This is a genomic window from Vibrio neptunius (assembly GCA_019339365.1).
In the GTDB taxonomy this organism is placed as follows: domain Bacteria; phylum Pseudomonadota; class Gammaproteobacteria; order Enterobacterales; family Vibrionaceae; genus Vibrio; species Vibrio neptunius.
This window is the reverse complement of the sequence record CP079859.1, coordinates 3,344,943-3,402,613: the sequence shown is the minus strand read 5'-3', so window position 1 is coordinate 3,402,613 and position 57,671 is coordinate 3,344,943. Positions and strand designations below refer to the sequence as shown.

The following is a 57,671-nucleotide window of genomic DNA, read 5'->3' as shown; positions in this document are numbered from 1 at the left end:
ACTGCCGGCATTGGAACAACTGCTGACCGCACCATCGCTGAAGCGTCTGGTTCTCAACCTGACGGCACAAAGCGGCGATCGCACCGACTTCTTGATGTGCATGCCTCCAGAGATTGAGGTGGAGTTTGGCATCTACGATCAGGTGGCCCGCAGTGAAGCTCTGAACAAACAGCGGCGGATTTTGCTGAATGCTCCCCTGACTCTTGAGCAGCGCCAAACCTACTGGCAACAACTGTATCATGCGCCAAAGCCAAGGGATTTGCCCGAGATGGATGGTCGTTTCCACCTGACCTTCCTCGAAGCGAAATACTCTCCATTTAAGAAACACGCCCACGCGTGGCTGAGAGCCAACGCTGAGCAGGCGTTAACTCGTCGAGCCCTAGGCAGCGATACAGTGCTGTTTGTGTGCGGTAAGAGTGGGTTTAAGGTCACTGAGCTCAAGGCCAAGGCTGAGGAGCTGGGATTTAGCATCTGCAAGACATTGGACGACAGCGTGACCCACGTGTTGGTCGGCGCCAATCCGAAGCAGACCGAACTGTTGGATTTACAGCATCATCTGCTGATCGACGACACTGCCCTAAGTCAGTGGTTTGAGCAGGCGGCGCCGCAGTTTTTGCAGCAGGAGCAAGCCGTAGACAGCGGCATGGTTGATACCGTGATGACCATGCTGAACTCTCCAGATGAAGCCTCCCATCAAGTGGCGGTGGAGATGTTAACTCAAGGGGGTGTCACCGAAGTGATGTGGATGCCACTATTCCTGATTCTGAAAACCACCAGCGATAAGGCTCTGCGCAAATCGATTCAGCAATTGCTGGCCGGTAAGGGGGACGACCTGTTCCAGTTGGCGGTAAAAGATCGCATCTTCTTCGAGTCGGACCTGCGAGGCCTCAACTGGGAGGGCAACCCAACCGGTGAAGGGCCGATGTTTAAGAAGCTTAAGGGGTTGACCAAACGTTGGGGGCGTCCTCTGTGTATCGATTTCTCCAAAGCCTATTTTGACCGTTATGGCGAGGGGCTGTTGTGGCTGCTGACCCAGAAAGAGGAGTGTGAGCGCCGCCAAGCCATCACCCACCTCGTTCGTGGAAGGTGAGTGCCTCAACTGGAACAGAGCCTGTGGCTTTGAACTGATGGTGAAAGATGCCGATGAGGAGCGTTTGATCAACTGCCATGGCTCTCCAGACATCTACATGCAGAACAGCTTTGAGCTGGGTAAGCCGAAGACCCGCTTGCCACAAGCGCTGCCCGAGCAGACGCGGATCACTGAGCTTGACCTGCACAACTCCTACTTGAATGCGTTGCCTGCTAATTTCGAACGTTACCTGCAGGTGAAGAAGTTCAACTTGAGCTTCAACCATTTGGAAAAGTTGCCGCCGAAATTGGCTGAGCTGACTGAGTTGGAGGAGCTGGATCTCTCCTTTAACCACTTTACTGAGTTTCCCAAGGTGCTGTTCAAGCTAAAAAAACTGAAGAAGCTTGACTTGCGTCGTGCGGCAGAGCCTTTGTACCGCTGGGGCTATGACGCAGAGCAGGGCTATGAGTCGATTAGAGCTCCGCAAAAATTCCGCGATGCGTTCCCAGACTGTGAAATTCTAGAGGACGTTTAAGGGTATGAGTGGTGTGGTTTTAAATGAGACTAAGATAAAAATTCTTAAAGTTGCGTTGATGTGATGTATGAAAAGCAATAATGATGGTTATTATTTCGCTTTCAGATATTCGCCCTTTGCGGTCCCTCTTGCGTTGAACAGTTTCAATAAATTCTACGGGATTTACCCCTCGAACTAGTCTATAATCGTGCCGCTATTTTAGTAACCTTGCGATAGGTTTCTGAATAGCGGCATTTTTGTCCACTAACTACAGTCACGTAAGTCGACCAAATGGTCGCGGCTATTAAAAGTTGGTTAACTTTCTATTGGTCTTTCTTTTGGCAAGGCTCAATGGGAGGTGGGGTAGCCTGCTTTCACTAGTCGCGATTGGTAGTGGTGGATTCACTCAAAATCCAACAAGGAATTTTCATGTTCGAAAAACCAGTTGTTAAAACGTTCCAGTACGGTAACCACACAGTTACTCTAGAAACTGGCGTTATTGCACGTCAAGCTACAGCAGCAGTTATGGTAACAATGGATGATACTGCGGTATTCGTATCTGTTGTAGGTAAAAAAGAAGCGGTAGAAGGTCAAGACTTCTTCCCTCTAACGGTTAACTACCAAGAGCGCACTTACGCTGCGGGTAAAATCCCTGGTGGTTTCTTTAAACGTGAAGGTCGCCCTTCTGAAGGTGAAACGCTAACGGCTCGTCTAATCGACCGTCCAATCCGTCCACTTTTCCCAGATGCATTCAAAAACGAAGTTCAAGTTATCGCGACAGTTGTGTCTGTAAACCCAGACGTTCAACCTGACATCGTAACTATGATTGGTACGTCAGCGGCACTTGCTATTTCTGGTATCCCGTTCAACGGTCCTATCGGTGCGGCACGTGTTGGTCACATCGACGGTCAACTTGTTCTTAACCCAAGCACCACTGAACTAGAAACATCTAAACTAGACCTAGTTGTTGCGGGTACTGAAGGCGCTGTTCTTATGGTTGAGTCAGAAGCTGACAACCTAACTGAAGAAGAGATGCTATCTGCTGTTGTTTACGGTCACGATCAACAGCAAGTTGTGATCAATGCGATCAACGAATTCAAAGCGGAAGTGGCTACTCCTGCTTGGGATTGGGTTGCTCCAGAAGAGAACACAACGCTTGTAAACAAGATCGCTGAACTTGCTGAAGCTAAGCTAGTTGAAGCTTACCAAATCACTGAGAAGATGGCTCGTTACGACCGCATCCACGAGATTGCTGGTGAAGTAAACGAAGTTCTTCTTGCTGAAGATCCAGAAGCAAACACAAAAGAAATCCACACTATCTTCCACGATCTAGAGAAGACAGTGGTACGTCGCAGCATCATCGCTGGTAACCCACGTATCGACGGTCGTGAAAAAGATATGGTTCGTGCGCTAGACGTACGCACTGGTGTTCTTCCACGTACTCACGGTTCATCGCTATTCACTCGAGGTGAAACTCAGGCGCTTGTAACTGCGACTCTAGGTACGCAGCGTGATGCTCAAATCATCGACGAGCTAACGGGTGAGCGTAAAGATCACTTCCTACTGCACTACAACTTCCCTCCATACTGTGTAGGTGAGACTGGTTTTGTAGGTTCTCCTAAGCGTCGTGAAATCGGCCATGGCAAACTAGCTAAGCGTGGTATTGCTGCAGTAATGCCATCTGTAGACGAGTTCCCATACACAGTACGTGTGGTATCAGAAATCACTGAATCTAACGGCTCTTCTTCAATGGCTTCTGTATGTGGTACGTCTCTAGCGCTTATGGATGCTGGTGTGCCAATCAAGTCTTCTGTTGCGGGTATCGCAATGGGTCTTGTTAAAGAAGGCGATGATTTCGTTGTTCTTTCTGACATCCTGGGTGACGAAGACCACCTAGGTGACATGGACTTCAAAGTAGCAGGTACTAACACTGGTATCACTGCACTTCAGATGGATATCAAAATCGAAGGTATCACTAAAGAGATCATGCAAATTGCGCTTAACCAAGCTCAAGGTGCACGTAAGCACATCCTATCTGTAATGGATGAAGCTATCTCTGGCGCTCGTGAAGATATCTCTGAGTTCGCTCCGCGTATTCACACAATGAAGATCAGCGCTGAGAAGATCAAAGACGTTATCGGTAAAGGTGGTGCAGTTATCCGTGCTCTTACTGAAGAGACGGGTACAACTATCGAAATCGAAGACGACGGTACAATCAAGATTGCTGCAACTGAAGGTACAGCTGCGAAAGAAGCAATCCGTCGTATCGAAGAGATCACGGCAGAAGTTGAAGTTGGCCGCATCTACACAGGTAAAGTAGCGCGTCTAGCAGACTTTGGTGCATTCGTAACTATCCTGCCAGGTAAAGATGGCCTAGTACACATCTCTCAAATCGCAGACAAGCGTGTTGAAAAAGTGTCTGACTACCTAGCTGAAGGTCAAGAAGTTCAAGTTAAAGTCCTTGAAATCGACCGTCAGGGCCGTGTACGTCTAAGCATGAAAGAAGCAGTTGAAAAGACTGAAGAAGCGGTTTCTGAAGAGAAACCAGCAACAGACGCATAATGCTGCGGATATCGCTAAGTAGGCTGGTGTTGTGTATTAGCCTATTTTGCTAAAAGCATGTTATAAAGGGAGCATCACGCTCCCTTTTTTAATGCGGACCAGTCTGGGTTAAAGGCTCAGCAACAGGAGTATTTATTTGTGAAATGGTTTCAAACCGCAACACTTAGTATGGCTTTGTTAGTGACGGGCGGTTGTGCGTCTATATTCGATCAGCAGCCTGATTGGATATTGCCGCCGATGGTTGAAGCGTTACAGCCCACTTTGCAACAAGAAGTACAGATAGCCAGATTAAGCCAGCTGCTACAACGCCCCGATTTACCCAACGAAACGAGAGCTAAAATGCTGAACGAAAGGGGAAATCATTATGATAATGTTGGCCTCAGAAACTTAGCTCGATTAGATTATGAACAATCATTGGCAATCTACCCTGCTCAGGCGGATCTCTTCAATTTGTTAGGCGTCTATTTCACAGAAAATAGAGACTTTGATGCTGCCTATGATGCATTTGATTCTGCTTTAGAGTTGGCTCCTGAGAACTCATACGCAGCAAGAAATCGTGCTATTGCTTTGTACTATGGCGATCGTATTGAACTAGCGCTTGAAGATATGCAGTTACATTACGAACAAGATCCCAGTGATTCATTCCGAGCTCTTTGGCTGTATATCGTCAAGTCTAAAGTTTCCCCCATGTTGCAAAAGAAGAGTTGCTTGCTAGATATGCGGCCCGTGATAACCAGTGGGGATGGTTTTTAGTAGGGATTATTTTAGGTGAGGTTTCCGAGAGAGAGGCTTTTAAAACCATCATGGAAACCAGTAGTGAACGCACTGTTTTGGCCCAGCGTTTGACGGAAGTTTATTTCTATTTAGGTAAACGTTACCAAGCTCAAGGAACCGATGAAGATCTAGCCAAAGCGATTTCATTCTATAAATTGGCCATTTCTTTCAATGTCTTTGAATATGTTGAACATCGCTACGCCTTTCTCGAACTACAGGGCATTTATGATGCAGCGCATCAAAAAGGGATGACTCATTCTCCAAATAAACAGGCCCGTTTAAAGTAGCCAGTGACTATTGTGATTGAAGCCGCTGCCTCGCAGCGGTTTTTTATTGCCATCTATTTCTACTGACATTAAAATAGTTAGCCTTGCTAACTAATTAGGCTGAGATTTTATGGCTCTGGAAAATTGTCTGATTGAATTGGAACGTTTTTGTGCCAAAGCGTGGCGAGTTCATGCTAAAGAAGATCCTTTATCTCTACTGAGTTTTAACGAATATGACTACTTGAGGGTTATCGACGAATTTCCTGAAGGAATTCGCATCACCGACCTAGCCAATGAGATGAAAGTAACCAAACCGTCCGCGTCGAATATGGTCGCACGGTTGCAAAATAAAGGCTTAGTTTCACGTATCTCATGTCTCCAGGATGCACGTTCAAAGCGAGTCATACTGAGTGAGCAGGTGTTAAAGGATTTATCGAAAGAACAGTTAGTTTATCAGCATATCGCACAAGCGATGAGCAATAAATTGACTAAAAAAGAAGCAGGGCAGCTTGTATCTCTGTTGGAAAAATCACTAAAGGATTAATGGGTTCCAACCTTTCATTTAACTATTTAGTTAGCCTAGCTAACTGATGGAAAGAGTTATGCAAACTTCCATATATAAACAGTTTTGGCAATACACAATTCCAACCGTCGCAGCCATGCTAGTCAATGGCTTGTATCAGGTGGTTGATGGCGTATTTATTGGCCGTTATGTTGGCGCTGATGGGCTTGCAGGAATCAATGTTGCTTGGCCTGTGATCGGCTCAATTTTAGGAATTGGCATGCTTGTGGGGGTAGGGACAGGAGCAATGGTGTCGATCCGCCAAGGTGAAAAAGACACACTAGGCGCGAAACAAACTCTTGCGACAGGTCTGGTACTTCTATTGGTATTAACTCCTGTAGTATCAGGGGTTCTGCTTTTCTTCTCTGATGATTTCTTACGTTGGCAGGGTGCTGAAGGACGAGTGTTTGATTTAGGGCTACAGTATCTGCATATCTTGATAGGTGCCAGCGTATTTACCCTCGGCTCGATTGCCATGCCGTTCTTACTGCGTAATGACGACAGCCCAAATTTAGCGACGATATTGATGGTCGTGGGAGCGGTGATCAACATAGTGCTCGACTACCTGTTTATTGCTTGGCTAGGTTGGGAGCTGACTGGTGCAGCGATTGCGACCGGGGTTGCTCAGATGGTTGTTACCTTATTTGGATTAGTGTACTTCTTCTCACCAAGAGCCAAACTTCGCTTACAAATTGATGAGTTGAAACTTAAGTTAGCCTTGGTGCCTGAGATATTTTCCATCGGTACATCGAGCTTTTTTATGTACGCCTATGGTTCGATTATGGTGGCATTACACAATAGCTTGTTTGCTCAATACGGTGATCAGCTTTTGATTGGTGCCTATGCCATTTTGGGCTATATCGTCACTGTATATTACTTGACTGCCGAGGGGATCGCCAACGGCATGCAACCCTTGGTTAGCTATAACCATGGCGCACGTCATCAGATTAATATTCGTAAGTTGATCAAAGTGGCGATGGTCAGTTCAGTAGTCATCGGAATGGTGTTTGTTCTTTTGCTGAATCTCTTCCCACTTGAGTTTGTCTCGGTATTCAATTCATCGGATACTCAACTGATTGATAATACGATTCTTGGCATTCGATTGCATATGTTTGCGCTTGCATTGGATGGATTCCTTGTTGTAGCTGGAGCCTATTATCAGGCGATCAATAAAGGCAGCAAAGCCATGTTCGTTACTGTAGGTAATATGCTGATCCAATTACCTTTCTTATACATAATGCCTAAACTAATAGGCGTTCCGGGCATTTGGATTGCTTACCCGTTATCAAATATCGCGTTGAGTATTATCGTGGCGATGATGTTACTAAAAGACATTCAACGTTATAGCACACAGCCATCCGAGCAAGCATTGGCATAACATGTAAACATTATTTTAAATGGGATCCGGTATAGGTAACGCTTGTACCGGATTTTTCTTATCTGGCATAGGTGTAATGTCTGAAATTGTTGTAGTAGAGTTTTAGCACTATGTCTCGTTTTGTGTCGAGAGATGCATACTCGTGCCGAATGTTGATCGAATTGTTGTTTGGTATTTATATAATTCACTAGCTAGTCTTAGTAATGAGACAGATTATCTTGCCGAGTCTCTATAATGTAACGGCTAAGTTTTGGTGCCTCTAGAGGCACAGCATTAAAATTTGAATCAATAGGGATACATTTCATGGCTAGTCAGTTCCGAATGGACTCCATTCCTGGTTCACTTATCGTTGTCGGTGGTACGTATGAGCCCTGGCTGTCGGTGTTAGAGCAAGTAGGATGGCGTTGCACTCAGTGTGCAGATTTACGCAAAGCAGACGCTTTGTTCAGCGAAACAGGACCATGCATTGGCATTGTCGACCTTAGTCATGACGAGTTTAGTCTCAATGGTATTGCGAATTTGGTGAGTAATCATAAGCAAGTACGCTGGCTCGCATTTATCCGCGAATCGCAGTTAAGTTCAGATACTATTTGCCAATTTATTGTTAACTTTTGTATCGACTTTTTCACTGCGCCAATTCCAGATGCTCAGCTTCTCAGCACCATTGGCCATCAACTTGGTATGCTCAAGTTAGAGAAAAAAGTCTGGCCACACTATGGCAGTAATAATGACATGGGGCTGATTGGAGAATCGATCCCAATGAAGCGTCTGCGTGATCAGATAAAACGTATCGGTCCAACTGACGTGAGCATTCTCATTTACGGTGAGAGTGGCACTGGTAAAGAGACCGTAGCTCGTGCTGTGCATAAAACCTCTTCTCGTGCGCAGAAAGAGTTCATTTCTGTCAATTGTCGCGCGATGTCAGAGAGGCGCCTTGAGAGTGACTTATTCGGTGTTAACCGAGATGAAACCTCTGAGCCTTCGATTCTTGAAAAAGCAGATGGTGGTACGATATTGCTTAACGATATCCTGACCTTACCTAAGTCTCAGCAATTGAATCTATTGCGATTTCTTCAAGAAGGCACTATTGAGACAGCGAATGGTCGTCAGGAAATCGATGTACGGATCCTAGCTGCCAATTCGGCCGATATTGAAAAAGCTTTGATTGATGGTGATTTCAATGAAGAGCTTTACCACTACATTAATGTGTTGCGCATCAATGTTCCAAGCTTAAAAGAGCGCGCTGGGGATATCGCAATACTCGCGCGACATTTCCTTCAGGAATACTCCAAGGAATACAACGCACAGGCTCGTAGTTACACCGAAGAAGCCACACGAGCTCTGACTCGTTATCACTGGCCGGGTAATGTGCGTGAATTGATGAATCAGATCAAGCGTATTGTTCTGATGTCTGAGACAGTGATGCTGGATGAAGAACACCTCGATTTACCTAAACGAAGCGATGGCAAACGCAGTTTAAAAAGTATCCGTGAACGAAGTGAACGTGATGCGCTTTTATTGGTGCTCGAGTCTCATTCTGGTCAGGTATCAATGGCAGCGAAAGAACTGGGTGTATCACGTGCTACTATGTATAGATTACTTAATAAGCATAACTTAATCAGTGATACAACAGTGTAATTATTTGTTTTATCTAAATAAAGCCACACTTTAAGCCGTGTGGCTTTTCTATTTACATAGAGAATAAATCGCTGAAGGTTATATCACCTAGTGGAATATCTTATAATCATGAGTTTGGTGCGGTTATTTTTAGGTTAAAACATTGTATTTTAATTCTATGCAAAATAATGGTTGAAATGTCATCGCTTATGCATAAAATTTAATCGTGAGTATAAGCTCACATATCGAAACACTTTTCTATTGGATTAATACATTACTGGGAGGCGCACAATGAAACATTTCAACGTCAATTCATTGATGACTGCGTCTTGTGATCAAGCTTCGAACATGGTGGCTAAACAAAGCAAGCCTGCGTCGTGTGATCGCCGTTCTACCCAAATATTGTAATTAGTCCGTACCCATTTTTTTAATTGGCTGCGGGAAGCAGCGAATTAAAAATGTCTTTATTTTTCGGTCTATTCGTTGATTTTCCCCAGCTGTTTCTCATTCAACTGGAGATTTATCATGAGTCATTCTGTCTATCTAAAACTTGCTACTCTTTTGGTTAAAGCTGATTTACGTCGTGAAGAGCGTGATTGGAAACGTCGAATCAGGCGTAGTGCTTTCCATATCCCATGGGAAAACGAACGTTTACTTCGTGACATTGGTTTGGAAAACGATGGCCGCCCTGTTGGTCATTCAGAACCTGATAGCGTAAAAGCTGAGCGTCGTATTCGTCATCTTCGTCGAGTTCTCAGTGTGCGAATATCTACGTAATGGATAGGACCAGTTTGCTTCACTGGTCCGAAATTTATCAGCCAGCTACTGATGCAGTAGCTGGTTTTTCACTAAGGGCAAGGGTTGGAGTAAGTCGTGCCAATTTCCTGAAGTCCCTGGAGCAATTCTTCACTTAATACGACATCAAGACTGTCAATATTAGATTTGAGCTGTTCCAGATTCGTTGCTCCTATAATGTTGGAACCAACAAAAGGCCGTTGATTGACAAAAGCCAAGGCCATCTGAGCTGGATCGAGTCCATGCTGTCTAGCTAGGTTGACGTACGCTTGTGTCGCTTGTATTCCTTGCGGAGTAAAATAACGAACAAAGCGCTCAAACAATGAACATCTCGCCCCCTCTGGACGTGCTTTGTCGAGATACTTACCGCTCAGGCAGCCAAATGCTAATGGTGAGTAGGCGAGTAACTGAACACCTTCATAATGACTGATTTCCGACAAACCGATTTCAAAGCTGCGATTAAGTAGGTTGTACGGGTTCTGAATCGAAATAATGCGTGGTAGTTCATGCTTCTCCGCTAGGCGCAGCAGTGTCATTACCCCCCAAGGTGTTTCATTGGAAACACCGATATAACGCACTTTGCCTGCTTTAATGAGATCGGCCAAGCTCTCTAGGGTCTCAATGAGTGTGACTTCTTCCTGCTCATCTGGGTATGGATAATTGAGTTGGCCAAAACAGTTTGTTTTGCGCTGAGGCCAGTGCAGTTGGTACAAGTCAACGTAGTCAGTTTGTAGTCTCTGCAAGCTGTCGTCTATCGCTTGATGGATATTGCGCCTATCTAGACGCATGTTGTCACGAATATAAGGGACGTTTCTCGGCCCTGCAATTTTGGTCGCCAGTACGACTTTTTCTCTCTTCCCTGATTTCTTCAGCCAATTACCGATGTATTGCTCGGTAGAACCTTGGGTATCCGCTTTAGGAGGGACAGGGTACATTTCGGCAGTATCGATGAAGTTCACACCACGCTCGAGTGCATAATCAAGTTGACTGAAAGCGTCTTGCTCCGAGTTTTGTTCACCAAAGGTCATGGTGCCAAGGCAGATTTTACTAATTTCAAGAGTGGAATTAGGTAACTTGTTGTATTGCATTGAACTTCCTTACTCAATTTCTCTTTGTTATCTCAATATAGGGCATCGCTACATTAGAAGGAATGGTGCTCGATAACAATTTCGCAAAATTTGCATAGTTAACTAAAATTAAATTGGAGGTGTGCTATGCAAAAAAAACAATTAGATAAATGGATCCATGGACATCACAAAGATAACTACCAACCACCCAAGGTGTTTGTCATTGGGTGTTCAGATCTCTCCCACTACCTTCTCGCAGTGGAGTACAAACATAGACTGGAACCAATCAAAAAAGATGATAAGCCGATTCATTTTGAGTCTCTCGACTCTGTCAAAGAAGAGCTACTACGTTTGGGCGTTGAAAGGGCTTACCTAAGGTTACACAATGCTTATGATGAATGTGGCGCTGGAGATGGTCCACTTTATCATGATGTCGAACTGTCATTAACCACACATTAGATCAAACAAAGTTTTGCTCAAGGATCTGAGCCGTAAATTGAGTTCGAAGATAGAACCCTCGCGGTAATGTCATTATAGGCTTGCCGCTCGCTCCATACGCTTCAGTCAATACTCTGCTATTCGCGGCTTTTGGTCGCAATTGCAGGACTTCACCATGGCGAGCGGTAATTTGTTCCACGTGTCCTAGCACGATCAATTCCATTAATTCTTCCCAATCCGTTTTGAGCTGCAACTCTTCGTTTTCACTTGGTGACCATATTAAAGGTGACCCCACGCGACGTTCAGCAAGTGGGACCTCACGTTCCCCTTCGACAGGAACCCAAAGCACTCTTGATAGCTTGTTGCGTACGTGACTGGTTTCCCAAGTCAGTCCTTGTACTCCAATCAGTGGAGCGACACAGACAAAGGTGGTTTCCAAAGGTTTGCCCGTATGGCCAATCGGGATCGTTTTGAGTTCGATTCCAAGCTGCTCAAAATCTTGTTGGGGTTTGCTTCCCGCGAGTGCACCTAGGTGCCATTCCAACAGTTGGCCGACCCAACCTTTATCTCTTTTAGGTCGGGCGGTACCATTAGGTTTGCCTCATCTGCCAGTTCCTTAAAACTCACGCCAGCAATATCTCTCGCTCGCTTGAGCAATTCGGTTTCTGATTTAGGTTCGGGCTTCATGAGGATCGTCAGGGTGGTCAAACGTTGCCGTTATTGTAGCTGAAATTGATCCAAATGTGACTGGTTGAAAGTGGATATTAGTGTCTAAAAGATCATCAATTAAGGGGTTATCCACAGGTGTTGTTGAGATAAGACGAATTTTTATCAGGAGTGTATGAATAAACAGTGTTTTAAGGCCAATAATTTGCTTGAGTTTTTGGTCATAACTTGCCTTGTTGAGTTGGTGATGTGGATAAAAGTCTGTCTGGTGGATCTTTGACCGATCTGAGTGAGGGGTGTTTTATGGATTGCTATTTTGGCAATTTTTAAAATTCTATTTTTTTATAATTCTGATTTTAAAGGTTTTTATTTTATTCTTTTAAAATCTTGTATTAAATGTGATGTTCTCATGGATAAAGAATGATCACTTTCTCTAGGATTCTGCACATGGTTATGCACAGAAAAGGTGAATAAATGTGGACTATGTCTCACCTTTGTGTGAATAACCGTGTTTTGGATTAAAAGTTATCCATAAAGACTGAGTTGCGCCATAATTTACGTATTAGTCACACTAGTAAGTTTGCTACATCTGGGGATATGTGGAAAAATCACTGTAATTAAGAATTTAATTAGAGGTTGGCCAGTGATAGATGGCGATGGTTACCGCTTAAATGTGGGAATTGTAATCTGTAACAACCATGGTCAGGTCTTCTGGGCTAAACGATACGGGCAACATTCATGGCAATTTCCTCAAGGGGGAATGGATGATGGCGAAACTCCTGAACAGGCAATGTTTCGGGAACTATACGAAGAGGTCGGTCTTACTAAAAAAGACGTAAAGATTGTAGCGACTAGCCGTCATTGGTTAAGGTACAAACTACCAAAACGATTAGTGCGCTGGGATTCGAAACCTGTCTGTATCGGACAAAAACAGAAATGGTTCCTTCTTCGTCTGGATTGTGATGAATCACGAATTGATATGCAGCGAGGAAATTCCCCTGAATTTGATGGTTGGCGTTGGGTGAGTTACTGGTATCCAGTCAGGCAAGTCGTGTCCTTTAAGCGAGACGTTTATCGTCGAGCGATGAAGGAATTTGCTTCTGTCGCAATGCCGTTTAAAGAGCGCAAAGCGAAGGGTAAACGCAAACACAGAAGAGGATAGACATGCTTTCTCAACTAAGGGACATAGTTGAACAGGTATCTAAAGTTGATGATGTGCATCAGGCACTCAGAGTTTTAGTAAAGCAAACATGCAGCGCAATGAACACGGAGTGCTGCACTGTCTATCTTGCGAATGAAGAAATGCAGCGTCTTGAGTTGATGGCAACTCAAGGCTTGCGTTTCAAAGGTAAAAAAATTCATATCAATTTCAGTGAGGGTTTGGTCGGTTTGGTCAAGCGTAGTGCTGAACCCCTTAACCTCGCCGAAGCTTCTCGGCATCCTAGTTTTAAATATTTTTCCCAGTTAGGCGAAGAGGTGTATCAAAGTTTTCTTGGTACTCCGATCATTTATCGCAAGCAAGTATTGGGGGTGTTGGTTGTACAACAAAAACAGCCTCGTCAGTTTGATGAGATCGAAGAATCTTTTCTAGTAACCTTAGCGGCTCAGCTTGCGGTGATTATTGCGCATGCGCAAACGCAGGGACATTGGCGCTTAGAGAAAAAGCAACACGCAATCAAAGGCATTCCTGCATCTTCTGGTGTTGCTATTGGCGAGTTCTGGTGGGATGACACCCAGCCGGATTTGACAGATGTATATCCAGCATCAACGTTGGACGTTGAGCGTGAACAAGAGTGGCTACTATTAGCGGTTGAAGATGCGTTGAGCGATTTTCGACGGATGCGAAAAAAGCTCGACAGTGAAATCAACAAAGATACATTGGCGATATTTGACCTATTTACACACCTGCTTAATGATCCAATGTTGCGTAAGGACCTAAAAACGCAAATCCAAAAAGGTGATCGCGCTGATTGGGCACTGAGGCAAGTCGTTGAAAGCTACTCTAATCGATTTGCTCGTATGTCAGATGTTTACCTCAGAGAGCGGGCTCAAGATATAAAAGAATTGGGTCAACGTTTATTGTTTTTTCTCCACAATACCGAGAAAGATAAGCCATCGATTGAAAAGCCGGTGATATTGGTTGTGCGCGAGTTAACGGCAACCTTGCTTGCTTCTATTCCTAAGGAAAAGCTCCTTGCTGTCGTTTCTCTTGAAGGGGCTGCAAACTCTCACGCTGCAATTTTGTCTCGTGCTTTGGGTATTCCAGCGGTGATGGGGGTGACACTTAATCCTAAACCGATTAATGGTAAGCGTGGTATCGTTGATGGATACAGCGGAAAGATCTTTGTCTCTCCGGGTAAGCAGCTACTCAAAGAGTATCGTGAACTGGCGCATCAAGAGAGCGAGTTGGCGACCATGGTCAACCAGCGAATTCTTGAACCTGCATGCACCAGCGATGATGTGCGTATCGAGGTCTTGCTCAACGCTGGTCTGAGTGCGGATGCGAACATTGCTGTCAATCAAGGGGTCGATGGAGTAGGTCTCTATCGGACCGAGATTTCTTTTTTACTCCAACATCGCTTCCCTTCTGAAGATGAACAAACTCTTCAGTATCAATCAGTGCTGAAGACATACCCCGATAAGCGCGTCGTCATGCGTACGCTTGATATTGGTGGAGATAAAGCGCTGCCTTATCTGCCTATTGAGGAAGACAACCCTTTTCTCGGTTGGCGTGGTATTCGATTTACCCTTGATCATCCAGATATCTTTCTGATGCAAATTCGCGCCATGATGCGAGCCAGTGCCGAGCACGATAATCTGAGTATTTTGCTGCCAATGGTGTCAGGGGCTCAAGAATTGGATGATGCGATTGATTTGATTGATCGTGCTCATCAAGAAGTCGCAGAATTGGATGAACGAGTGAAAATGCCAGCCATTGGAGTGATGATTGAAGTACCATCGATGATTTATCTTTTGCCGCTGATTGCTGAAAAGGTTGATTTTGTCTCTATTGGTACGAATGATCTGACACAATACTTATTAGCCGTTGATCGTAACAACGCACGGGTTGCTGATGTCTATGAGTCGATGCACCCAGCGGTGATAATGGCACTGGCTCATATCCAGCAAACTTGCCAGCAACTGCAACTGCCCGTTTGTATTTGTGGTGAACTGGCGGGTGACCCTATCGGTGCGCTTCTGATGGTTGGGTTGGGCTATCGTAGTTTGAGTATGAACACGTCCAATGTTGCTAAGGTGAAATACTTGCTGCGCCATACCGACAGTAGGGAACTAAGACAACTTGCTGACAATGCTTTAATGCAGCCTTATGGCAATAATATTTATACAATGATGCAAACATTCTTTGAAGAGAAAGGGTTCGCGGGCTTTATCCGCGCAGGTAAACGATAAGGAAAAATGTGAATATTGAATTTTTGGTCTTGCTGCTCCTTCTTGGCAGTGTTGTAGGGGTAATGGCGGGACTTCTCGGCATCGGTGGTGGCTTAATTGTTGTGCCCGCGTTGCTTTTTCTGCTTCCGATGGCAGGTATTGATCCTGCTATCAGCATGCAAATCGCTTTGGCGACTTCTCTTGCTTCTATTATTGTTACCTCTGGTTCCTCTGCACTTAACCATTTTAAACTCGGTAATGTGGATATGTATGTGGTGAAATGGTTGATGCCGGGTGTGGTGGTAGGTGGCTTTCTTGGAGCGAATGTAGCTGAATGGATCCCTCGCAGTATTTACCTAAAGTGTTCGGTGTTATCGTGTTATGTTTGGCGATACAAATGCTTTTTTCAATTAGGGGGCATAGCCATAGAAGCATGCCTGGCAATGGTGCAACATTGTCGATTGGGACTGGAATTGGCATGGTATCAAGTCTTGCAGGAATAGGCGGAGGGTCTTTGTCTGTACCATTTTTGAACCGACATGGTATTGAAATGCGTAAAGCGGTTGGTTCTTCATCTGTTTGTGGCTGCTTTATTGCTATTGCTGGTATGATAGGTTTCATCTTCCATGGTTATCAGGCACAATCATTACCATCTTACAGCTTAGGGTATGTCTATGTGCCAGCGCTTATCGCAATTGCGTCGACTTCTATGCTCACGACGCGTATCGGTGCAAAATTAGCTACATCATTACCAACCGCAACATTGAAAAAAATCTTTGCAGTATTTTTACTCTTTGTTGCTGGAACTATGTTGCTGTAACGGACTCTCACCTAATTATCTGAATGCCAAAAGAGTAATAGTTTTATGTCTCAGGGATATCTTGAATTTCCTAATATCGATCCCGTTCTGGTTTCGATTGGTCCACTATCAATTCGCTGGTACGGACTGATGTATTTGGTTGGTTTTGCCTTCGCATTATGGTTAGCGAATCGCCGTGCCGATAAGCCAGACAGTGGATGGACACGAGAACAGGTTTCGGACCTATTGTTCGCAGGTTTTCTTGGTGTTGTGATTGGTGGTCGAGTAGGCTATGTAATTTTCTATAATTTTGACCTATTCCTTCAGGACCCACTCTATTTGTTTAAAGTATGGACTGGTGGAATGTCGTTCCACGGTGGTCTATTGGGTGTGATTACGGCGATGTTCTGGTATGCAAAGAAAAATGGACGGACTTTCTTTGGTGTTGCCGACTTTATCGCACCACTTGTGCCATTCGGTCTAGGTATGGGGCGCTTAGGTAACTTTATGAACAGTGAGCTGTGGGGGCGTGTTACTGATGTGCCGTGGGCTATTGTCTTCCCAAATGGCGGTCCTTTGCCTCGCCACCCATCTCAATTGTATGAAATGCTTCTTGAAGGTGTTGTGTTGTTCTTCATTCTTAATTGGTTCATCAAAAAGCCACGTCCTCTAGGTGCGGTGTCAGGGTTATTTTTAGCAGGATATGGTACATTCCGTTTCCTCGTTGAGTACGTTCGTGAGCCCGATGCCCATCTTGGTTTATTTGGTGGATTTATCTCAATGGGACAGATCCTCTCTCTACCTATGGTTATCGTTGGGCTCCTTATGATGGTATGGGCTTACCAGCGTGGTCATTACAAAGATGAAATCCCACAACAAATGAAGTAAGGAACCGGTGTGAAACAGTATTTAGAACTCTGTCAGCGAATTGTTGAGCAAGGTGAGTGGATTGAAAATGAGCGTACAGGCAAACGCTGCCTGACGGTTATCAACGCTGATCTGACTTACGATGTTGGCAGCAACCAGTTCCCATTAGTGACAACGCGTAAAAGCTTTTGGAAAGCTGCGGTGGCTGAGCTGCTCGGTTACATTCGTGGTTACGACAGTGCGGAAGATTTTCGCCAGCTAGGCACCAAAACCTGGGATGCGAACGCCAACCTCAACGAAGCGTGGCTTAATAATCCTTACCGTAAAGGTGAAGATGATATGGGGCGTGTTTATGGTGTTCAAGGGCGTGCATGGGCTAAACCTGACGGTGGTTATATCGACCAGCTACGCAAGATTGTTGATGATTTAACTCGTGGTGTTGATGATCGTGGCGAAATCCTCAATTTCTACAACCCTGGTGAGTTTCATATGGGGTGTTTACGCCCTTGCATGTATAGCCATCATTTCTCTTTGTTAGGTGATACGCTTTATTTAAACAGCACTCAGCGTTCATGTGATGTGCCTCTTGGTCTGAATTTCAATATGGTTCAGGTTTACGTATTCTTGGCAATCATGGCTCAGATAACAGGCAAAAAGCCGGGATTGGCTTACCACAAGATAGTGAATGCTCATATCTATGAAGATCAACTTGAGTTAATGCGTGATGTACAGTTGAAGCGTGAGCCTTTAGCAGTACCTACGTTCCATATTAACCCTGAGATTAAGTCACTAGAAGATTTGGAAACTTGGGTTACGCTCGATGATTTCTGGGTTGAAGGTTACGAGCATCACGATCCGATCCAGTATCCGTTTTCGGTATAATAAACACAAGTTGTGAAAGAGCCGCCTAGCACAGGGCGGCTTTTTTTGTGAGAAATAGAACGGGCTGGGCCCTATGGAACTCTTCGCTACTGGAGATCGGGAGCGGACTTCGCCCTACGGAACGCTGCGCCTTTGGGATGTAGGGACGGGCGAGCTTTGTCCAGATTGAGGAGACCAATGCAATATTGGGTCATTCCATAGAGTGAAGAAGGAGCGAGTAGGGAATCTCCTTAAGCTATCAACTCGCTTTAAGAGATCCCCAACTCGTTCGTACCTCACTCTTGAGGATGACATGGTTTGTTATGCTTTGATGTATGAGCGGTCATCCCATAGAGTGACGAAGGAGCGAGTAGGGAATCTCTCATGGTTTTCAACTTGCTATAAGAGATCCCCAACTCTCTCGTTCCTCGCTCTTGAGGATGACGGTAATAAAAACAAAAGGCTGATATGTATATTGTGCCAACCCTTTAAGTTCTCCAGCTCTCCGTAGGGCGAAGCCCGTTCCCATATCCCTCTTCCTAAACGCAAAAAAGCCCGCAACCTAAGTTACGGGCCTTGCATAAGCGATGGTCTTGCCAATTAAGCCGTCAGCGCTAGGATGCTACCTGGTAGTACAAGGAATACTGCAACAAGGTAACCAGCCACTACAGCTTTGTTCTTCACTGCCATATCGGAGATGATGTCTGCAGCTTTAACTGGTAGTTCACGCAAGAACGGAATACCAAAAATAAAGACGGTGGCTAGTATGTTGAATGCTAAGTGCACCAAAGCAATTTGTAGAGCGAATACTGCGAACTCACCTGATGCAGCTGTTGCCGCCAGTAGTGCAGTAATACATGTACCTATGTTTGCACCTAGAGTGAATGGGTATACGTCACGAACTTTCAATACACCCGAGCCAACAAGTGGAACCATTAGGCTGGTGGTTGTTGATGAAGACTGAACCAGTACGGTAACCACAGATCCAGAGAAAATACCGTGAATTGGGCCACGGCCAATTGCGCTCTTTAGAATTTCACGAGCACGGCCAACCATTAAGCTCTTCATCAGTTTGCCCATTACAGTGATAGCGACGAAGATAGTGGCGATACCAAGAACGATAAGTAGCACGCCGCCGACAGTATCACCAAATGTAGCAAGAGGCTCTTTCACTGCGCTTACAACAGGCTTAGTGATTGGTTTAATGAAGTTTAGACCTTTCATACTCATGTCACCCGTTGCTAGGAATGGTGAAACCAACCAGTGAGAAATCTTTTCTAGAATGCCAAACATCATTTCCAGTGGTAGGAAAATAGCAACCGCCAGAAGGTTGAAGAAGTCGTGAATCGTCGCGCTTGCAAACGCACGTTTGAACTCTTCTTTGTTACGAATATGTCCCAGAGAAACCAATGTATTGGTTACCGTAGTGCCGATGTTTGCACCCATGATCATCGGGATCGCGGTTTCCACAGGTAAGCCGCCAGCCACAAGACCAACGATTATAGAGGTCACTGTACTAGAAGACTGAATAAGAGCGGTGGCGACAAGACCGATCATTAGACCTGCGACCGGGTGTGAAGCAAATTCGAACAACACTTTCGCTTGATCGCCTGTTGCCCATTTAAAGCCACTGCCTACCATAGATACTGCTAGAAGCAGTAGATATAACATGAATGCCAAGTTAGCCCAGCGTAACCAGCGAGTTGTGCTCGAGATAGGTGCCGCTGCAGTAGTAGCTTGGTTCATAATTTTTCTCCGTGGACCGTATAAATTTGTATTGGTCGGTTGTTGAAACTGTGGGCGATAGTAGATGGGAAATATTTCATTAATATTACAGTTGTGTGTAATGGATTTTTTTTTATTTGGATATGAAGATTAGCTTTGTGAATTGAGATTTTAATTTGTTTTAAATTGTTGAAATATAGTTATTTTTTATATTTTAAAATGTTTTAATAGACTGTGAGAAAGTCGACGCAGTTCACGAAACTCAAGCCTTGTATCAGTCTGTATGAACGTGAGTTGTCATAATTCGCTTATTTTTTTTCGGTAAAATTGATTTTTATTGATGAAAAGTTAAGTTTTTCCGAATTATTGTGGTGATTTAAAGCTTCTGCTATAAACATAGCCATATGTAATACAGAGAAAATTTTCATGTCGCACTTAAACTACAACCATCTATATTACTTTTGGATGGTGTGTAAACAAGGCTCAGTGACCAAAGCTGCCGATGCTCTGTTTCTGACCCCTCAGACTGTAACAGGGCAGATCAAGGCGCTTGAAGAGCGAATGGATGGGAAGTTGACTAAAAGGAATGGCCGAAGTATTGAGCCGACAGAACTTGGCCAACTGGTGTTTAAATATGCGGATCGCATGTTTGGTTTGAGCTACGAAATGCTGGATATTGTCAACTATAGCCAGCGCTCAAATATCCTGTTTGATGTCGGTGTCGCGGATGCCTTATCAAAGCGTCTAGTCAGTAAAATTTTGATGACCACAGTACCTCCTGACAACAGTATCCATTTACGCTGTTTTGAATCGACCCATGAGATGTTGCTTGAGCAGTTGTCTCAGCATAAGCTGGATATGATTTTGTCCGATTGCCCAGTCGACTCCAGTCAAAGCCCTGGTTTGTACAGTAAAAAGCTAGGTGAGTGCAATATGAGTTTCTTCTCTAGTAGCAGCGTTGCACAAGCCACATTTCCTTCAGTGCTTGAACAACGGAAATTGTTGATACCTGGCAGCCGAACCGCAATGGGACGAAAAGTTCTCCAATGGTTTGATCGACAAGGGCTTCAACCGAACGTTCTTGGGGAGTTTGATGATGTCGCTCTAATGAAGTCTTTCGCGCGCTATCACCACGATGTTATTTTTCTCGCCCCTTCTTTATATTTATCAGAAGTAGAAAGTGACTTGCCTTTGCAGTTGATTGGTCATATTGATGAACTTAAAGAGGAATACTACGTTATTTTCGCCGAAAGAATGATTCAACACCCTGCTGTGAAGAACGTCTGTGATGCAGACTTCACGAATCTCTTTCAGTGAACACTTTTTTTTGATTTCTACAAATAGATTACTGAGTGCAAATAGATTAGTATCAGCTATAAATGTATCAATTTATAAATTGCAGGCTGAGATTTGTTGATGTTTTGTTGTTTCAAGGGGTACTAGCCGATGAACTTACAAGAAATGGAAAAGAATTCTGCCAAAGCGGTGGTGCTACTTAAAGCGATGGCGAATGAGAGACGTTTGCAGATTTTATGTTTATTGCATAACCAAGAACTCTCTGTTGGGGAGTTATGTAGCAAATTGGAGCTGAGTCAGTCTGCTTTATCGCAACACCTAGCATGGTTACGCCGTGATGGCTTGGTTAATACACGTAAAGAAGCACAAACGGTGTTTTATACGTTAAGTAGTGAAGAAGTGAAATCAATGATCCACTTGCTACACAGCCTATACTGCAGCGAAGTAATGGACTAATGATTCATTATGGTTAGAGCTGAAATGCTCACTGTTTGACGTTGAGATATAAAAAAACCGGCTTGAGCCGGTTTTTTTTCACTGATAAATCAGAGTTCTATTAAAGAGCTTTGATTGCAGCAGCGAAACGAGACTTGTGACGTGCAGCTTTATTCTTGTGAATAAGGCCTTTAGTCGCCATGCGGTCTAGGATTGGTGTAACTGTAGCAAATGCTTCAGTTGCAGCAGCTTTGTCGCCTGCTTCGATAGCAGCAACAGTTTTCTTCATGTAAGTGCGCATCATTGAACGACGGCTAGCATTGTGCTGGCGACGTTTCTCAGCTTGGATAGCGCGCTTCTTAGCAGATTTACTATTTGCCAAGGGTCTAACTCCCAAAAACTTAGGTTCGGTGACAATTTAAGGGCGAGGAATATCCCTCATTTACGCTTAAATGTCAAATGATTTGTGTAAAAACCAATCGGGACCAAACAAATTTTGGATTAGATAGGTCTTCACGGTTAAGATGGCGGGGATTCTATCAGTATTTTTTTTTCATTGCTAATACTAATCTGCTCTAGCCCTGACATTCCTGTCATAGAGTAGAGCCCTATTGAAAGTATTGCAGGATTCCCGAGGTAGCTGTGAGTAAACGTCTGCTCAAGTCAGGCATGATTGTTAGTGCTATGACTTTGATTTCTCGTGTGCTTGGTTTAGTGCGCGATGTAGTAGTGGCGAATTTGATGGGGGCGGGCGCTAGTGCTGACGTCTTCTTTTTTGCCAATAAAATTCCAAATTTCTTACGCCGTTTGTTTGCCGAAGGTGCGTTTTCTCAGGCGTTTGTACCTGTATTGACGGAGTACCATGCCGCAGGCGATATGGATAAGACCCGTCAGTTGATTGCCAGAGCAGCGGGTACTTTAGGTGTGCTTGTTTCTATAGTTACAGTCCTAGGCGTTTTAGGCTCTGGTGTGGTCACGGCACTGTTTGGCTTTGGCTGGTTTCTTGACTGGATGAACGGGGGACCATCGGCTGAAAAGTTTGAGCTGGCGAGCTTCATTCTCAAAATTACCTTTCCTTACTTATGGTTTATTACTTTTGTCGCGTTATCTGGTGCGATTCTCAATACCATGGGTAAATTTGCGGTGTCGTCTTTCACTCCAGTATTTCTCAACGTCATGATCATCCTCTCGGCATGGTTTATTTCGCCGAATATGGCTCAACCTGAAATTGGTCTTGCTATTGGGGTGTTTCTTGGCGGTTTGGTTCAGTTCTTTTTTCAGATCCCTTTCCTTATTAAAGCCGGCGTCATGGTTAAGCCTCAATGGGGATGGCGTGACCCTGGGGTAGTGAAAATCCGTACCCTAATGATTCCAGCTTTGTTCGGTGTATCGGTCAGCCAGATCAATTTGCTGTTTGATACTTTTATTGCCAGCTTCCTTCAAACGGGCTCTATCAGTTGGCTCTATTATTCTGACCGTCTATTGGAATTTCCGCTTGGATTGTTTGGTATTGCTATTGCAACGGTTATTTTGCCAGCCCTATCACGTAAACATGTTGATTCCCATAGTGACGGTTTTTCACATACGATGGATTGGGGAGTCCGCATGGTGACATTGCTCGGTATTCCCGCGATGCTCGGTTTAATGGTGTTGGCAAAGCCTATGCTGATGGTGCTGTTCATGCGCGGTGAGTTCAGCCCACAGGACGTTCACTTTGCTTCGATGTCTCTGGTAGCCTATGCCTCTGGCTTGCTCAATTTTATGTTGATCAAAGTGCTTGCGCCGGGATATTACTCTCGCCAAGACACGAAAACCCCAGTCAAATATGGCATTATCGCCATGGTGACCAATATGGTCTTTAACGCCATTTTTGCTTGGTTCTATGGCTATGTTGGTTTGGCAATCGCAACAGCATTATCAGCGTTTGTTAATATGTCTTTATTGTACCGAGGCTTACATATGGCGGGTGTTTACAAGCTAACGCGCCGCACGGTTTTTTTTGTGATTAAGCTTGCTGTTTCAGGAGGACTGATGGTAGCAGCAATTCTTTGGCAGTTAGAAGATATGTCGGTGTGGTTGACTTGGAGCTTGTTTGAACGAGTGATGTCGCTGCTAGCTTTGATTGGATTAGGTGCAGGTGTTTACCTGATATCGCTCATCATCATGGGTGTGCGCTTAAAAGATTTAAAAGCAGCGACAGAATAAGTAGGATTAGTATATAATCCGTCGGTTTCACGCTTTGCTAATAATAAAAGAGACAGGAATTAGAAGCTGCCAATGGAATTGATCCGAGGTATTCACAATATCAAAGCACACCATTCTGGGTGTGTCCTGACGATAGGAAACTTCGACGGTGTGCATTTGGGTCACCAAGCAGTGCTGCGTCAAGTGTCTGAGCAGGCAGCTAAATTAGGTTTACCTGCCACGGTCATGACTTTTGAACCTCAGCCTTTGGAATTATTTGCAAAAGAGAAAGCACCAGCACGATTAACTCGGTTAAGAGACAAGTTTGTTCAACTGAGAAAATTGAACATAGAACGCTTACTTTGTGTGAATTTCAACAAGCGCTTTGCTAATCAGACTCCGGACGAGTTTATTAGCGACTTGTTGGTGAAGCGATTGGGTGTTAAGTTTCTCGTCGTTGGTGATGATTTCTGCTTTGGAAAAGGCCGAAAAGGCAATTTCCAAATGCTCAAAGAGGCCGGTAAAAAACATGGCTTTGAGGTCGTCAGTACACAAAGTTTCTGTCTTGAGCAATTGCGTGTCAGCAGTACTGCGATACGCGAAGCATTGGCAAGCGATGAGGTAAACTCAGCAGCAGAAATGCTGGGTCGAAATTACAGCATCAGTGGTCGAGTATCACACGGCCGTAAGTTAGGAAGAACGATTGGTTTTCCTACCGCGAATATCCCACTGAAGCGTTGCGTGTCACCTGTATCGGGCGTTTACGTCGTTGAGGCTTTAGGCCTTGGAGGTAAACCGATTGGGGGCGTAGCAAATATTGGCAACCGACCGACCGTGAACGGGGTCCGCCAGCAACTAGAAGTCCATTTATTTGACTTCCAAGCCAATTTATATGGCAAGCAGCTAGAAATCGTACTATTACATAAGCTTCGTGATGAGCATAAATTTGACTCATTTGAAGCATTGAAACAACAAATTGAATTGGATGCTGAAGCAGCAAGGGTGTGGCTGCGTCAGCGTAATCGCTAAACGGTCTAGTCCACCGTTTGGCATAATGTCTAACATTCGCCCAACACAACGGAATTAAGAATCGATGAGTGAGTATAAAGATACCCTGAACCTTCCTGAAACAGGGTTTCCGATGCGCGGCAATCTGGCGAACCGCGAGCCAGAAATGCTTAAGCGTTGGTATAAAGAAGACCTTTACGGTGAAATCCGTAAAGCGAAGAAAGGCAAAAAATCTTTCGTTCTACACGATGGCCCTCCATACGCCAACGGTGACATTCATATTGGTCACGCACTAAACAAGATTCTTAAAGACATTATTATTAAATCCAAAACACTTTCAGGTTTTGATGCGCCTTACATTCCTGGCTGGGACTGCCACGGTCTACCTATTGAATTAATGGTAGAGAAAAAGGTTGGTAAGCCGGGTCAAAAAGTGACAGCGGCTGAGTTCCGTCAGAAATGTCGTGATTATGCTGCTGGCCAGGTTGAAGGTCAAAAAGAGAGTTTCAAACGCCTAGGTATTATGGGGGAGTGGGACAAGCCTTACCGTACTATGGATTTTGCGACTGAAGCAAACATCATTCGAGCTTTAGGTAAGATTGCTGATAATGGCCACCTACTTAAAGGTTTCAAACCTGTTCACTGGTGTACAGACTGTGGCTCTGCACTTGCGGAAGCAGAAGTAGAGTACAAAGATAAAGTTTCTCCATCTATCGACGTACGCTTTAAAGCTGCCGATGAAGCAGTGCTTCTATCTAAGTTCTCATTGAACGAAGGTCATGAAGGCGAAGGCGATATCTCAATCGTTATCTGGACAACCACACCATGGACACTGCCAGCAAACCGCGCAGTATGTCTACGTGATGATCTAGAGTACGTATTAATCCAAGTAGAAGGTGAGTCGAAAGAACGTATCATCGTTGCTTCTGAACTCGCGAAAGACGTGATGGATCGTGCCGGTATCGAGCACTTCCATAACCTTGGTTTTGCAAAAGGCAGCGACCTTGAGCTTTCACAGTTTAACCACCCATTCTACAACTTCACGGTTCCAGCGATCCTTGGCGATCACGTAACCACTGACTCTGGTACTGGTGTGGTTCACACAGCACCTGGTCACGGTCAAGAAGACTTTGCAGTCGGTAACAAATACAACCTAGAAGTGGCTAACCCAGTTGGTTCAAATGGTGTTTACCTGCCGGATACTGAGCTATTTGCTGGCCAACACGTATTCAAGGCTAATGATGCAGTAGTGGAAACGCTAAAAGAGAAAGGCGCGCTGCTACATCACCACGCTTACGAGCACAGCTACCCGCATTGTTGGAGACACAAAACTCCAATCATCTTCCGTGCAACACCACAATGGTTCGTTTCTATGGACCAAGCTGGCCTACGTGCAAAAGCACTAGAGTCAATCAAAGGTGTTGAGTGGATGCCAGAGTGGGGCCAAAGCCGCATCGAAGGTATGATTGAAGGTCGCCCAGAGTGGTGTATCTCTCGTCAACGTACTTGGGGTGTGCCAATCGCTCTATTCGTTCATAAAGAAACGGCAGAGCTTCATCCAAACACTTTAGAACTGATTGAGAAAGTGGCTCAGCTAGTTGAAGAGAAAGGCATTCAAGCTTGGTGGGATCTAGAAATCTCTGACCTACTAGGTGAAGAGGCCGATAAGTACGAGAAAGTACTTGATACGCTAGACGTATGGTTCGACTCAGGTGTGACGCACTACTCAGTGGTTGATGCTCGTGAAGAGTACAACGGCGCGTCGGCAGATTCTATACCTAGAAGGCTCTGACCAACACCGCGGTTGGTTCCAGTCTTCGCTCATTTCATCAATCGCGATGAAAGACGAAGCGCCGTACAAGCAAGTACTTACTCACGGTTTCGTGGTTGACGGTCAAGGCCGTAAAATGTCGAAATCTATCGGTAACGTGGTTGCGCCAAAAGATGTGACTAACAAGCTAGGTGCAGATATCCTGCGTTTATGGGTTGCTTCAACGGACTACACGGGTGAAGTGGCGGTTTCTGATGAAATCCTAAAACGCTCTGCAGATGCGTATCGTCGTATCCGCAACACTGCGCGTTTCTTCCTTGCGAACCTAAGCGGCTTTAACCCAGCAACGGACCTTGTTCCTGCTGAAGAAATGGTGGCTCTAGACCGTTGGGCTGTCGGTCGTGCACTAGCGGCACAAGAAGAGATTGTGAAAGCGTACGGTGAGTACAATACTCACGCTGTAACACAGCGCTTAATGCAGTTCTGTTCTATCGAAATGGGTTCATTTTACCTAGACGTGATTAAAGACCGTCAGTACACAGCGAAACTTGGTGGTCACGCTCAACGTAGCTGTCAGACTGCACTTTACTACATCGTAGAAGCGCTTGTTCGTTGGATGGCACCAATCATGTCGTTCACTGCAGACGAGATCTGGAACGAGATGCCAGGCGAGCGAGATAAGTTTGTTTTCACAGGCGAGTGGTACCAGGGTCTGTTCGGCTTAACTGAAGGCGAAGAACTTAACAACGAATTCTGGGCTGAAATCCAAGCGGTTCGTGGTGGTGTAAACAAACTGCTAGAAGACGCTCGTAAAGAGAAGACTATTGGTGGTTCTCTGCAAGCAGAAGTGACGCTTTACGCTGATGATGCACTAGCGGCCAAGCTAAGCAAGCTGGAAGATGAGCTACGCTTTGCACTACTAACTTCAGCAGCGGTTGTTAAGCCTCTAAGCGAGAAGTCAGAAGCGGCGCAAGCAACAGATGTCGAAGGCCTATTCGTTGAAGTGAAAGCAACTGAAAACGAGAAGTGCGACCGCTGCTGGCACCACACTCCAGATGTTGGCACAACCGAAGGTCACGAGAAGATCTGTGGCCGTTGTGTGTCTAACGTTGATGGTGAAGGCGAAGTACGCAAATTCGCTTAATTTAGCTCAGCTAGAAGTTGAACTTTATTGAAATATTATAGCCCCAGTACATACTGGGGTTATTTTTAACTGCTGTTTTACATAAATTACCAAGAACTTGCCGTCACTTAACCGTAGGGCTTGAATGTGTAGGCAATACTTCGATAAGTGCACAGTAAGCTTGTTGAGATTCCTTACTCACTCATTCTTCGCTCTAAGGAATGACGATTTTGTAATGATAGCCCCGTGTCATCCTCAAGAGGGAGGAACGACCGAGTTGGGGATCTCTTACCGTAGTGTCTAGTTCATGATTTTATAGGAACTTTAATGAGTAATATGCCATTAAAACAATCAGGTGTACGCTGGCTTTGGCTAGCATTGGTTATCTTTCTAGCAGATATCGGCATCAAGCTGTTTGTGATGGATAACATGGGTTATGGCTGGGCGAACCGTATTGAGGTACTGCCTTTCTTTAATCTACTTTACGTACATAACTACGGTGCTGCATTTAGCTTCCTGAGCGATCAGGCTGGCTGGCAACGTTGGTTGTTTACGGGGATCGCTTTTGCCGTAACCGCTATGCTGACTTACTGGATGAGTAAACTGCCAGCAAAAGAGAAATGGAACAATGTGGCTTATGCCATGATCATCGGTGGTGCAGTGGGTAACGTATTTGATCGTGTGGTACACGGTTATGTTGTCGATTACTTAGACTTTTTCTGGGGTAACTACCACTGGCCAGCATTTAATTTGGCTGACAGCACCATTTGTATTGGCGCTGCAATGATTATCCTTGACGGATTTCGTAAAAAAGGCGCTGGAACCGAAGTGTAAGCCCATAATGATCGAATAACCCTAAGCGCTGTCTGTTGATTCAGAGAGCGCTTTTTAATATAACGAAGCCTCTATTGAATAGAAGCCAAGCTCTCCAATAACAAGGAAACGTATTGTGACCACTATTGTCCAGGAATCCGCAGTAACGCTGCATTTTACTATCAAACTTAAAGATGGCTCTGTTGCTGATAGCACGCATAACATGGGTAAACCTGCCAAGCTCGTGATTGGTGATGGCAGCCTAAGTGAAAACTTTGAGCAATGCTTGCTAGGACTTGAAGTGGGTGAGAAAAAGGCGATTGAACTGAAAGCCGAAGATGCCTTTGGCGCTCCGAACCCAGACAATGTGCATCATATGGATCGTGCAAGATTTGTCGGTGATGCAGACGTTGAAGTGGGAACCATCATGGCTTTCTCTGGCCCTGATGGTATGGAAATACCTGGCATTATTACCGAAATTGCGGGTGATTCAGTGACAGTGGATTTCAACCACCCTCTAGCAGGGCAAGATGTGACTTTTGAAGTTGAAATTTTGTCAGTAGAATAGCCGCCTGAAGCGATAAAATAATCACTATGAGCAATGAAATGAAAATTCTTTTAGCCAACCCACGTGGCTTCTGTGCAGGTGTTGATCGTGCGATCAGCATTGTCGAACGTGCATTGGAAATGTATCAACCACCGATTTATGTTCGTCATGAAGTCGTGCACAATCGATTTGTGGTCGAAGGCCTCAAACAAAGAGGCGCTATCTTTGTCGAAGAGCTTCATGAAGTGCCTGATGACAATATTGTGATTTTCTCTGCTCATGGTGTGTCTCAGGCTGTACGCAAAGAAGCGAAAGAACGTGACTTGACCGTTTTTGATGCAACTTGTCCACTTGTGACTAAAGTCCATATGGAAGTGGCTCGTGCAAGCCGCCGTCATATGGAAGTGGTTTTGATTGGTCATGCAGGGCATCCCGAAGTAGAAGGTACAATGGGCCAGTATGCCAGTGAACAAGGTGGTATGTACCTAGTTGAGACGCCAACAGATGTGGTTACTCTCAAAGCGAAAGTCAAAGACCCGAGCAACCTTCATTATGTAAGTCAGACAACATTGTCGGTAGATGAAACTGCAGATGTGATTAACGAACTTCGACGTGTGTTCCCTGAAATTCAGGGCCCACGTAAAGACGATATTTGTTATGCCACGCAGAATCGTCAGGATGCGGTGCGCGAGATGGCAACGGACGTTGATGTTGTGATTGTTGTCGGTTCTAAGAATTCATCTAACTCAACTCGTCTGAAAGAGCTGGCTGAGAAGTTAGGTACTCCAGGGTATCTAACAGATTGCCCGGAAGACATTCAACCAGAGTGGTTTAACGATAAAGTAAAAGTGGGTGTAACGGCGGGAGCATCCGCGCCAGAAGAGCTGGTTAACCAGATTTTGGAACGCATCAAAGAGCTCGCTGGCACCCGTTCAGTAGAAGAAGTTCTAGGTCGTGAAGAAAACATGTTCTTTGAAGTACCAAAAGAGTTACAGATTAAACAAGTTGACTAGCGATTTGAAAGGGTAAAAAGGCGACATTAAGTCGCCTTTTTTAGATCCCGTTTAAATCCAGTTAGCAGGTTTTGAACTCAGTTTTTGCTATAGACCTAGCGTGACAGTTTTTAGACCAAAGAAAAGGCTCCCTAAGGAGCCCTATTCAATATGCCAATCAATTGGCTTAAGCGGTTTCAGTTGCCACTTTGGTTTCGTTTTCATCCTCTAGGTCAGTTTCCCCTTTGCCTCTAGATTTTTGGATGACGTAGGCCGTTGTCGCGAGCGAGAACAAGATGCCAGCGATGGTCGACACGTTCATTGGTAGCCCAAATCCTAGCGTGCTGTTGTTAAGGATAAAGGTCACCACGACAGTCGTCATAAAGATGGCTGGAATCGTCGTGATCCAGTGCAGTTTGTTGTGACGAAGCAGGTAAGCTGAAGCTGTCCACAGCATCATGACTGCGGTTGTCTGGTTAGCGAAGCCGAAGTAACGCCAGATAACACCGAAGTCTACTTGAGTTAGGATGCCACCAATCACGAAAAGAGGGACTGCCATCAGTAGGCGATTACGCAGAGTCTTCTGCTCCATGTTGAAGTATTCGGCTAAGATCAAACGGCTAGAGCGGAACGCAGTATCACCAGATGTGATGGGCAAGATAACAACGCCTAAGAAGGCAATCACACCACCAACTACGCCAAGTAGGCCAAACGAAGAGCTGTAGACCACATTACCAGGCCCGCCGTTTTTCACGGCTTCAGAGAGCGCGTCGAGATTGCCGAAGAAAGACAGCGCAATCGCACACCAGATAAGCGCAATCACACCTTCACCAATCATGGCACCGTAGAAAACGAAGCGACCGTTCTTCTCATTCTCCATACAACGAGCCATCAAAGGTGACTGAGTAGCATGGAAACCAGAGATAGCACCGCAGGCAATGGTGATAAATAGAGCGGGCCATAGTGGCATGTCGTTCGGGTTCAGGTTGGTGAACATATCCGTTATCTGAAAATCACCCATTACCGTGTGCTCGCTTGATAGCGCAACTGCTGTCATCAGGCCAACCGACATAAAAAATAAGCAGTGCGCCAAAGAGTGGATAGAAGCGGCCAATGATTTTGTCGACAGGAACAATAGTGGCGATAATGTAGTAAGCAAAAATAGCGATAACCATTGATGTCATGCTGACAGAGATGCTGGTTTGTTCATTGATTAGATTGGTGATCATACCTGCTGGTGCAGAAACAAAGACGACACCTACAAGTAACAATAAAACAATGGCAAAGATATTCATAAAGTGTTTTGCACCATTGCCTAGATAGCGACCTGTGATTGTTGGCACAGAAGCTCCACCGTTACGTACCGACAGCATACCTGAGAAGTAATCGTGCACTGCGCCAGCGAAAATACAACCGACAACAATCCAAAGCATTGCCGCAGGGCCATACAGTGCGCCCATAATGGGACCGAAGATAGGCCCAACACCAGCGATGTTCAGAAGCTGAACCAGATAGACTTTCTTAGTCGACATTGGAACAAAATCCACACCGTCCGCCTTCGTATGAGCCGGTGTCTGGCGCTTTTCATTAATACCGAAGATTCTTTCAACCAATGACCCGTAGAGGAAGTATCCGCCTATCAGAGCAGCAACACAGGTTAGAAACCACAACATAGCACTTGTTCCTTAGTCAAGATTTAATAAGTTCAGTTTCAATGTTACGCTTCTCGATGACCATTCTCATTCAAATCTCAGCTGAGTGGTCATATGACAGGCTGAGTGGTAATTGGCACTGTTAAGCGGTTTTTAGTGCATCTCAGTGGCAAAGTCGGGCATTTAGTGTTTTGATTAAGAGACCTTCAATAAAAACAAGGAAAAACAATGAGAAGACTCATTTTTCTGATGTTGGTATCTACGTTAATGGCGTGTACTGCTAGTACTGAGCAACTGGCTCACGAAGGAGATTGGTATGAGATTGGATATCGAGATGGTATTCGTGGCCACTCTCAGCGCTCTTTTAAAGAGTTAGCCAGTTTAGGCAGTGCGATGCAGGGAGATTATGAGCAAGGTTATCTGATAGGAATCCAAGAGTACTGCAACCCCAACTTTGCTTATCAGATTGGTTTAACGGGGCAGTATTATGAAGGTGTGTGTGAAGGCACGGCAGAAGCGCAGAAATTTCGTATGGAATGGAAGCGTGGCTGGGATGAACATGCGAACGAATATTAAATAATAAAGGCTTGGTATCTACCAAGCCTTTATTGTTATTGATTGTGTTTTTCTACTGCTCGTCTCAGGAAGCCTTCCTGATGATTTAGTTGACTTCTAGCACTGTCGACATCCATTCCGGTCAGGAGCATTAAGATGGCCAATTTGACGTCATAGTCGGTTCGTTCAAGCGTATTGACGGCTTGCTGTTTGTCGCACTCAGTCGCCTGCATGACAATGCGAGCGGCACGTGCGACCAGTTTCTTGTTGGTCGCTTTCACATCAACCATCAAGTTTTGATAACTCTTACCCAAACGGATCATACTGGCCGTGGTCAGCATATTGAGAACAAGCTTCTGCGCCGTTCCTGACTTCAATCGCGTTGACCCCGTTAATGCCTCTGGTCCTACTACTGGACTAATCGCGATCTGTGCGACTTCCGCAATGATCGAATCCGGATTACATGACAAAGCCACTGTCGTCGCTCCAAGGTCGTTAGCGTATTCCAGCGCACCAATAACGTAAGGCGTTCGGCCGCTAGCTGCAATGCCTACCACGACGTCTTTATCGCTGAACTCAATAGACTTCAAATCAGCAACGCCAAGCTCCGGCGAATCTTCCGCGCCTTCCTTGGCTTTGAGGATAGCATCCGGGCCGCCTGCAATCAGGCCGATGACCATTTGATCGGAGACGCCAAACGTAGGGGGACACTCCGAGGCATCAAGGACCCCTAAACGTCCGCTGGTACCAGCGCCCATATACACTAAGCGGCCACCCGATTTGAATGCTTGAGTGATTTTGTCCACCGCCTGAGCAATGTCAGGCAGCACTTTTTCTACCGCGAGTGGAACGAGCTTATCTTGCTGGTTAATTCTTTTAACGATTTCCAGAGAAGGCAGCAGGTCAATATCCATTGTTTCTGGGTTACGACCTTCAGAAACCAAATGGGAAAGTGCTGCGATGAGTGCATCGTTGGTCATAATCGTCCTTATTTAATCGGCAAAATACATCACACCAAGAGAAGCAGGATGGCTCGCTCCGGTGACTTCTGGCAAATTGCTTGGCTGATTGTGAATGCGGCGATAGGCAAGCCAAGCAAATGCCATCGCTTCCATGTTCTGACTATCAACACCTTGTGAATCTGTAGAGTCGACAGACCATGCTGGAAGTAATGCTTTCAGGCGGCTCATCAGCAGTGGATTACAGGTGCCACCGCCACAAACTAATAATTGCGGCTGCTCCCCCAGCGAGTACTTTTCGACCTCTAAGCTGATGGTTTGCGCAGTGTATTCGCACAATGTTCGCTGAACATCTTCAGCAGAGCAGTTATGGTTGCTTAGAATAGCCTCTAACCAAGGCAAGTTAAACCGCTCTCGACCTGTGCTCTTTGGCGCTTTTTGTGCGAGGTAAGGCTCTTGAAGTAGAGCGTTGAGCAGTGCTGTATCGATATGGCCTTGTTGTGCGAACAAGGCGTCTCTATCAAAAGGCTGGCCTTGGTGCTGGTGACACCAAGCATCCATCAACATGTTGCCCGGTCCGGTATCGTAACCGATGACAGGGTGATCAGGGCGAAGCACGGAGATGTTGGCAATCCCGCCAATATTGAGCACTACTATGCTCGATGTATTTGATTGAAACAGCGACCTGTGAAAGGCTGGAACCAGTGGTGCGCCTTGCCCGCCCAATGCCATATCTTTACGTCTAAAATCGGCAATGGTTGTAATGCCTGTTCGCGTTGCAATGATATTGGCATCACCGAGCTGAGTAGTAAACGGCGCGTCACCCGTAGGTTGATGGAAAACCGTCTGACCGTGGTTACCGATTGCGGTAATCTGCTCCTTACTTTGGCCTGTTTTTTCAAGTAAGGCTAACACTGCATCAGCATACAAGTGCCCCAGCTGATGGTCCAGTGTGCCTATCTGCTTTAAGTTGGTTTGTTGGCCGAGACAGATATCGAGTACTTGTTCTTTAATTATCGAAGGTATTGGGTAATCGCTATGGTCGATTAACTGAATGTGCTCGTCCCTTACCTCTACTAGGGCGACATCGATACCGTCTAGACTGGTGCCAGACATGATGCCAATATAAAGCTCTTTATCCATTGCGAATTTCCACCTGTTCTCCGGCTGATAGAGTAGCACCGTCAGTGCGCCTCCTTTTTGGCGTGAACTAATCACCGATATGTTGTTGCTAGTATGCGCCCAAACTTCCTAAAAAAGCGATATCTCACTCATTATTTTCACTGTACTTTGTCACAAGCTCATCAATATGATTTTGCCGACGCCTAAGGATCTCATGGCGCACTGGGCAGACTTAATACGTGTGGCCTAAAGGGGGCGTTATTTATCGCTTTTGTCAGCGTGCTGATATGGGTAATTCATTCCTAAGTTCATTGTGTTGTGAAATAACAACCATATCGATTCTATGATCCTGTTCTCAGTTCATGCGTTCGTTTGTTCCAAATTTACGTTCGTACAGGATTAACTATTCCCCAGTTTCACGAGGCTGAGTACACTGCAAATCAAATAGAGGAGTTGAATATGAAAGGTTTAGCTCGAATTCGCACGCTGTTACCTCTGCAGGAAGAAAGCGTTAACCAATTAATTGAACAACGTGAATCCGCTGTTGCGGCTTTGAAACAGTAAGGAATGATTATGGGACCTTTATGGGTTGATGTAGAAGGTTGCGAACTGACCACGGAAGATAGAGAAATTCTTGAACACCCAACCGTCGGGGGCGTGATTCTGTTTACTCGCAACTATCACGACAATGAACAGTTACTCGCCTTGAACCAAGCCATTCGCCAGGCTGCGAAACGTCCGATTCTTATTGGCGTTGATCAAGAAGGTGGTCGAGTTCAACGCTTCAAGGAAGGTTTCTCACTTATCCCTGCGGCAGAATCTTATGCCAAGCAAGCGAATGGAGAAAAGCTGGCGCAGCAAGGTGGTTGGCTAATGGCAGCGGAACTGATGGCTCACGATATTGATCTGAGCTTTGCTCCGGTGCTGGATAAAGGTCATGAATGTAAGGCGATTGGTAGCCGTTCATTTGGCGAAGATGTTGATAGTATCATCCGTCACAGCAATGCTTACATGCGCGGTATGAAAGCGGTTGGCATGGCAACGACGGGCAAACATTTCCCCGGTCATGGTGGTGTGATTGCGGATTCTCACTTGGAAACGCCCTACGATCAGCGAGACACTATCTTTGAACAGGATATGGCGATTTTTAAAGCTCAGATCGAGGCGGGGCTATTGGATGCGATGATGCCGGCGCATGTGGTGTTCCCTCATTACGACGATCAGCCAGCCAGTGGCTCTGAATTTTGGCTCAAGGCTGTGTTAAGAAAACAGTTGGGCTTCAATGGCATTATTTTCTCTGATGATTTGACGATGGAAGGTGCGTCTGTGATGGGGGGGCCAGCTGAACGTGCGCATCAGTCTCTGGTATCGGGTTGTGACATGGTGTTGGTATGCAATAAGCGTGATGCGCAGATTGAAGTGTTGGACAACCTACCAGTGATGGAAACGCCACAAGCGACCGCGTTATTGAAGAAACAGTCGTTTACCTTGTCTGAGTTGCGTAGTAGTGATGAGTGGAAGCTGACATCCGAAGCGATGAAACGTGTTGTTGGATGAGTTGAAAAGTAATGAGCAAAAAAGAGCCGCAGTTGCGGCTCTTTTTAATGGAATCCAAGCATTTCTTTCAGTGTTTTCAGGTAGCGACGGCTGACCGGAATCGTTTGATCACTGACAGTGACAATTTCTGCTAATCCATTTTCTAGCAATTTGATTTCTTTAATCGCTTTTATGTTAACCAGAAACTGACGGTGGCAGCGCACCAGAGATGTTTTTTCTTCGAGTATTTTGAGTGTCAGTTGAGATGTGGCTTTCTGGTCTCCTGTCTGGACATGAACACCACTGATATCACTGTAAGCAAACTCCACATCTTGTGTCGGAATGATGACAATCCGATTCAAGCCAATACAAGGTACTTGATCTAGGCTGGATGGGGTGATTGCTGTGACTTGCTCCTGAGTGTGACTGTTGGCTGACTTAAGAAGGCGTTTGATGGTTTTGTCCAACCGACAGGTATCTACCGGTTTCAATAAGTAATCGAATGCGTTGTCTTCAAACGCCTGAATAGCAAATTCATCGTAGGCGGTGACAAACACAACCTTTGGCATGGTTTCCGGGTCCAGCATCCCGAGTAGCTCAATGCCGGTGATTTGTGGCATCTGAATATCGAGAAAGACCACATCGGGTTTTAGCTGGTTAATCTTTTTCAGGCCTTCAATCGCATTACTGGCCTGATCTATCACAGTGATTTTGCCTGATTCTTCAAGCAGTTCGGTCAACTCTTCACGCGCAAACAGTTCGTCATCTATGACTAAAGCAGAAATCATATCCGTGTCCTAACCCATTGTCTTTTCCGGAATGAGGAAGCTCATTCTCGTCAGTTGGTTTGGTGTTACGTCGATAGACAGTGATGCCATCTGACCAAACTTATTGGTCAACCGCTTATCGACAATTTGCATCCCTAGCCCCTGATGATTATTGGCTGGTGGTGTGTAACTGCCTGCGTTATCTTCTACACACAGCTGATAACCCAGCTCAAGCTTCTGGCTGTAAATGCGGATCTTTCCTCCCTCCAGTAGATTTGATATGCCATGTTTAATGGCGTTCTCTACCAAAGGTTGTAGGGTAAAGGTCGGCAGCTTACGCTCCAGCAATGCGGCATCAATATCAATGTCCACTTCTAATCGGTCGGTGAAACGTGCTTTCTCGATGGTAAGATATGCGTTAACGTGCGCTAATTCTTCCTTAAGAGTCACTGTTTCTACGTCTTGTTTGAGGTTACTGCGTAAGAAATGTGATAAGTGCTGAATCAGCTCACGAGCTTTAGGAGGGTCGCGACGAATGACAGCACTGATGGTGTTCAGCGCGTTAAACAGAAAATGTGGATTTACCTGCGCATGCAGCAATTTTATCTCTGCTTGAGAAAGTAAAGTGCGTTTCTGTTGGTAGTCACCAAATAGGATCTGACTGGAAAGCAGCTGCGCTATCCCTTCGGCCATCGACATATTGATGGTCGAAAACAGCTTACGTTTCGGCTCGTACAGCTTAATGGTGCCAATTACTTTATCTCCTGAGTGCAAAGGAATAATTAGTGCGGAACCCAGTTTGCAACTTTTTGAGATTGAACACTGATAAGGTTTGTCTTTGCCGTCGAGGTAGATAATGTCATTACGTGAGATGGCATCGAGTGTACTTTGCGAAGAGATCGGTGTTTCCGGCTCATGGTGATCGTCACCAATGCCGACAAAGGCGAGGATTTTCTCATTGTCAGTGATCGACACGGCGCCCACATTGGTTTCTTCGTAAACGATTCGAGCAATCTTCTCCGCATTTTTCGTGGTGAAACCAGAAACGAGGATGCCAACGGACCGTTCGGCGATATTCAATGCCCGGCGTGAGAAGGTGGCGGAATACTCTTCAAAGATAGTTTTTCGATCCTGCAGTATGCTCATAAACAGCGCTGCGCCGACGGAGTTCGCGATGATCATTGGGGCAGCAATCGCAGAGACTAATGAATACGCCTGATCAAATGGCTTAGCGACGATCAGAATGATCGCCATCTGGGCGATTTCCGCTACCAAGGTGACCGCAAATACTACGCTTGGGTTAAACAGTTGGGCACCTTTCCCTCGCCTGAGCAGATAAGTGTGTAATAAGCCACCTATCAGGCCTTCTGCGGTGGTCGAGATAGCACAAGCCAGATCGGTAAACCCGCCAAGCGAGTAACGATGCAAACCACCGGTTAACCCGACAAAGAAGCCAACTATAGGCCCACCAAATAATCCCCCCATCACGGCTCCGATGGCACGGGTATTGGCAATCGCATCATTGATCTGTAAGCCGAAGTACGTGCCCATAACACAGAATAGGGAAAACAGGACGTAGACACTGAGTTTGTGCGTTAGGCGATTAGAGATACTCAGCAATGGCAGGAAAATAGGGGTTTTACTTAGCATATAAGCAAGGACTAAGTAGACACACATTTGCTGAAGTAAGGAAAGAATGAGATCCATGAGTGAAATAATATGCTGGGCTATAGGCTTATTTTAGAAAAGATAAGTTGAAGAAAACATGCATGAGTCGAAGTTTTTCAACTAACTCGCTCAAAATATAGTTGTGTATATAAATATTTACATTGTGTTTTTTTATGTGTACAGCTTGAAATTTGTTTTTAGGCTGTTATTTTATGATTAATCCAGCCCAGTAAAGATGGTTAAAATTGGGTGTAAAAATATATATACAGGTTTGAGTTATGCAAAAAAGCGAATTGAGCAACATTAATATTAGTGAAGAACAAGTTCTAATTACACCTGAAGAGCTGAAAGCCAAGATACCGCTGAGTGATAACGCTCGTCGTTTTATTCAGGAGTCTCGTCAGACTATCGCTAACATTATTCATAAAAAAGATCATCGCCTATTGGTTGTATGTGGTCCTTGCTCAATTCACGATCTGGACGCAGCGAAAGAGTACGCTAAGCGTCTTAAAGCATTGTCTGAGCAGCTCAGCGACCAGCTTTACATTGTTATGCGCGTCTACTTCGAGAAACCACGTACCACAGTGGGTTGGAAAGGTTTGATTAATGACCCACACCTAGATGGTACTTTCGATATCGAGCACGGTCTGCACGTAGGGCGCAAACTGCTAGTTGAACTAGCAGAGATGGAGATTCCACTGGCGACTGAAGCGCTGGATCCGATCAGCCCTCAATACCTAGCGGATACATTCAGCTGGGCAGCAATTGGCGCACGTACGACAGAATCTCAGACTCACCGTGAAATGGCGAGTGGTCTATCTATGCCGATTGGCTTTAAGAATGGTACTGATGGAAGCTTGGCAACAGCCATCAATGCGATGCAGGCAGCGTCTTCAAGCCACCGCTTCATGGGTATCAGCCGTGAAGGTCAGGTAGCGCTACTGACCACTCAAGGTAACCCAAATGGTCACGTTATTCTGCGTGGTGGTAAACAAACCAACTACGATTCAGTGTCAGTCACTGAGTGTGAACAGGATATGGCAAAAGCGGGTCTGGATGCCTCTCTGATGGTCGATTGTAGCCATGCTAACTCGCGTAAAGACTTCCGCCGCCAACCTTTGGTTGCTGAAGATGTGATTCACCAAATTCGTGAAGGCAACAAATCGATTATTGGTCTGATGATTGAGAGTCATATTAATGAAGGTAATCAGCCATCCGATATTCCTCTCAACGAAATGCAATATGGTGTTTCAATTACCGATGCCTGTATCAATTGGGATACAACTGAGGCACTATTGCGTCATGCACACTCAGAACTGGTCCCATTCTTGGAAGATCGTCTGAAAGGTTAAGAAAAGAGTAACAAGGAACATCATGGCCGTAGAATTGAATGAATTGCGTGATCAAATTGACGCAGTAGACAAACAAATTCTGGATTTATTGGCACAACGACTGTCTCTGGTAGAGAAAGTTGGTGAAGTAAAAAGCGAACACGGTCTGCCGATTTATGCGCCAGATCGTGAAGCGGCCATGTTAGCGTCACGTCGCGAAGAAGCGGAAAAGAAAGGCGTACCGCCTCAGCTGATTGAAGACATTCTTCGTCGTACCATGCGTGAGTCTTACGCGAGTGAGAACGATTCTGGCTTTAAGTGTTTGAATCCAGAATTGCGTTCTGTGGTGGTTGTAGGTGGTAATGGCCAACTGGGTGGTTTGTTTGGTCGAATGTTCAAACTATCTGGTTATGATGTCAAAGTACTTGGCAGCAAAGACTGGGATAAAGCGGATGAAATGCTGGTGGACGCAGGCCTAGTGGTAGTTACTGTTCCGATTCATCTTACTCAGGGCGTGATTGAGAAGCTAGGCAAACTGCCAAAAGATTGCATTTTGTGTGATTTAACCTCGATCAAGTCTAAACCGCTGCAAAGTATGCTCAATGTGCATCAAGGGCCCGTTGTCGGACTGCATCCAATGTTTGGCCCTGATGTGCCGAGCTTAGCTAAGCAGGTTATTGTTTACTGCGATGGTCGTGGTGAAGAACACTACCAGTGGTTACTGAAACAGTTCTCTATTTGGGGAGCGAGTTTGTGCCAGATTGATGCCTCAGAGCACGATCACGGGATGACTTTGATACAGGCGTTACGCCACTTTACGTCTTTTGCTTACGGCCTGCATTTGAGCCGTGAGAACCCAAACATTGATAAGCTGTTGAAACTAAGCTCACCAATCTATCGGTTGGAGTTGGCGATGGTGGGGCGTCTTTTCGGTCAGGATCCGAACTTATACGGTGATATTATCCTTTCTTCTGAAGAAAACATCGATATGATAAAGCGCTTCCATCAATGTTTTGGCGAAGCACTGAAAGTGTTAGATGGTAAAGATAAGCAAGCGTTTGTCACAAGCTTCAATAAAGTCAGCGAATGGTTTGGTGACTATTCTCAGCAGTTTATGCATGAAAGCCAGAATCTACTGAAGCAAGCGAATGATTCCATCCATCGTAGCTAACATATCACTACTAATTTGATGTTTTAAGAGCTGCTTTAAGCAGCTCTTTTTATTGTATGGTGAGAGTATCGGATAGGTTTTCGTCACGCTTTACCGTATTTACCGGTGCATCTTGATAAGGATGGTTAGTGAGGTTGACCTGTAATCTGACCGTATTGTCTATCAATTCAACCAAAGGTGCCCATTTCACGTTCTTCTCTTTTTCAAACAAATAGTTAAAGTTCTCTGGTGTCCAATCCATGGTATATTGAGGGTTAAGCGCTCGGCCAAGAAATCGAATCTCATAATGAAGATGAGGTCCGGTAGAGTTTCCAGAATTACCACATGTCCCAATCAGTTCTCCCTTACTCACAAACTGACCACTGCGCACTTTAAATTTCGCTAGGTGGGCGTATGAGCTCATAAAGCCAAACGAATGTCTCAAAGTCAGGAAGTTGCCAAAGCCTTTTGAGCTTGGTCGAACTGTCTCCACAACGCCATCGGCTGGGGCGTAAATCGCTTCGCCGCGTTTACAGGTCAAATCGATACCCGTATGAGTGTGACGTTTGCCTGTGATTGGATTAATCCGTCGTCCATAAGGTGAAGAGATGCGCAGATAGTTCATCGGCGTATCGTTCGGGATCATGCGAAACATGGTGGCTCGCACGGCAGAATCGACCGCTGCGGCATCAATACGATTCGCCAAGTTGTACTTTTCAGCCTGTGTATCGTCAGCAAGACCAAGTACTGACTCCACATCATAAACTCGCTTGCCTAGGGTATGGATTTGGTCGCGCTTCTCTTCCAGTTCTTGAGACAAAGTATGGGTTTCATTGACCTGCTGTTGGTATTGTTGCTCGGCTTGAGCAAGTTGATTACGCAGTTGAACGACTTGGGCTTGGGAAGAATTCTGCTGCTGCCAGCTGTAATAAGTGGCAGTCGCACTGAGGGCAATCACACTGATTGAACCTGCAATAGCAATAAGAAGGGCTTTTCTTGACAGGTGAAACTGTTGCTCCCCAGATGAAGAGGGGATAGAGATTGTTATCTTGTTGGACATACTGCTTAGTTAGGTGTATTCACCCAAATCTGACAGGTGCTCAATGTCTCTGTGTAGGAGTTCATCGTCACCGACATTCAATTCAATTAACCGCTTCAGATGTCCGATACTCTCAATGTCAATATGATCAATACTTATACGGATCACATTGTTATTGAGACCCACAATTTTGCCGACTAGCTCAATCGTGATATCGCTGTCTTGAAGCGAAAACTCTACATCTACCATACTGTCGACATCAAGCGAATCTGCGTCATCTGACGTCAGCAGCAGTCCATGCAGGGATAAATCACACAAAGAGGATTTCACCACTCTGTTTTGTTGAGATAGCAATGCTTGTGTCTGGTAAACAATGCGCGAAAATCGACGGCGTTCGATCATAGTTGTCTCTCTTAAAGGTATCCTATAAGGCTATCAAATCAGAAGTGACTACTATGCGCGCTCGTTCGCACTATTGATTAAAGCCTCGATATATGTGGTGGCTTTTTTGAATCAATATATAATAAAGGCCGCTAATGATAGCGGCCTTTGCACAAATTTCAAGCAAGATTACTTTGTAATACGCTTGTATTTGATTCTGTGCGGTTCTGCTGCTTCCGGACCTAAGGTCTTCTTCAGCCACTCCATATACTCAGTATAGTTACCTTCGTAGAAGTTCACCTGACCTTCATCACGATAGTCGATGATGTGTGTGGCGATACGGTCTAGGAACCAACGGTCGTGCGAGATTACCATGGCACAACCTGGGAATTCCAACAGGGCTTCTTCTAGTGCACGCAGCGTTTCAACATCAAGGTCATTGGTTGGTTCATCGAGTAGCAGTACGTTGCCACCAGCTTTGAGCAGCTTAGCAAGGTGGACACGGTTGCGTTCACCACCAGATAGTTCACCGATGATCTTTTGTTGGTCCGAGCCTTTGAAATTAAAGCGAGAGCAGTAAGCGCGCGCAGGAATTTCAAAGTTGTTGATCTTGATGATGTCTGCGCCTTCAGATATTTCCTGGAAGACAGTTTTGCTGTCATCCATGCTGTCACGGAACTGGTCGACAGACGCTAGCTTAACAGTATCACCCATCTCAATAGAGCCTGAATCTGGCTGTTCTGTGCCACTCAGCATCTTGAAGAGGGTAGACTTACCTGCGCCGTTCGCGCCGATGATACCGACAATGGCACCTTTTGGCATACTGAATGAAAGGTCGTCAATGAGAACACGGCCGTCGAACGACTTAGTTAGGTTATTTACTTCAATAACTTTATCACCTAGGCGCTCGCCTGGTGGGATGAATAGCTCGTTAGTTTCATTGCGTTTCTGGTGATCACCGCTTTGAAGCTCTTCAAAACGTGCCATACGTGCTTTTGATTTTGCCTGACGCCCTTTTGGATTCTGGCGAACCCATTCAAGTTCTTTCTCAATGGTTTTCTGACGCGCTTTTTCCTGAGAGGCTTCTTGCTGTAAACGTGCGTCTTTTTGCTCTAGCCATGAGGTATAGTTGCCTTGCCATGGAATCCCTTCACCACGGTCAAGTTCTAGAATCCAGCCTGCTGCATTGTCTAGGAAATAACGGTCGTGTGTGATTGCAACAACAGTACCAGTATAGTCAACCAGGAATCGCTCCAGCCAAGCAACAGATTCTGCATCCAAGTGGTTGGTTGGTTCGTCCAGAAGCAACATATCTGGCTTCTCAAGTAGCAGGCGACAGATAGCCACACGGCGACGTTCACCACCTGATAAATGTTCGATCTTCTGATCCCACTCCGGAAGACGCAGTGCATCTGCAGCACGCTCAAGCGTGTTATCTAGATTGTGGCCGTCTTTGGCTTGAATAAGTGCTTCCAGTTCGCCTTGCTCTTTTGCGAGAGCATCGAAATCAGCATCAGGTTCTGCGTACGCAGCGTATACTTCATCAAGACGCTTCATCGCACCTGCAACGTCCGATACCGCTTCTTCAACGATTTCACGTACGGTTTTAGACTCGTCTAATACAGGTTCTTGCGGTAGGTAGCCGACATTCAAGCCTGGTTGTGGACGTGCTTCACCATCGATATCAGTATCAATACCCGCCATGATACGTAGTAGGGTGGATTTACCCGCACCGTTCAGACCTAGAACACCGATCTTGGCACCAGGGAAAAAGCTTAGCGAGATGTCTTTCAGAATTTGACGCTTAGGTGGCACGATTTTGCTCACCCGCGACATGGTATATACGTATTCAGCCATTGCCGATCGTTCCTAAAATTTCAATTCACGTAAAGGGGCATTTTATACCAAGATGGGGTGCTTTGTTACCTTCGAAATAAGGAGTATGGACAACTAATTGACTTTGTTGATGGATAAGTGAGCAATACATTTGTAGAGGTGCAACTTATGTCACAGTTGTGTGAATTTATTATTATTTGCATCTATACCCTTTACATGGCCGCTTACAATAAGCATAAATTATCTACCCTACTAATTATTCTCAACAGGACGAGAATTTATGATGCTGACGTTTTCAAAGTCGCTGCATCGCATTCCTTCATCGATTTTGACTTGGGTCTCGATGGTTTGCAGCGCAAGTTTAGCCACTTCAGCAATGGCAAGTGAGCTCCAGCAACAACGGAAAATCTATGATCAAGCACAAGAATACCTAGACAACAATCAAGTCACCCAATACCAAAAAATTCGCAGTAAAATCAAAGGTTATCCTCTGACCCCTTATACAGACTACCGCGCTTTTTTAGTCGATATAGGGCAACGATCACCGGCGGAAGTGGAAGCGTTTATTGATACTTATCGTTCGCTGCCATTTTCAGCTCGCATTCGAGCGCCATATATCGACAGCCTTGCCAGACAGAAGGAATGGCAAAAGTTGGCAGAATTCCAGACAGTGGAACCTCGTGGTGAAACTTATCAATGCCACTACTACCATGCGCTCTATCAAACGGGACAGAAAGATCAGGCTTTTGACGGGGCAAACAAACTTTGGCATTCCGGACAGAGTATTGCTGATGCTTGTGATCCTCTATTTGAAGCATGGGACAGAGCTGGGCTGAGAACCGATCAACAAATCCTTGAGCGTATGCTGCTAGCATTTGAAGAACGCAATGGTTCGTTAATGAATTACCTCAAGAGGCTCCTCAACTCTGATCGATCCCGCCAGCAAGCTTCCGATATGAAGGCCTTGTTTAATCGGCCAGAAAACGTTGTTGCATTTGCTCGTCAGCATACCCCAAGTGATTTTAATCGTTCTCAGACAGGGCTTGCATTGAAAAAGCTGGCAAGAAAAGATGCCAATAAGGCACAAAGCGTATTTGACCAAGCAACCTCTGCACAGAAAATGCCTGCCAGTGAGGTTCAGAAGCTGGCTGACTATATTGCTTTCCGTCTGATTAATACGGATTCAGAATCTTTGGCTAAATGGCGAGATAAAAAGATTGGAACATCCAGCAATATTGCTTTGATTGAGCGTCGAATTCGTTTGGCGATTCAAGAAGCCGACTGGCGTGATGTGGAAAACTGGATAGGCCACCTCCCCGAGACTGCTCAGCAAAGTCTGCGTTGGCAATATTGGTTAGGACGCAGTGAAGTGGCGCTGGGCGATATCATGAAAGGCAGCCAGCGTCTTGAAAATATGCTTGGCCAGAGAAACTTCTACAGCGTTGCTGCGGCGAAAGAGATCAAGCGCTCAATAAACTATCCCGTCTCTACCATCTCTTATGAACACCAAACGGTAAAACCGTTTATGACGGCTTTAGTCCGTATCGAAGAGTTGATAGAGCGAGATAAAATTGCCGCTGCGAAGAATGAATGGCGTTGGTTGCTTAATCGAGCTAATGCTGAGCAGAAAGAGATGTTAGCGGCTTATGCTTCCTATAAAGAATGGTCTCACTTAACGGTTACGGCGAGTATCAAGGCCAAAATGTGGGACAACCTTGAGCTGCGTTTTCCAGTAGCCCATCGCTGGTGGTTTAACTTTTATGGCGAAAAGCACAGCATCGACCCTATCACGCTCATGTCTTTGGCGAGACAAGAGAGCGGGTTGGATGTTGAAGCGCGTTCTCCAGTTGGTGCTCGAGGTATTATGCAAATTATGCCATCAACAGCTAAGTACACTGCGCGTAAATATCAGCTGTCATATCGTAGTAGCAATGACTTATACGAGGTCGGTAAAAACATTGAGATAGGCAGTCATTATCTAAAAGGCTTGCTAGAGCGATACGATAATAATCGAATTTTTGCGCTTGCTGCGTATAATGCAGGACCGCATCGAGTGAAAACTTGGCGTGAACGTACCCAAGGTAAACTGGATGCTTACGCATTTATTGAAGCGATTCCATTTAAGGAAACCCGTGGTTATGTGCAGAACATTCTGATGTTTGAAACCTATTACCGTAACCTTTTGGGGGTCGATGGAGCGTTTCTCAATCAGAATGAGATCGACACCAGATACTAGTTTTATGACGTTCTAGGCAGCGAGAGCAAATGGCAACACAACCTGAGTACACCGACTGGCAACAGATCTTAGATTTGATTAAAACGAGCAGCGAGTCCAACCAACACGAAATGTTGTTGACCATGCTGCTCACACCCGATGAGCGTGAATCTTTGATCGCAAGGGTCAATATATGCCGTGAACTGCTTAAAGGTGAACTGTCTCAGCGACAAATCAGTCAGATGTTAGGGGTGGGTGTCGCAACTATAACTCGCGGATCTAATGAACTGAAGTCAAAGAGTGAAGCAGAAAAGGCTGATATCTCAGCCTTACTTGAACCTAAATAAAGGTGCCCTCGGCACCTTTATTTTTATTAGGTCTGTTGACCTTTTGAGCTGATTTTTGCAGCAGTTTGTGGGTTCTTTATACAAGGCAGAGGATTTGAAACGTAGTTGCCCTACCTGATAAGCCGATAACGCAGTAGAAAGGAACCACAAACGCTGCCCAGAGGGTTCGGCTAAAAGCGTTTTACTCTTTGTTGAGAGGTGTTTTGCTTAGGTCACTAGGCGACAAACCTCTCGCCGCGACTAAAACGCTTTTATCTCGAACAAAATTTAACCGCAAAAGGTCAACAGGCCCTAGAGATTAGCGGGGAAATGTTCTGGATTAGTAAACGGAATTAATGCCAATATCAAGGCCTGATGATACACACTGCTGCGCGTCAATTGGTCTTGGGTCAGCAAGCTAATGGCGCCCCCTTTTTGCTTAATGTTCTCAGTGCCAAATACTTCGTCCATCACATCACCCAACTCATTAGCTTTAGTTAGTTTTTCAATCACAACGGGTGGCAACATTAAGCTAGCAGACCGAGATTCTCCTCGTTGTGTCTCGGATTCAATTACCATCCATGCAAACGTGACATTACTTTCAATACCAGCCTCTAAACCCACATAGTAATCGCCATTAGGGTAGGACATCTTAGCGTTACGAACTCGGTTTAGCGCACCGGTATGCGTTTCTTCATTGCACATTGGTTGAGCGGCCACTTCACTAGCGACATTCACACCGACAAACTCAAACGTTTTTGAGTTAAAGGCTGCCTGAAATGCGCTTTTGACAGCATTGATTTTGGCTGGGTTAAGCGAAGCGACAATAACTTTCTTCACCGACATGTTGATTTCCTTGTGTGAATAAATCGAGGTGTTTGAGCTCATGGAGTGAAATGGGGGAGACAGGAAAAAACCTTGCATGTAATCGCATTGATTCTCCGCCAACCATTGGTGCATTTCCTGTGACTCTATGCCTTCAGCGGTCACTATCATTGATTGTGAGTGACACAAATCCACCAGTGGTTTCACCACCTTCTGATTATTGGTTTTGATCAGCGCGGTAAGAAACTCACGGTCGAGCTTAATTTTCTGTACCGGATATTCTACAAGCTGAGAGATAGATGTATAGCCGGAACCAAAATCATCAATCGCTAGCTTAAAGCCCATCAATGATAGTTCATGTAACAATGAGTAGCTTTGTGAGTCTGTGGCAAAGGTTTCTGTTATCTCAAAATCCACTAAGCCAGGGACGACATCAAACTGTTTGGCGGCGTGTTGTATGTCTCGCGCGAGCTGCAATGAGTCGAGCTCCGCAGAAGAGAGATTGATGGACAACTGAATCGGATGATCAAAACAGCTTTGTAGTGTGACAAAATCTTTAAACGCTCGAAGTATGACCCAGCGATCAATCTTACCAAACAGGCCGGTTTTTTCTGAGATCGGGATAAATTCTCCCGGATTCACCTTGCCCATTTTGGGTGAATCCCAGCGCAATAGAGCTTCGACGCCAACAATGGTCTTACCTGAACGGTCAAAATAAGGCTGGTACATCAAATGAAATTCATTGTCGAATTCACCATTTCTCAATGCTCGCTCAATCTGGGTACGGCGGCGAACAATGTGATCCAGTGCTTGTGAATATCGTGCGACCTGATTTTTTCCTGCACGTTTGGCCTGATACATCGCGGTATCAGCATTAGACAGCAGCTTAGCTAAGTCCTGTCCGTCTTGAGGGTAGCTCGCGACACCGATACTGGCAGTGATAGGAAAGCTACCCAGAGGTGAACACTGAGGGTCTTGAATAGGTTCCAAAACCGCTTGGGCGATCTTGTCTGGGTAATTATTCTCGCATGCGGACGCTATGAAAATGGCAAATTCATCGCCAGACAATCTTGAAGCGATACACTTGACGCCATAAGACAATTCATACTGATGACAGATTTCACGGATATGGTCGGCGAAGTTTACCAGCAACGAGTCACCTAGGTGATGTCCGTATTTGTCATTAACGTACTTAAAGTTGTCCAAGTCGATATACAGGATCCAAGCGTGGGTGTGGAGTAATTTGTTGGCAATTGTACGTTCGACATAAACTTGAAACTGATGGCGATTGGCCAGTTGTGTTAGATGGTCGTTCTCCGCCATGGCCTTGGTTTTTTGATAACTTGAATTGAGCTCTTTGTACATGTCATAAAAACGAGCGGATAAACGACCAATTTCGTCGTCGCTACTGAGTCGTTCAATGTTATGACGCTTATGTTTCTCGACTTGCTGAAGTTGGTGTTCAAGGCGAGTAATTGGGCTGATGACGCGACGATGGAGCAGAAATAGTAGGATCAGGATTGTGGCTACAGTGGAAGCGCCAAAGAACAACAACAGCCTTTGTTCGATTTTGTGCAGCTTTTCGTCCAGCAGATATTGGGCAGGATCCAACACCGCATAAAGGTTTGGTTTGAGTTCAACTGAATGGGTTAATCCTGATTTAATGATCGGTTGGTCAGCGAAAAATATGCTGCTGTCATTGTCGAATTCGAGAATGTGTTTAAGTTGATCAAATTTATCCAAAGATAGATACACTACGATAAAAAAGACTTGGTCGGTATTGTAGCTAAGTGGAGAGATCAGCGTATTGGTATCGAGGACATCGTAGCGTACCAAAATGCTCTGTCCTTGGTGGTTTTGCGTGAATCCAGTGTAGGACGTATTACCCGTACGGCGATAGGTTCGATCGACAAAACGGAATACATTCTGGTCGAGCTTAGAAAAAGGATCGGACTGATTATCAGCATAGAACTGCGGAGCGCGATTATGATTCAGAATCGCGACAGCAATATCGTTTTGCTTATTCGCTTGAAGATTCTCAATCGTCGTCTGCAGGTTGTCGATCAGCTCCATCTCCCTATACGGGTTAGCCTGCTGACCAAAGTAATGACGGATAATGTCACTCTTTGTTAAGGTCAGGGAATAGCTGTTCAGCAGAGCCACTGATTGACGAAAGTGGCCTGCGAGCTTTTCCATTGTTAATTGAAGGTAGCTGTTTTCGCGTTTAATTAACGCATCTTTTTGGTTGTTATATATGCCGTAGCTAGAAAACGCAGCACTGGTTAGGATGACTGGGGAAACTAGCAACAGAACTCTAGTACTGAGCTTCATGACGTTTCAGAATGCGATTTATTATTTTTGCTCGTAAGCTGATATTGGATGCCGAGAGTTCGCTATCTACGCGTCCTTGCTCGACTCGCTGTTGTTCTGGAAACAATGATGCATCATCTAGATACCAATCAGGCATCTGTTTTAACGCCGTTAAGTTTGGCGTTGCAGCTTTGATGTCTGTTGCATTTGTTGCAGCAATAGTGGGATCCATAAGGTACTCAAGGAAGGCTTTCGCGCTTCCTTTATTGGTTGAATGACTACTGACCGCCAGACAGTCAACCCATAAAAACAACTCACCTTCAGGAACGATGAAGTCCCAATGATTATCTGTGTAGTAGCGGTTTAATGAATATTGGTCACCACTATAAGCGAGAGCCATTGCCAGCTTTTCAGCATTCCTATTACTGCGGATGTAGCTGAGTATGTACTCGTAGGTGAGTACTTTGGCGCTGAAAGATTGCAATTCGGGGTAGGCTTGCTGGAAGAGCGATTCTTGTTCTTCTATTGGAGAGATCCCCAAGCTATAAAATACCGGCAGAAAGCTTTCAACGCTGTCGTTGATCATCCCAATACGCCCTTCCAGAACTTTTGGTGGATGGACAAATTCTTGCCAGCTGGTTGGGGGCCTTTTCACTATGTCTTTACGATAGGCAATGCCCACTGTTCCCCAAAAGTAAGGGACGGCGTATTCACCACAGGCCTGGAGCCATTTTTCGTCGTTATGATGACGATTTTTCAGCTGGGTAAGATTTTCAAACGAGCCTAAACGTCCATATATCTGTGCTGAAACATTATCTAAAACCACGAGATCAAAAGGTAACTGAACACCTTTCATCATCAACAAGCTACGTTCATCGTCATTGTCAAAATGGGATAGCTTCAGCGGAGTACCTGTGCTCGATTGCCAACTTTCAATGACATTCGGTGAGAGCGTATCTTCCCACATGTAGACATTGAGCGGAGGATTAGCGTGAGTAGAAAAACTCGGCACTAAAAGTGCGAAGGTAAGTAGAAATAGTGATTTCATATCAGCTAGAAAGTGGCCTTTTGACCCATGAATGGATAACGCCTATCAGAGTGATATGTTAAAAGGACTGACACACACCTAATATGCAACTAACAAGCGGAATATTAGGTGCATTTATAATTAGTGTCAGTCCTTGTAAGTAATTTATTTGATCTGCATTGTTTAATTACTGAAGTTTCACTGTTGTTGGTTTGACATTTTCGCTTGGGTAACAACCCAAAACTTTTAAATGTTTAGTCAGTTTTGTTAGCTCGTTCAGAGCTTGCTGCATCTCTTCGGATTCAAGGTGAGATTCGAGATCAACATAAAACATTTCTTCCCAAGGGTTCCCCATAATTGGACGCGATTCCAATTTGTTGATGTTGATTCCGTACTTTTGTAGCACGAGTAAAGTTGCGACTAAAGAGCCGGCGTCTTGGGAGGTTGACATGATGAGTGTCGTTTTTGCTGGGATCTGGCTGGAAACCTCCACGGGTTTGCGTGCTACTATGATGAAACGGGTGTGGTTCTCAGTTTGGTTAGCAATATTGCCTTGGATCGACTGTAAACCATAGAGTTTACCACTTGAAGCATTACCAATCGCGGCAACATCGCGGCGACCCATTTCCTTAACCTTCTGCATTGCATCGGCAGTGCTGGCACAAGATTCCAGTGTGACGCCTTTCATTCGGCTTAGGAATTCACTGCATTGTTGATGAGGTTGTGGGTGTGAGTAGAGGGTTTTTATCTCTTCTAAACGAATATCCGAAGTTGCAACTAAGCAATGTTCAATTGGTAGGGTCATTTCACCAACGATATACAGTGTGGTATGTTGCAGCAGATCGTATACTTCATTGATTGAACCGGAGCTAGTGTTTTCAATCGGCAGTACGCCATAATCGGCATGACCAGATTCAACCGTCTGTGTCACCTCTTTGAAGTGCTCGCAATTGAGCTCTATCAGCTCTGTGTTTTTACGGCTGAAATACTCACGGCTAGCGAGGTGGGAGTATGAGCCTTTAGATCCAAGAAAGGCCACTCGAGCCAGCGGTTTACGGCTCAATTCAGGGTTGGCGAGATTCTGCAGGTAAGATTGTTGCAGTAAAACGGAGTCTTCAATAATAGTGTGGAACAGCTTAGTAATGTACTGAGCATCAAGTTCATACTTGTTATGACCAGCGTTAATCAGTTTCACCAATAACTGTTGTTCTCGACTTGCGTCACGAACTGGTTTAGATGTCTGAACTTTACTCTTTGCCACCTCGATACTCATTTTTCTTCGTTCTGATAAGAGCTTCAACAGTTCGTCATCCAGCTCATTTAAACGTAAGCGAATTTCATCGAGTGAGTATTTTTGTTCGGTCATCCTGCATTCCTTCATAAAAAAAGCCTCCCGTTTGGGAGGCTTCCTGTTCGTTTTTGACTTTTCTTTCGAAAACGAGAGAGCCTCCAAGCTTAGTGGAGAAAAAAGAAGTCAAAAAAGAACAGGGTGTTGTGAGTCATAAATTATTACTTTTGTTGTGATGCTGCTAACACAATAAGCAACCGCTTAGTGAGCGTCAAGCAAAAAAATAGCGCCTTTCGGCGCTATTTTTTAAATCCTCCGTAACTCATCAATATGAGTTAACAATTATTCGCTTTCTATCTCTTCAAGCTCTGGTTTCTCTGTACGTCGTGCTTCAGGCTTGTGACGAAGTTTATTTAGCTGACGTTCTAGTTTTTGCTCTACTTCATTGATCGCAATATAAAGATCTTCGTTGGTTGCAGACGCCACAAGCTGACCTTTAGGGACGGTAATAACAGCTTCAAATTTCTTCTGTTTGTTTGGCTCCTCACAGAAGCTTGCCTGACATCCGATGATGTCTACTTGCCATTTTTCCAGCTTTTTAAATTTGCTCTCGATATGAGCTCGGATTGCAGAGGTGGTTTCGATGTTTTTACCAGTGATGTTTACTTTCATAGATGTATTCCTCTGTTGCATCCCTTATGGGTTAACTTCAGATTACTCGCCCAAGTTTAAAATAATGTGATATAAATCACTTTTTTGGTGGTGTGTTTTTAGATTGAAATTAAACGTGATCTATCTCAAATACTTGGTTTATTTGGCGCTGAAAAAGCTTGTACCCCAAAAAAATATCGCTAGATTGGGAGAGGCAACATACTAAAAATCATCTGCTTTTTAGGGCACTTGTTCGACCTGATAAAAACTTTCGGCTAATTGTTGCTCAACTACCAGTGTGATTCTCTTCTCATTCCCCTTTATAGTTTTCAGGTTCTCTGTCTGAGTATATTTTCCCTGCGTTACTTATCGATACTAGGAACGAAGAGATCTGGTGTGCTTTTGCTAGTGGATTGAAGTTTACGTTGCTCTTTTAGTGCGTTGAGCTGCTTGTAAATGACAAAATACCGATTGATGTTGGAGACATAGTGAACTGGCTCACGACCAATATTACGTCTTGCCATGATCTCAACATGCCGGAACCATCGATTTGGATCATAGCCATGCTGCTTGGCCAAATTACGCATCTTACGAATATTAGCAGGGCCAGCGTTGTAAGCGGCAAGGGAAAAATAAACCTGATTGTCGGGCGTGATGTCATCATCACTAAAATAGCGGTCCTTGAGAAAACGCATGTATTTCACGCCCGCATGGATATTGTTATCGACTTGATAAATATTGGGTATGGCGACATTAGGATCCATAGCGGTACTCGGTAACACCTGCATAATACCCACTGCACCTTTGTGTGACACTTTGCTCTGATCTAAGCCCGATTCTTGAAAACCTTGCGCTGAGATCATTAGTGGGTCAAAGTCATATTGTTCGGAATAATTGGCAAAGATGCCTGATAACGAGTCAAGGCGGCCAATATGATCAGGGTGGAGAATACGTTTTAACCAGCCTGTTTTGTCAAGATATTTGCCATAAATGACGTTACCCAACAAAGTGCCTGATCGAGTTTTCCTTAGATATTGGTTTACAAATGACTGTAAATGGGGGCTGTTTTTTCGCATTGCCCAAGCAATTTTACCATCCACTCTGATAGGTGCTTGATCGTGTAAGAGTATGTTATCCATAACCTTAAGCCAGAGTTCGGCTTTATGGCTGTCTAGAACGGTAGCATTAATATGACCTTGATTGACAAGTTCAATAATTTCAATATCTTGAAGAGTTTCTTCAACAAAGCGAATAGTGACAGGCTGTAAATCATGTACATCAAGCATTTGATTGACTTTTTGTAAGCTTTCAAAGTAACTGGAGCTGGCTCTAACCCAGATCTCTTGGCCACTGATTTCTTTCAACTCTGTAATTGGCGGGACGTTAGTATCATGAGTGATTAACAGCTCACGCACTACCTGCAAAACTGGAATGCTGAAATCGACATATTTTGAACGATAGGAAGTCATTGTCAGATTGGCGACAATCAGATCACCGAAGCCTTTTTCCAGAGAAGGGAGAAGTTCATCTCGATGGACAGGGATGATCTGTAGGTTAAAGTAAGATGAACGTTGTCTTAGTTCTTTTTCAAAGTGGTACAACAATTCAGCGAGAATACCTTTTGGTTTGCCATCCTCAATATAGTAAAAGCCAAGATCCGCTGAAACGAGAACTCGTATCGCTCCTTTCCTTTCAAGTTCGTCCAGATCGCCAAAATAAGGATCTTTTTCAATGGTGATAATGACAGCGCGTCGGCATGTTGCTGTATGGCGACGAACAAGATCAGAAACAAGACAATTTTGCTCATGAAATACCCTCGAAAGATCATCTTTTAAAGGTAGTTCTTAACAACTCTCTCAGCAAAGTAAGCAAAAAAACGCCTCAATAAAGAGGCGTTTATTCTTATTTATAATCCGTTACTGAGGGTTTAGCCTGATAAGTTGCTCGGTATGTTTAGCAGAATCGGCCAAACCAAGCTTTTCGTAAGCCTCGAGTTGAATCTCAAGTGATTTGCGTGCTGCTTCTGTATCTGGGTAAGTTTTTTGTAATTCTTGTGTTCGATTGATGGCTGCTATCCAAGCTTCACGACGCAGATAGAAGTCAGCTGTTGCTAGATCGTAGTCAGCCAAACGATTTTTCAGGGCAAACATACGTTTTTGAGCATCTTCTGCGTAAGGGCTATTTGGATGGCGCTCTAGTAACTTTTTGAAGTCAGCAAAAGCTTTTTTGACGGGTTCAGGATCTCGATCACTTCGATCAACATTAAATAGGTCATGCATAAAGTTACGATCTTGTGCCATATGGGTTAGGCCACGCATGTACAAAACCCAGTCTAGCTTTTCGTGAGTTGGGTTGAGGCGAGAGAAACGTTCAATAGTTGCAAGGCCAAGTGCTAAATCGTCGTTTTTGTAGTAAGCATAAATTAGATCCAGCTGAACTTGCTCAGAATAAGCACCGAATGGGTAGCGAGAGTCCAGTGCTTCTAGCTTATTGATAGCTGTTAACCAATTGCCACTTTGCAGCGATACCTGTGCTTCTGAGTAGAGTTCTGATGGCGGTACATCCGGAACGATTTCTTCGCTGCTAGAACAGCCAACCAAAACGGACAGTGCCAATAAGCCAGATAAAGTATGCTTTTTCATGTCAGGATTCGATTCCTTGAGATAAATATTTTTTGCGCTTCCGTTACTTTCTTGCCGGTAGCAGATACAATGGAGCGATATTCTTCCACACTAGTGACAATTAGTCTCACAGTTTTTAAAAAAGTTCGATATGGCTCAGCAGATTGAATTAACAAATACAGTAAAAGATAGCCAACTAGGCCAACGTCTAGACCAAGCTATCGCAGAATTATTCGCTGACTTTTCTCGCTCGCGCTTAAAGGAATGGTTGCTTGGCGGTAAAGTTAAAGTTAATGGTGAAGTGATCACAAAACCTCGCACCAAGGTTATGGGTGGCGAGGAAATTATCCTTCAAGCAGAACTGGAAGATGAAGAGCGCTGGGAAGCACAAGATATTCCTCTTGATATCGTATATGAAGACGATGACATCTTAGTGATCAATAAACCTCGTGGTTTTGTTGTACACCCAGGGGCAGGTACACCAGATGGCACAGTACTGAATGCGCTGTTACACCATTATCCAAGTATCGCTGAAGTGCCACGTGCGGGTATTGTGCATCGTCTCGATAAAGATACAACGGGCCTAATGGTTGTTGCCAAAACGGTGCCAGCCCAAACTCGTTTAGTGCGTGCTCTACAGAAAAAGCGCAACTTCGTACGTGAGTACGAAGCTATCGCGATTGGCCGTATGACGGCTGGTGGACGAGTAGAACAGCCGATTGGCCGTCACTCAACAAAGCGTACTTTGATGGCGGTTAGTCCAATGGGTAAGCCTGCGGTGACGCATTACCGAGTTGCGGAACATTTCCGTGAACACACTCGTATTCGCTTACGACTTGAAACCGGGCGTACTCACCAGATCCGTGTGCACATGTCTTACCTTCAGCATCCTTTGTTAGGTGATTCTGCTTATGGTGGTCGTGCGCGAATTCCTTCTGGTGCTTCAGAAGAACTGGCGGAAATGATCCGTAAGTTTGATCGTCAAGCGCTCCATGCTGTGATGCTAAAGTTTGATCATCCGGTGACCGGAGAAGAGTTGGAGTTCCACGCGCCAGTACCAGATGACATTGTCGAAATGGCCGAAGCACTTCGCCAAGATACGCAACAACACGGATTAGAAGACGAATTCTAAGATGGATATTATCATCCCTAACTGGCCTGCGCCGAGCCATGTTAAAGCTTTTGCTTCGACTCGACACCAAGGCTTTTCTTCTGGTGTTTATCAAGGGTTAAACCTTGGCGCACATGTTGGGGATGAACTTGCGATTATTGAAAAGAACCGTCAATGGTTAACGCAGCAATCTCAGATGCCGACGGCACCAATCTGGCTTAATCAGACACACTCTACACTTGTATTAGAAGCTGACAGACCAACGCAAAACGTACTGGATGCTGATGGCCTCTTTACTCAGCAAATAGGCGTAGTGTGTTCTGCTATGACCGCTGATTGTTTACCCGTTTTGTTGACCAATACCGCTGGTACACAAGTGGCAGCGGTTCATGCTGGCTGGCGCGGTTTGGCCGATGGGATTGTTGAAAATGCGGTTGCGAAATTTGACGGGCAGGTAATGGCTTGGATTGGTCCTGCAATCGGTGCTTCTGCATTTGAGGTTGGTCAGGACGTATTGGATGCATTCATCTCGTTCGACTCTGAGGCTAAAAAGGCATTTGTGCCACGTAAAAAGCCGGGGAAATGGCTAGCAGATATGAACATGCTTGTTACTCAGCGCTTGAATAACGTCGGTGTGACTGACGTTTATTACAGTGAACTGTGTACTTATCTCGATCCGCAGCGCTTCTTTTCTTATCGTCGAGATGGGGTTACTGGGAGGCAAGCAACGTTTATATGGTTGGAAAAGTAACGCCCAGAATTGCTAAGGAAACTTAGCACTCTCCCCTTGAAAATCGATTCTTGCGTATCCATCTTTCATACTGACTATAAGAGTATTCTCCGTTAAGGTTAGGAAGGTAGGTATGCGTCTCGACAGATTCACAAGCAAATTCCAAATAGCGATATCTGACGCACAATCGCTCGCGCTGGGGCGCGATCATCAATACATCGAACCAGTGCACTTGATGGTTGCGCTGATGGATCAGAATGGCAGTCCTATTAGGCCATTACTGACGATGCTCGATGTCGATGTTACCCATTTACGTTCTAAGTTGAGTGAAATTCTTGACCGTTTACCCAAAGTCAGTGGTATCGGTGGTGATGTTCAGCTGTCCAGTTCGATGGGTACACTTTTTAATTTGTGTGACAAAGTCGCGCAAAAGCGTCAGGACGCCTACATTTCTTCAGAAGTTTTCCTTCTTGCTGCCATTGAGGATCGCGGACCACTCGGTGATCTTTTAAAAGAGTTAGGTTTAACCGAAGCCAAGCTGAGTGATGCCATTGACAAGGTTCGCGGCGGGCAAAAAGTGAATGATCAAAATGCTGAAGATTTGCGCCAAGCTTTAGAAAAGTTCACTATCGATCTCACCGAGCGAGCTGAGCAAGGTAAATTGGACCCAGTCATCGGCCGTGATGACGAGATTCGCCGCACGATTCAAGTTCTGCAACGTCGAACCAAGAATAACCCAGTGATTATCGGTGAACCCGGTGTTGGTAAAACCGCCATTGTTGAAGGGTTAGCGCAGCGCATCATCAATAATGAAGTTCCTGAAGGCTTACGCAACAAACGAGTTCTGTCACTTGATATGGGTGCTTTAGTTGCTGGCGCTAAATATCGTGGTGAATTTGAAGAGCGATTGAAATCGGTTCTTAATGAGCTGTCCAAAGAAGAAGGCAATGTCATCCTCTTTATTGATGAGATACATACCATGGTTGGGGCCGGCAAAGGCGAAGGATCCATGGATGCAGGTAACATGCTCAAACCGGCGTTGGCACGTGGAG

At 45.1% G+C, this 57,671-nt stretch carries 43 protein-coding genes, 7 pseudogenes and 1 other annotated feature (2 of these 51 cut by a window edge); of the genes and pseudogenes, 31 read left to right on the top strand and 19 right to left on the bottom strand.

The annotated features are described in order from the left end of the window. From KW548_15775 to KW548_15740, 8 genes and pseudogenes are all read left to right on the top strand, one after another. A protein-coding gene (locus KW548_15775) for a BRCT domain-containing protein (protein QXX06491.1) crosses the window boundary here: on the top strand, positions 1–1,090 show its end. 1,241 nt of this gene lie to the left of the window's left edge; 1,090 of the gene's 2,331 nt are visible here — the last part of the coding sequence; its start codon lies beyond the left edge, outside the window; the stop codon is at positions 1,088–1,090. Beyond that, entirely contained in the window at positions 1,047–1,604 is a 558-nt protein-coding gene (locus KW548_15770; protein QXX06490.1) for a hypothetical protein, read from the top strand. Before KW548_15775 ends, KW548_15770 begins: the two co-directional genes overlap by 44 nt. A gap of 408 nt (positions 1,605–2,012) precedes the next feature. After that, a complete protein-coding gene (pnp, locus tag KW548_15765) occupies positions 2,013–4,145 on the top strand; it encodes a polyribonucleotide nucleotidyltransferase (protein ID QXX06489.1) in 2,133 nt (710 codons plus the stop codon). A 138-nt stretch (positions 4,146–4,283) separates the two neighbouring features. After that, a pseudogene (gene nlpI / locus KW548_15760) lies at positions 4,284–5,206 on the top strand (lipoprotein NlpI). 109 nt (positions 5,207–5,315) lie between these two features. Further along, a complete protein-coding gene (locus KW548_15755; GenBank protein ID QXX06488.1) occupies positions 5,316–5,729 on the top strand; it encodes a MarR family transcriptional regulator in 414 nt (137 codons plus the stop codon). Positions 5,730–5,787: 58 nt separating this feature from the next. Beyond that, positions 5,788–7,125: an MATE family efflux transporter gene (locus KW548_15750; protein ID QXX06487.1), complete on the top strand. Its 1,338-nt coding sequence runs from the start codon at positions 5,788–5,790 to the stop codon at positions 7,123–7,125. Positions 7,126–7,428: 303 nt separating this feature from the next. Further along, positions 7,429–8,763, top strand: a complete 1,335-nt coding sequence (locus tag KW548_15745) for a sigma-54-dependent Fis family transcriptional regulator (GenBank protein QXX06486.1) — start codon at positions 7,429–7,431, stop codon at positions 8,761–8,763. 504 nt (positions 8,764–9,267) lie between these two features. Then, positions 9,268–9,519 carry a DUF1127 domain-containing protein gene (locus KW548_15740; protein QXX06485.1) on the top strand — a complete coding sequence of 84 codons (252 nt, stop codon included), beginning with the start codon at positions 9,268–9,270 and terminating at the stop codon, positions 9,517–9,519. Positions 9,520–9,590: 71 nt separating this feature from the next. Here KW548_15740 and KW548_15735 read toward each other — a convergent pair whose 3' ends face one another. Further along, entirely contained in the window at positions 9,591–10,625 is a 1,035-nt protein-coding gene (locus KW548_15735) for an NADP(H)-dependent aldo-keto reductase (GenBank protein ID QXX06484.1), read from the bottom strand. A 126-nt stretch (positions 10,626–10,751) separates the two neighbouring features. Between KW548_15735 and KW548_15730 the strand changes: the two genes are divergently transcribed. Beyond that, a complete protein-coding gene (locus tag KW548_15730) occupies positions 10,752–11,063 on the top strand; it encodes a hypothetical protein (protein QXX06483.1) in 312 nt (103 codons plus the stop codon). 1 nt (position 11,064) lies between these two features. On the opposite strand, the pseudogene mutH reads toward KW548_15730, so the two are convergent. Beyond that, positions 11,065–11,729: pseudogene (gene mutH / locus KW548_15725) on the bottom strand (DNA mismatch repair endonuclease MutH). 622 nt (positions 11,730–12,351) lie between these two features. Between mutH and rppH the strand changes: the two are divergent. The 5 genes and pseudogenes from rppH (at position 12,352) to KW548_15700 (ending at position 17,646) form a co-directional block, all read left to right on the top strand. Next, positions 12,352–12,870 (top strand): RNA pyrophosphohydrolase, encoded by a 519-nt coding sequence (rppH, locus tag KW548_15720; protein QXX06482.1) that lies wholly within the window; start codon positions 12,352–12,354, stop codon positions 12,868–12,870. Positions 12,871–12,872: 2 nt separating this feature from the next. Then, positions 12,873–15,119, top strand: coding sequence for a phosphoenolpyruvate--protein phosphotransferase (gene ptsP / locus KW548_15715; protein ID QXX06481.1), 2,247 nt, complete (start codon positions 12,873–12,875; stop codon positions 15,117–15,119). Between the two features lie 8 nt (positions 15,120–15,127). Beyond that, positions 15,128–15,918 (top strand): annotated as a pseudogene (locus KW548_15710) (sulfite exporter TauE/SafE family protein). A 45-nt stretch (positions 15,919–15,963) separates the two neighbouring features. Next, positions 15,964–16,785 carry a prolipoprotein diacylglyceryl transferase gene (gene lgt / locus KW548_15705; GenBank protein ID QXX06480.1) on the top strand — a complete coding sequence of 274 codons (822 nt, stop codon included), beginning with the start codon at positions 15,964–15,966 and terminating at the stop codon, positions 16,783–16,785. A gap of 9 nt (positions 16,786–16,794) precedes the next feature. After that, positions 16,795–17,646 carry a thymidylate synthase gene (locus KW548_15700; protein QXX06479.1) on the top strand — a complete coding sequence of 284 codons (852 nt, stop codon included), beginning with the start codon at positions 16,795–16,797 and terminating at the stop codon, positions 17,644–17,646. Positions 17,647–18,225: 579 nt separating this feature from the next. On the opposite strand, the gene KW548_15695 is transcribed toward KW548_15700, so the two are convergent. Next, on the bottom strand, positions 18,226–19,371 hold the full coding sequence (locus tag KW548_15695) for a Na/Pi symporter (protein QXX06478.1): 1,146 nt from the start codon (positions 19,369–19,371) through the stop codon (positions 18,226–18,228). 405 nt (positions 19,372–19,776) lie between these two features. Between KW548_15695 and nhaR the strand changes: the two genes are divergently transcribed. Together nhaR and KW548_15685 are read left to right on the top strand one after the other, a co-directional pair. Further along, positions 19,777–20,667: a transcriptional activator NhaR gene (nhaR, locus tag KW548_15690; protein ID QXX06477.1), complete on the top strand. Its 891-nt coding sequence runs from the start codon at positions 19,777–19,779 to the stop codon at positions 20,665–20,667. Between the two features lie 129 nt (positions 20,668–20,796). Further along, complete coding sequence (locus KW548_15685; protein QXX06476.1) at positions 20,797–21,102, top strand: metalloregulator ArsR/SmtB family transcription factor; 306 nt, start codon at positions 20,797–20,799, stop codon at positions 21,100–21,102. Between the two features lie 100 nt (positions 21,103–21,202). Here the strand turns inward: KW548_15685 and rpsT are convergent, their stop codons facing one another. After that, complete coding sequence (rpsT, locus tag KW548_15680) at positions 21,203–21,463, bottom strand: 30S ribosomal protein S20 (protein QXX06475.1); 261 nt, start codon at positions 21,461–21,463, stop codon at positions 21,203–21,205. 260 nt (positions 21,464–21,723) lie between these two features. Between rpsT and murJ the strand changes: the two genes are divergently transcribed. The 6 genes and pseudogenes from murJ (at position 21,724) to ispH (ending at position 29,540) form a co-directional block, all read left to right on the top strand. Then, positions 21,724–23,286, top strand: a complete 1,563-nt coding sequence (gene murJ, locus KW548_15675) for a murein biosynthesis integral membrane protein MurJ (protein QXX06474.1) — start codon at positions 21,724–21,726, stop codon at positions 23,284–23,286. A 72-nt stretch (positions 23,287–23,358) separates the two neighbouring features. After that, positions 23,359–24,294, top strand: coding sequence for a bifunctional riboflavin kinase/FAD synthetase (ribF, locus tag KW548_15670; protein QXX06473.1), 936 nt, complete (start codon positions 23,359–23,361; stop codon positions 24,292–24,294). Between the two features lie 64 nt (positions 24,295–24,358). Beyond that, positions 24,359–27,188, top strand: a pseudogene (ileS, locus tag KW548_15665) (isoleucine--tRNA ligase). A 306-nt stretch (positions 27,189–27,494) separates the two neighbouring features. Next, entirely contained in the window at positions 27,495–28,001 is a 507-nt protein-coding gene (lspA, locus tag KW548_15660) for a signal peptidase II (protein ID QXX06472.1), read from the top strand. A 115-nt stretch (positions 28,002–28,116) separates the two neighbouring features. Then, entirely contained in the window at positions 28,117–28,548 is a 432-nt protein-coding gene (fkpB, locus tag KW548_15655; GenBank protein ID QXX06471.1) for an FKBP-type peptidyl-prolyl cis-trans isomerase, read from the top strand. A gap of 26 nt (positions 28,549–28,574) precedes the next feature. After that, positions 28,575–29,540 (top strand): 4-hydroxy-3-methylbut-2-enyl diphosphate reductase, encoded by a 966-nt coding sequence (ispH, locus tag KW548_15650; GenBank protein QXX06470.1) that lies wholly within the window; start codon positions 28,575–28,577, stop codon positions 29,538–29,540. A gap of 166 nt (positions 29,541–29,706) precedes the next feature. Here the strand turns inward: ispH and KW548_15645 are convergent. Then, positions 29,707–31,192 (bottom strand): annotated as a pseudogene (locus KW548_15645) (carbon starvation protein A). Positions 31,193–31,399: 207 nt separating this feature from the next. On the opposite strand from KW548_15645, the gene KW548_15640 reads away from it, so the two are divergent. Beyond that, positions 31,400–31,747, top strand: a complete 348-nt coding sequence (locus KW548_15640; protein ID QXX06469.1) for a DUF2799 domain-containing protein — start codon at positions 31,400–31,402, stop codon at positions 31,745–31,747. A 35-nt stretch (positions 31,748–31,782) separates the two neighbouring features. Here KW548_15640 and murQ read toward each other — a convergent pair whose 3' ends face one another. Together murQ and KW548_15630 are read right to left on the bottom strand one after the other, a co-directional pair. Further along, positions 31,783–32,706 (bottom strand): N-acetylmuramic acid 6-phosphate etherase, encoded by a 924-nt coding sequence (gene murQ, locus KW548_15635; protein QXX06468.1) that lies wholly within the window; start codon positions 32,704–32,706, stop codon positions 31,783–31,785. A gap of 12 nt (positions 32,707–32,718) precedes the next feature. Continuing rightward, positions 32,719–33,828: an anhydro-N-acetylmuramic acid kinase gene (locus KW548_15630; GenBank protein ID QXX06467.1), complete on the bottom strand. Its 1,110-nt coding sequence runs from the start codon at positions 33,826–33,828 to the stop codon at positions 32,719–32,721. 552 nt (positions 33,829–34,380) lie between these two features. Here KW548_15630 and nagZ point away from each other — a divergent pair. Beyond that, entirely contained in the window at positions 34,381–35,364 is a 984-nt protein-coding gene (gene nagZ, locus KW548_15625; protein ID QXX06466.1) for a beta-N-acetylhexosaminidase, read from the top strand. A gap of 44 nt (positions 35,365–35,408) precedes the next feature. Here nagZ and btsR read toward each other — a convergent pair whose 3' ends face one another. Together btsR and KW548_15615 are read right to left on the bottom strand one after the other, a co-directional pair. Further along, a complete protein-coding gene (gene btsR, locus KW548_15620) occupies positions 35,409–36,131 on the bottom strand; it encodes a two-component system response regulator BtsR (GenBank protein ID QXX06465.1) in 723 nt (240 codons plus the stop codon). A 9-nt stretch (positions 36,132–36,140) separates the two neighbouring features. Further along, positions 36,141–37,817 (bottom strand): sensor histidine kinase, encoded by a 1,677-nt coding sequence (locus KW548_15615; GenBank protein QXX06464.1) that lies wholly within the window; start codon positions 37,815–37,817, stop codon positions 36,141–36,143. Positions 37,818–38,056: 239 nt separating this feature from the next. Here KW548_15615 and KW548_15610 point away from each other — a divergent pair, with 239 nt between their 5' ends. Next, positions 38,057–39,130 (top strand): 3-deoxy-7-phosphoheptulonate synthase, encoded by a 1,074-nt coding sequence (locus tag KW548_15610; protein ID QXX06463.1) that lies wholly within the window; start codon positions 38,057–38,059, stop codon positions 39,128–39,130. Between the two features lie 22 nt (positions 39,131–39,152). Next, positions 39,153–40,280: a bifunctional chorismate mutase/prephenate dehydrogenase gene (gene tyrA / locus KW548_15605; GenBank protein ID QXX06462.1), complete on the top strand. Its 1,128-nt coding sequence runs from the start codon at positions 39,153–39,155 to the stop codon at positions 40,278–40,280. A 49-nt stretch (positions 40,281–40,329) separates the two neighbouring features. Here tyrA and KW548_15600 read toward each other — a convergent pair whose 3' ends face one another. From KW548_15600 to ettA, 3 genes are all read right to left on the bottom strand, one after another. After that, positions 40,330–41,319, bottom strand: coding sequence for a M23 family metallopeptidase (locus KW548_15600; protein QXX06461.1), 990 nt, complete (start codon positions 41,317–41,319; stop codon positions 40,330–40,332). 9 nt (positions 41,320–41,328) lie between these two features. Next, a complete protein-coding gene (locus KW548_15595; GenBank protein QXX06460.1) occupies positions 41,329–41,700 on the bottom strand; it encodes a PilZ domain-containing protein in 372 nt (123 codons plus the stop codon). 168 nt (positions 41,701–41,868) lie between these two features. Beyond that, complete coding sequence (ettA, locus tag KW548_15590) at positions 41,869–43,536, bottom strand: energy-dependent translational throttle protein EttA (protein ID QXX06459.1); 1,668 nt, start codon at positions 43,534–43,536, stop codon at positions 41,869–41,871. A 259-nt stretch (positions 43,537–43,795) separates the two neighbouring features. Here ettA and sltY point away from each other — a divergent pair, with 259 nt between their 5' ends. Continuing rightward, a complete protein-coding gene (sltY, locus tag KW548_15585; GenBank protein QXX06458.1) occupies positions 43,796–45,751 on the top strand; it encodes a murein transglycosylase in 1,956 nt (651 codons plus the stop codon). A gap of 29 nt (positions 45,752–45,780) precedes the next feature. Then, a complete protein-coding gene (trpR, locus tag KW548_15580; GenBank protein QXX06457.1) occupies positions 45,781–46,077 on the top strand; it encodes a trp operon repressor in 297 nt (98 codons plus the stop codon). 291 nt (positions 46,078–46,368) lie between these two features. Here the strand turns inward: trpR and yjjX are convergent, their stop codons facing one another. The 7 genes and pseudogenes from yjjX to bamD form a co-directional block, all read right to left on the bottom strand. Continuing rightward, positions 46,369–46,902, bottom strand: coding sequence for an inosine/xanthosine triphosphatase (yjjX, locus tag KW548_15575; protein QXX06456.1), 534 nt, complete (start codon positions 46,900–46,902; stop codon positions 46,369–46,371). After that, a pseudogene (locus tag KW548_15570) lies at positions 46,868–49,212 on the bottom strand (EAL domain-containing protein). The gene yjjX and the pseudogene KW548_15570 overlap by 35 nt, the downstream one beginning before the upstream one ends. Next, complete coding sequence (locus tag KW548_15565; GenBank protein ID QXX06455.1) at positions 49,196–50,239, bottom strand: spermidine/putrescine ABC transporter substrate-binding protein; 1,044 nt, start codon at positions 50,237–50,239, stop codon at positions 49,196–49,198. Before KW548_15565 ends, KW548_15570 begins: the two are co-directional and overlap by 17 nt. 166 nt (positions 50,240–50,405) lie before the next feature. Then, positions 50,406–51,584, bottom strand: a complete 1,179-nt coding sequence (pheA, locus tag KW548_15560) for a prephenate dehydratase (protein ID QXX06454.1) — start codon at positions 51,582–51,584, stop codon at positions 50,406–50,408. 13 nt (positions 51,585–51,597) lie between these two features. Continuing rightward, positions 51,598–51,719, bottom strand: a sequence feature (Phe leader region). Positions 51,720–51,848: 129 nt separating this feature from the next. Continuing rightward, positions 51,849–52,178, bottom strand: coding sequence for a ribosome-associated translation inhibitor RaiA (gene raiA, locus KW548_15555; GenBank protein ID QXX06453.1), 330 nt, complete (start codon positions 52,176–52,178; stop codon positions 51,849–51,851). A gap of 341 nt (positions 52,179–52,519) precedes the next feature. Continuing rightward, positions 52,520–53,964, bottom strand: a pseudogene (locus KW548_15550) (lytic transglycosylase F). A 109-nt stretch (positions 53,965–54,073) separates the two neighbouring features. Next, positions 54,074–54,799: an outer membrane protein assembly factor BamD gene (gene bamD / locus KW548_15545; protein ID QXX06452.1), complete on the bottom strand. Its 726-nt coding sequence runs from the start codon at positions 54,797–54,799 to the stop codon at positions 54,074–54,076. A gap of 130 nt (positions 54,800–54,929) precedes the next feature. Here bamD and rluD point away from each other — a divergent pair, with 130 nt between their 5' ends. From rluD to clpB, 3 genes are all read left to right on the top strand, one after another. Next, positions 54,930–55,910 (top strand): 23S rRNA pseudouridine(1911/1915/1917) synthase RluD, encoded by a 981-nt coding sequence (rluD, locus tag KW548_15540; protein QXX06451.1) that lies wholly within the window; start codon positions 54,930–54,932, stop codon positions 55,908–55,910. Between the two features lies 1 nt (position 55,911). Next, a complete protein-coding gene (pgeF, locus tag KW548_15535) occupies positions 55,912–56,640 on the top strand; it encodes a peptidoglycan editing factor PgeF (GenBank protein ID QXX06450.1) in 729 nt (242 codons plus the stop codon). Positions 56,641–56,752: 112 nt separating this feature from the next. Further along, positions 56,753–57,671, top strand: partial view of an ATP-dependent chaperone ClpB gene (gene clpB, locus KW548_15530; GenBank protein QXX06449.1) — the 5' portion only. The gene runs 1,655 nt beyond the window's last position; 919 of the gene's 2,574 nt are visible here — the first part of the coding sequence; it begins with the start codon at positions 56,753–56,755; its stop codon lies off the right edge, out of view.

Coding starts and splice junctions, on each gene's coding strand:
- nhaR (QXX06477.1), top strand. CDS start 19,777: ATGTCGCACTTAAACTACAACCATCTATATTACTTTTGGATGGTGTGT.
- KW548_15615 (QXX06464.1), bottom strand. CDS start 37,817: ATGGATCTCATTCTTTCCTTACTTCAGCAAATGTGTGTCTACTTAGTC.
- lgt (QXX06480.1), top strand. CDS start 15,964: ATGTCTCAGGGATATCTTGAATTTCCTAATATCGATCCCGTTCTGGTT.
- KW548_15735 (QXX06484.1), bottom strand. CDS start 10,625: ATGCAATACAACAAGTTACCTAATTCCACTCTTGAAATTAGTAAAATC.
- murQ (QXX06468.1), bottom strand. CDS start 32,706: ATGACCAACGATGCACTCATCGCAGCACTTTCCCATTTGGTTTCTGAA.
- KW548_15610 (QXX06463.1), top strand. CDS start 38,057: ATGCAAAAAAGCGAATTGAGCAACATTAATATTAGTGAAGAACAAGTT.
- ettA (QXX06459.1), bottom strand. CDS start 43,536: ATGGCTGAATACGTATATACCATGTCGCGGGTGAGCAAAATCGTGCCA.
- KW548_15695 (QXX06478.1), bottom strand. CDS start 19,371: ATGAACCAAGCTACTACTGCAGCGGCACCTATCTCGAGCACAACTCGC.
- yjjX (QXX06456.1), bottom strand. CDS start 46,902: ATGTCGGTGAAGAAAGTTATTGTCGCTTCGCTTAACCCAGCCAAAATC.
- KW548_15565 (QXX06455.1), bottom strand. CDS start 50,239: ATGAAATCACTATTTCTACTTACCTTCGCACTTTTAGTGCCGAGTTTT.
- KW548_15740 (QXX06485.1), top strand. CDS start 9,268: ATGAGTCATTCTGTCTATCTAAAACTTGCTACTCTTTTGGTTAAAGCT.
- KW548_15600 (QXX06461.1), bottom strand. CDS start 41,319: ATGTCCAACAAGATAACAATCTCTATCCCCTCTTCATCTGGGGAGCAA.
- pnp (QXX06489.1), top strand. CDS start 2,013: ATGTTCGAAAAACCAGTTGTTAAAACGTTCCAGTACGGTAACCACACA.
- KW548_15630 (QXX06467.1), bottom strand. CDS start 33,828: ATGGATAAAGAGCTTTATATTGGCATCATGTCTGGCACCAGTCTAGAC.
- KW548_15730 (QXX06483.1), top strand. CDS start 10,752: ATGCAAAAAAAACAATTAGATAAATGGATCCATGGACATCACAAAGAT.
- KW548_15640 (QXX06469.1), top strand. CDS start 31,400: ATGAGAAGACTCATTTTTCTGATGTTGGTATCTACGTTAATGGCGTGT.
- pheA (QXX06454.1), bottom strand. CDS start 51,584: ATGACCGAACAAAAATACTCACTCGATGAAATTCGCTTACGTTTAAAT.
- ispH (QXX06470.1), top strand. CDS start 28,575: ATGAGCAATGAAATGAAAATTCTTTTAGCCAACCCACGTGGCTTCTGT.
- raiA (QXX06453.1), bottom strand. CDS start 52,178: ATGAAAGTAAACATCACTGGTAAAAACATCGAAACCACCTCTGCAATC.
- rluD (QXX06451.1), top strand. CDS start 54,930: ATGGCTCAGCAGATTGAATTAACAAATACAGTAAAAGATAGCCAACTA.
- KW548_15685 (QXX06476.1), top strand. CDS start 20,797: ATGAACTTACAAGAAATGGAAAAGAATTCTGCCAAAGCGGTGGTGCTA.
- lspA (QXX06472.1), top strand. CDS start 27,495: ATGAGTAATATGCCATTAAAACAATCAGGTGTACGCTGGCTTTGGCTA.
- btsR (QXX06465.1), bottom strand. CDS start 36,131: ATGATTTCTGCTTTAGTCATAGATGACGAACTGTTTGCGCGTGAAGAG.
- KW548_15595 (QXX06460.1), bottom strand. CDS start 41,700: ATGATCGAACGCCGTCGATTTTCGCGCATTGTTTACCAGACACAAGCA.
- KW548_15745 (QXX06486.1), top strand. CDS start 7,429: ATGGCTAGTCAGTTCCGAATGGACTCCATTCCTGGTTCACTTATCGTT.
- KW548_15750 (QXX06487.1), top strand. CDS start 5,788: ATGCAAACTTCCATATATAAACAGTTTTGGCAATACACAATTCCAACC.
- nagZ (QXX06466.1), top strand. CDS start 34,381: ATGGGACCTTTATGGGTTGATGTAGAAGGTTGCGAACTGACCACGGAA.
- trpR (QXX06457.1), top strand. CDS start 45,781: ATGGCAACACAACCTGAGTACACCGACTGGCAACAGATCTTAGATTTG.
- KW548_15755 (QXX06488.1), top strand. CDS start 5,316: ATGGCTCTGGAAAATTGTCTGATTGAATTGGAACGTTTTTGTGCCAAA.
- sltY (QXX06458.1), top strand. CDS start 43,796: ATGATGCTGACGTTTTCAAAGTCGCTGCATCGCATTCCTTCATCGATT.
- pgeF (QXX06450.1), top strand. CDS start 55,912: ATGGATATTATCATCCCTAACTGGCCTGCGCCGAGCCATGTTAAAGCT.
- ribF (QXX06473.1), top strand. CDS start 23,359: ATGGAATTGATCCGAGGTATTCACAATATCAAAGCACACCATTCTGGG.
- tyrA (QXX06462.1), top strand. CDS start 39,153: ATGGCCGTAGAATTGAATGAATTGCGTGATCAAATTGACGCAGTAGAC.
- ptsP (QXX06481.1), top strand. CDS start 12,873: ATGCTTTCTCAACTAAGGGACATAGTTGAACAGGTATCTAAAGTTGAT.
- bamD (QXX06452.1), bottom strand. CDS start 54,799: ATGAAAAAGCATACTTTATCTGGCTTATTGGCACTGTCCGTTTTGGTT.